Genomic DNA, 57,671 nt, shown 5'->3' with positions numbered 1-57,671 from the left:
AGATATCCAGTCTTTTTTCTTCTTTGGAATAGTGGGTCATCTCAAAATAATCGGAAACTCCTTCGGGAATAATTAAGGGCATTAACGCGTTGAAAGATTCGTGCATCTGTATAAATATCAAAGCACAAATATCTAATTATTTTTTATCCCCTCCACAACTTTTGTACATGATCCCTTATATTTCAATTAAAAAACCACAGGGATGAAAGTTCTTGATGGCCTTTGAAAACAGACACGTTCATAATAAAAAGGATACCCCCATAAAAAACGAAAAAAGCTCATCTTTCGATGAGCTTTTTCTTTACCCTTTTCTGAGCCTCCTATCGGAATCGAACCAATGACCTACTGATTACAAGTCAGTTGCTCTACCAGCTGAGCTAAGGAGGCTTGTTTTTGGTGATGCAAATATCAGAATTTTAACCTTTTTTGCAAAGAAAAATGCCGACTTTTCATTAAAACACCATTAACGCACTGATTTTCAAGGAGAACTTTTTTGGCAAATTTCCCCAAATCATTTATATTCAGTAAAAGCTTTTTTTATATTTGTCACTACTCATTTACAGCTTATTGATTACACATCGACCTATGAGCAAACTTTCAAAAGTTTTTGATGGTGGCTTAAATTTGATATGAATACGAACGATCAACATATAGACGATATCGAGCTAATCCATAGGATTAGCGAAGGCAATCATGCTGCCTACGATCTGCTATATGATCGTTTTTTTGAGGATATATATATTCATATCTACAACAAAACCAAGGACTACGAACTTACTAAAGACCTCACACACGATGTATTTCTGAAGCTCTGGGAAAACCGAGACTCACTGACCCACATCACAAATATTAGAGGATACTTGTATATCACTGCGCGCAATAAGGTTCTCGACTTAATTAAGCACAACAAAATAGTCGACACGTACTATCAATCGTTTCTACATACTTACAAGCTCGTGGAGTCGACAGATTTCCGCATCCGCGAAAAACAAATATAAACGATAATCTCGGAAGCGGTAGACAGCCTACCTGCAAAGATGCGGCAGGTATTTGAGCTGAGCCGCAAACAAGACTTGAGTTACCAGGAGATTGCCGATCAATTAGCCATCTCCGAAAAAACAGTTAAAACACAGATACACAACGCATTAAAGATTTTAAGAAAAAAACTTCACCCCTATACGCATTTTTTTCTCTTTTAATCTACAACTCACACTATACTAAGTCGTCTTATCTATATACTGCCTGATAATGCAGTACTGATAAACCATTAACATGACCGAACACGATTTTAAAATACTTATCGACAAATACCTCAGTGGGCAATGTTCTGATGAAGAGAAACGAGCTGTCGAGTTCTGGTACGCTGTATCCGAAGATGAACAAGAAGTTGATCAAGCAACTTTAAATCTTCATAAACAGCAAATTCGAAAAGACTTGAGCAAAGAACTACAGCGAAAACCAAAAGTCTTTGCTTTCAACAATTATTGGAAGGTCGCAGCAGCCGCAGTATTAGCCTATGCTATTGCGATAGCCATCTATATCAATCAAAATCCAAAGACCCTCCCCCTTTCTGAAGTCGCTAGCATTATGCCGGCTAAAGATCAGGTCGAATTGAAATTGGCAGACGGAAAAACCATTGTTATCAATCCGAATACAAAGCAAGATATTACAACAAGCGAAGGCTTAAGCATTCGTGTTGACGAGCAAGGGAATTTATTATACCAACAAGAAGAAATCAATAATAGCGATGCTCCAATAGCATATAATACATTAACGACTCCGAAGGGAACAATCTCTTCTATCCTACTGGCTGATGGCAGCAAAGTTACTTTGAACGCCGCTTCCTCACTACGTTTTCCGACCCGATTCCAACAGGATAAACGTGAGGTGTATCTGGAAGGTGAAGGATATTTCGAAATCAAGAAAACTGCCAATCACAGCAGCTTTATCGTCAACTCAAAACAACAGGCAGTTAAAGTTTTAGGAACCAAATTCGTCGTTAAAAACTATGCCGGCGAAGCCGAAAGCCGCACATCCTTGGTCGAAGGTAAAGTTGAAGTTAGGGCCTTAAAAGCCAATCATTCGCTTATTTTATCACCAGGACAAGAAGCAACGCTCAACGCATCCGGACTTATTAAGCGTGAATACGATGAAAGCAGTCTTGCTTGGATCAATAACGACTTCATTTTTATCAATGCCGACCTCGCCGAAATCTGCGTAGAACTCGAACGTTGGTATGATGTGAAATTCAAAATTGACAACGACATCGAAAAGAAACGATTCACCGGAGCAATAGCCAAGAACAAATCCCTTCAGGAGATTCTAAACATCATGAGTTCCTCTCAAAACTTAAATTTTAGAATAAACGCCAAAACAATATACGTATCAAACTTTTAACCCTATTTTTTATAACTAATTATGAAAATCTCTCTAAAAACACTCTTTAGGGGTGAGTTCTCCTTGAACAAAGGAGGATTGAAGATGGGACGAACTACCATTCTTGCAGCACTGCTGCTGAGCAGTAGTTTAGTGTCGGGACAAATTACGATCCCTCGGAAAACGATGTCGCTGCAACAGGCACTTTTCCAAATCCGACATCAGTCGGGCTATGACTTATTCTTCGATGCAGATATGATCAATCAATATCCGAGAATATCCATCGAACTGAAAGATGTGCCTGTAGATAAGGCTGTCGAATCCGTATTACAGAATCTGCCGCTTGACTATCAGATCAAAAACAAAACCATTAGTATTCTTCCCAAAAAGAAGACGACTACAAACGAGAGAAACCAACAGCAGCAATCGACCAAAGGGGTAGTTGTCGATGCGCAGGGTAATCCGATATCAGGAGCGTCTATCCGACTGATTTCCGACCGTAAAAAAGCAACTTCCACAAACAGCGATGGTAGCTTTACGTTTCCTGGAAACATCCAAAACCAAGAGATTGAAGTATCCAATGTCGGGTATGAAACTAGAGTCATCAGGGTGCAAGGAAGCACGGTTCGCGTCGTTCTAGAATCAACCGACAATCGTGTGGAAGAGGTCGTTGTGACGGGTATTTCTGCTCGTAAAAAAGAAACCTTTACCGGAGCAAGTGCTTCATTCAATACCGAGGAGCTTAAGCAGGTTGGGAATACCAATGTTATTCAATCGCTAAAAGCATTAGATCCTTCTTTCCTATCCATGGAGAATAACTTAGCAGGTTCTAACCCAAATGCATTAGCAACCATCGAACTTCGTGGACAAACGAGTATTGCTACGGATGCATTGAGAGACGAGTTCTCGGAAGATCCCAATCAGCCCTTATTCATTTTAGATGGCTTCCCGACGACCTTGAGAACCATTACCGATATGGACATCAACCGCATCGCCTCAGTAACGATCCTTAAGGATGCTGCCTCTACCGCTATTTATGGTTCACGTGCATCCAACGGAGTTATTGTTATTGAAACAATAGCGCCAAAACCCGGCGAACTATTAATCAATTACAGTACAGACATCAACATAGATGCCCCCGATCTTCGCAGCTACAATATGATGAATGCTGCCGAAAAGGTTGAATTTGAAAGACTATCCGGGCGCTACACCATCCACCCGCGCCGTGATAAATACGAAACGCAAATCGAATTAGATGCGCTTTACGCCGAACGACTAAAGAACATTGCGAGAGGGGTTGATTCCTATTGGCTAAGCGATCCTGTGCAAACCGCCGTATCGCAACGCAACTCGCTTATGGTCAACGGTGGCGACGGATCGCTTACTTATGGTATCGGAGGAGATTACCGCAAGAATAACGGGGCGATGAAAGGTTCTTCGAGAGATACCTGGGGAACACGCTTAAACGTTGATTTCCGACATAAGAACTTCCGTGCAAGCAATATGCTTTATATTAATGGCTACAGCGCCCAAGAATCAAATTATGGAAGCTTCAGCAACTGGGTCAATACCAATCCCTACTACGAAAAAGCACCCAGCTCGCAGCCCTATTTAGCGATCGTGTCAAGCGGTTACAGCAGCGAAGTGGAATACATTAGCAACCCGCTTTATCTTTCCGAAATCGGGAGCTTTGACCGTACCAAAAACTACGCGATAACAAACAATACAAAGATACGCTGGGATATCAACAGTAATTGGACGCTTAACGGTGCCCTACAGATCTATAAAGACGATACCGAGCACAATGTATTTATATCGCCAAGACACACGCAATATCGTTTGATCAACGTGCTTGAAAAAGGTCGTTTAACGAATTCCGAAATGAGCCGCTTGAACTATACAGCAAATGCAAGTGTGGTTTACCATAAGGTTTTCGCTGGAAAACACAGCTTAAACGGACAGGTTCATGCAGAGGTATTCAACTCGAATGCTAATTCTGCAGGATTTATCGCTGTCGGGTTCCCTACGTTTAGTACGGGAGCAGCGAGATATGCTTACGGCTATCTTGAAAACTCCAGACCGCAATCTTCAGCAATCGTTGAGCGCCGGAATTCCCTGATCAGTACGTTCAACTACTCGTATGATAATAAATACAACGCCGACTTTACATTTTCCTACGACGGTTCTACCGCCTTCGGCGTAGATAATCTCTATTCGCCATTTTTCTCGGGTGGTTTATCCTGGAACCTTCACAAAGAACAGTTTTTTAATGACGTCGCGCCCGCTATCAACTTATTGCGACTTCGCGGTAACTACGGTCGCACCGGAAATCAAAACTTCACGAGCTATACGTCGATCACAACCTATGATTACGAATCTGGCTATAACTTCTGGGGTCAGGGTGTCAACGTTAGCTCCTTAGGGAATAAGAAACTAAAATGGCAGAATACCGAGACCATCTCATTAGGATTAGATTTCGCAGCATGGAATAGCCGATTGTCAGGATATGTGAATGCCTATAGAAAATTCACCGATCCTCTTGTTGTGGCAGTCGCACTTCCATCCTCAACTTCTTTATCACGTTATCCGATTAATGCTGGTAACCTGACGGTAGACGGTGTCGAAGTATATGCAAAGTATGCCCCTATTTACAAATTACAAGACCGTATCATTTGGACGATAGGCTTAATGGGATCGACATACAAACAAGAGTATAATGATTTCAATAGCATTCTTGAAAGTATGAACAGCAATCTGAGACAGAGCAAATCGCTTATCCAATATAGAGATGGCGGCGATCCGGCAGACATTTGGACCGTTCCTTCCTTAGGGATTGATCCTGCCACCGGAAACGAATTGTTCATGAAGAAAGATGGAACATATAGCTTTCAATACGATTATAATGATGCTGTAGTCGTTGGAAATAGCAGACCTAAATTACAGGGGGTATTCACCTCAAACTTAGTTTATAAGGGCTTCTCGGCAAATGTCATTGTCCGCTATCTGTATAATCAAGATGTGTTTAACTCGGCTCTATACAACAAGGTGGAGAATATCAGCATGCAGCAGCTTTTAAATTCCAATCAGGATAAGCGCGCGCTTTATGATCGTTGGAAGCAAGTTGGCGACGTCAGCTCTTACAAACGCATCAATTTGATTGACTTAGGTGGTGAATACAGCGATCTAGATAGCCACCCGGAATCTACGCCTATGTCATCAAGATTTGTGCAACAGGAAAACAGGTTGGCAATCGAATCCATTAGCTTGGGTTACGACATCAGAAACACCAGCTGGTTGAACAAAATCCGCATGAGCAATTTAAAAATAACGGGATACATGAACGATATAGGCTATTTCTCTACGGTTAAGCGTGAGCGAGGTATAGACTATCCTTATACACGTTCATTCTCCTTGAGTTTAACAGCAAATATTAAATAAGCCATGAAAAGAATTTCAATCTATATATTAGCATCCATCCTATTCTGCACAACGTCTTGTAGCAAATGGCTGGAAGTAGCGCCAGAAGATCGCTTTACCGAAGATCAGATCTTTGAAACCGAAGTAGGCTTCGACGAAGCGATGAATGGACTTTATTTGGGTTTGGCAAAAGACAACCTATACGGTGATAAAATGACCCTAACAACGGTAGAGCTTTTAGCAAACCGCTTCCATGTATTGGAATCAAGCTCACCTTACATGAGCCTATGTACTTGGAACTACAATGCAACCTATTCGCTCGAGTCATTCTCCAATATCTGGAGCCAGGCCTATACGAGTATCGGCAATGCAAACAATCTGCTTGCAGCACTTGACAAACAAGGTACTACAGTTTTACCAGATGCAAAAAGAACACGTCTAAAAGGCGAAGCATTAGCAATTCGAGCCTATGTACATCTTGATTTACTCCGTTTGTTCGGCCCGGTTTACAATAGTGTAGATTCTACGAAAAATGCGATTCCATACTATACACAATTGAGTCCTGAAATCGAAACGATACTTCCGGCAAATCAAGCGATGAATTTGATATTGAAAGATATCAATCAAGCGTTGGATTACCTAAAAGACGATAATTCCGCTGAAGTAGGCTATAACAACTATAATAATTTTCGATTTAATTATGTAGCGGCTATGGCTTTGAAAACAAGAGCGCTATTATGGAGAAATAATAAGGAGGAGGCATTTAAGCTAGCTAATGAAACCATCGCTTTGACCGACAACTTTACTTGGGTGACGATCGATCAAGCGAAGAACCCTAGGAATCCAGATAGGATATTTGTGAATGAGATGCTATTCGGAGTTTGCAATGATCGTTTATATTTAAACTACGATAAATACTTTTCATTCGAATTAGAGCCTAAGTCTATCCTTTCATCGGGATCTGCAACGTTTATTGAAAACATTTATGAAAAGTCCAGCAATGACTATCGATTTGAAACGCAGTGGAAGATTCCTTCTTACGGCGTAGCCTATCCTACTTTTTTCAAATTCGCGGACATTACCAATAAGGATGGAAACTATAGACAGCGCTTCACGATTCCATTGATTCGCAAAAGTGAACTATTCTACATTGCTGCCGAGACCGCACCTAACACTGCGGATGGATTGGTATTTCTTAATAAAATCAGAAACCAACGCGGCCTTAGTTCTTTAGCTTCAGCATCTCAGATCAGCAATGAAATCTACAAGGAATATCTCAAAGAATTCTATGGTGAGGGTCAAGTATGGTATTATTATAAGCGCAATAGAATTTCGGCAATTGTTTCTCCAAATGGGGACAAGACCTCGGCGATCCCATCCAATGCATGGGTAGTTCCTCTTCCATTAAACGAAACTGATAACCGCTAAAAAGACACATGAAAATGAATACTTTAAAAATAAAACTATTCTTTGCGAGTCTTTTTCTCCTCGCATTATCGGCTTGTAACGAAGATAAGCTCGACCTATATGACCAAGAAGCAACGGGAAGCAGCATTTACTTCTATACACCCTATGCTACTGCCAATCAATCCGTGCCTACGACACAGCATAAATTTTCCTTTGCTTTTGAACAATTAGAAGTAAAAGAAAAAACGATAGACATTCCTGTTCGGATCACGGGTATTCCACAAAGTACGGATCGGGAATTCTCGATTAAATTCGACCCCAATTCAACATTAAAAGAGGGAACCCACTTTGTATTGGAAAATGATAAACTGTTTGTACCAGCCGATTCTATCAAGTCAAGCGTGTCCATTAAATTGATTCGCACGGCAGATCTGCAGACGGAACCCTTGGAATTGCGAATGAAACTTGTGAAGTCCGCAGACTTTAACACCTACTTCAGAGAGCAATTTAATATCGCAAAAACCAAAGCTACTTCTGTTTTAGATTTTAGCTTAGTCGTTGATGATATCTTCGGTGCGCCATATGCGTGGATTCAATATAGCTCACGTTTTGAACCGGCATTAGGGAAATATTCTAAAGAGAAGTTCAACTTATTATTGGAAATATTTGATCTGGATGTCGAGCTATTTACCGACCCTACCGTAAATCCAAATACTGCTTTCGGAATTAGCACAATGACCTATTGGAAAAACTATTTCAAATACTGGTTACTGAAAGAAAAAGAGGCAGGTCGCATTCATGTTGATGGAAACGGAGACCCTATTACAATTCCAAACTAATGTTCAACAAAACCATGAAGTTAAGATATTTAAAATATAGCATATATGTCCTTTGTGCACTTGTCATGATTGCCTGCACAAAAGACAAAGGTAATTACGATTACAAAGACATCAACTCGGTCGAAATTAATGGAATTGAAGACCATTATTTAATCGAGTTCGGAAGTACGCCCAATATCAACCCTACTTTAGAATTCTCCAAAGACCCGAATTTTAAAGAAGAAAACTACAGCTTCGAATGGATTAGCTTCAATCATGGTGAAGTGCAGCTTAGCACGGCCAGAAAGCTTTTGCATACGGGTAAAAACTTTGATATTCCATTGGCGTTAAGTCTCGGAAAATACACTTTGTACTACCGCGTAAAGGAAAAGTCAACAGGCATTCTTTGGACCGGGAAATTTGAGATTGAGGTTACAGGATCGATCAAAGGCGGTTGGGCAGTTTTATCGGAGGTTGACAACAATTCGCAATTAGACTACTTTGAGTATGATTTAGAAACAAATAGTCACCCGAAAGAATATAGAGACTTTGCCTCTTACTTTATCGATTCAGAAACGGGAGCACAACTTACACTGGAAGGTAAACCAAAGTTTATCGAAGGATGGGCAAATACAACAGCAGCAACAGGAACAAACAGATACTTGCTTTATGTAGGAACAGACAAGAAAACGGAGAAAATTAACGTCACTGCAGGGTTTCAATGGAGCGAGCGATTCAACTTCAGCTTCGAGACCCTGAACAATATGGAATTGCCGCGCCTAGACAGAATATATCCGATTGCAACCAGTCAGGGATACGGAATGTACAACGGTGTTTTGCACAAACGTGTAAACATCGCAAACATCAACTTCGGTAATCCCGCCAATCTTTTGAATGGTGAACTGGTTGAACTTGCTCCGTTTATTGCTGTGAACAGAATGCAAATTACTGGGAATGTTGCTTTAGTGTATGACAAAAAGAATCAACGCTTTTTAAGATGCACTGCTAACAACACCGCGCTAACCGGATCCTTATCGATGGCTGGCGCTGCTTTCAATCCAAACGCAGTCGGAATGGACTTGGTTTGGATGGGCAGCACCAACATCAATAATGGATCCGCCTATGCGGTATTGACCAAAGATGGAAAATTTCATCTTGCAAGGACGACTAATAATATCACGACGTTTGAAGCGAGATATCTTGATGATATTTCTTCCCTACCGGGTATTGCACAAGCAAAACACTTTGAAATCGATCAGATTTACGGATACCTTCAATATGCTGTTGGAGGAAAGCTCTACCAATATGATGTTGACACCAAAGAGACCAAATTGATGAAAGACTTTGGCAATCGCGAGATAACTATGTTAACGCATAATAAAGGAAACTACGTGACTTACACTACTGCAATTAATCCTGCACAAGTGGATAAAGCTGGACGCCGTTTTCTACCGGTTATCAAAGCCCTTATCGTAGCGACCTATGATCCTACCAATCCTAAAACATCCGGACAGGTAGACTTCTTTGAAGCGCCACAATTTAATATGGAATACACGACTTATTACAGTTTCTCGGGCTTAGGTAAAGTCCAAGATGTGGCATGTGTTGAATTTCCGACTGGTTATTAAAAATGATATGATCATGAAAAAGAACTTTATATATTTTTTATTTCTTTTAGCGCTAATTTCCTGTAAGGATAGTTCCTTCGATAGGATTATCCCTGAGGATGACGATGAGTTCCCTGCGCCGGCTCCGCCTCCAACCCCGCTTCCTTATCCCCTAGATAGTGCTTTCCAACTAAAAAGCATAACATCGGCCGAGGCAGAGCGGATTCGATTGAATCAGAACTTCACAAGCAGCGATTTCATTCCGACAGGATGGTTCGCGGAAGAAGGCAGCGATCTGGTAGTGAATCTAAAAAGATTGAGTGGTGATTACTACCCGGTATTGATTATTGGAACTTACAACAGAACTGCCAACCCGGATGCCGATGTTAAAACTTATACATTGACGCCAGGGAACAATAGCATCAAAGTTGAAAAATCGGGACTAGTCTACATCCGCTATAATGGCGAGCTAGATAAAAATGAATCCATTGTGAAATTTGTATCCGGTGTTAAACCCGCTCCATTTTACCGCGCCGGAAAAACAAGTAAAGAAGATTGGAAAGGGATGTTGAATAGCTATACAAGCAGCCCGGACGCGGTGCTATTTGGCGGCAAGATGATTATTGTGGTTAGCAGACGAACAGCGTTAGACAATATTGCTGAGGATCAGGAACTGTTATTAAAAACTGCGAACAACATTTGGGAATGGGAAGAAGATTTTGCAGGTCTAGATAATTCATCAGCATTGCACACGAGAAATCTACACAACCATTTAATGACCGAGTCAAACAACCCGGAATATTATATGGCTGCATTCCACTATGGAACCTTCTATAACGCGAGCTTTGCGGCCCACATGCTTGTCAAACCGAAAGATATCAATTCTTGGGGGCCATGGCATGAGATAGGCCACCATCATCAGCAAGCATCCTACCTATGGACGGATCTGATGGAAGTAACGGTGAACCTTTATAGTCTTTACGTACAGGAAAAGCTAGGTCGCGAACCTGAATTAAAAGCTAGAGGTACCTGGCCGTCGGTGGTTAGCTATCTGGCATTACCTACCCCAAGTAAAAACTTCGACGGAATTGAAGACCCATTTGTCAAATTAGCGATGTTCAGACAACTGTGGCTTGCATTTGGATCTGATTTCTACACGCAGTTGCACAAGGAAACACGGGAAAAGAAATTGGCGAATGGAGCAACTGATCTGCAGAAGAAGGAGTTTTTTATGTTGAGAGCATGCGAAATAAGTGGCAGAAACTTAACGAATTTCTTCCAAAAATGGGGAATGACCGGTGTATCGACCGTTTATCCAAAAATTACTGCTTTAGGGCTGCCTATTCCTACTTCAGATTTAACAAAACTTCAAGATTAAGGCTATGAAAAATATCATCATAACGGCTATCATCAGCTTTTTCGCAAGTACGGTCCTCGCTCAGGAGCCCATGATCATCAATGGAACGACGACCGACGAATTCTATCAAGAAGTCGTGCTGTTCGAAGTAGTTAATGGACGAACAGAACCGATCGCGCAATCCAAAGTCGTGAATGGAAAATTTGCATTCAAGTTTTTCCCGACCTACGAAGGCTTTTATCTATTGGGGTCTACTCAAACTCAGAACAACGCTGCCAGACATATCATTTATGGTAAGGAGAAGGAAGTTCTAAATATTGCTATTGGCGGCAAGAGCTACCAATTGAACGGGAAGAATTCGGCGGATAATAAAGATCTGGAAAAGTTTCAATCCATGTTGAGCGATATGAAAGAAGGCATTCGTTTAGGCGGCCCTATGACCTATGTGGAGTTCTACCCTATCGTTGAGAAGTTGGCACCACAAATTGCCCCTTTCAAAACCACATCGAAGAATCAAACGTTCTTAAGCAACTTTGAAATACTGAAGGATTATCTCTTCCACTATTATGCGCTGCAGTTCCAATACCTGCCGAAAAGAGCTCATCCGGATGCTGAAGAGATTATCAGTTTGTACAAGGAACTAGATCATACGAAATATCTAAATGAAAATTTATTGATCCTTCCTTTTGGAGATAGCTTTTTGATGAGCTTGGTGATTGATGCAGGACAGCAAAAGAAATACAGCATTAAACAAGGCGAAAATAAAGCACAAAACGCAATCGATTTTATCCCGGATCCGACAATTAAAGGGCAGTATATTGTTCTGTTATCAAATAACTTCAAATCTTATGACGTTTATTTAAGATTGGTAGAACCAAACCGAAAGTATCTAACCCTTGCCGATCAGGAAAAACGATTGAATTCGAAGTTAGTTAAGCTGGCGGATTCAAAACCGGGAGATGACTTTATCGACTTTACATTTCCAGACATAGCGGGAAAACAGTATAGCAAGAAGTCTTTGCTGGGAAATATCATCGTTATTGATTTCTGGGCAACCTGGTGTGGCCCTTGTAAACATGAAGAACCATTCTATGAAAAGCTAGCGGAAAACTACAGAAATCAAAACGTGAAGTTCATAGCTATTTCGACAGATAAGGACAAAGCTGCATGGGAAAAATACGTTAAAGGGAAAGAAGGTGATTTAGATATCATCCATTTGCATGCAAGCAATAAGAATATTCTTTCCGAGGCTTATCAGATCAATACCATTCCGCGTTATATGGTCATCGATGCCAATGGAAAGATTGTAACGACCAATTCTCCTAGGCCTTCGAATGTAGAATTGAAAAATTTGATCGATAAATTGGTGAAATAGTAGATTAAACTTCTTTCCAACTATGAAATAATGGCAGGTTAAAATTAATTAACCTGCCATTTTTACATCTAGGAAGTTTCAAAAACCAAAGGGCATCCGTTTTGTTAAACTGTTAGAAACAACAAATAATCGAAAACTACATATGAACTTTAATAATTATACAATCAAGGCTCAAGAAGCCATACAAAAAGCATCGGAGATTGCCGTTGGAAATCAACAGCAGGCAATCGAACCGGCGCATATACTTAAAGCCCTCTTAACGGTTGATGAAAACGTGGTTGGCCATTTGCTGAAAAAGCTAAACGTGAATATCAATTACATCACCACGGAGGTTGACAAACAGATTGAAGCATTGCCTAAAGTGAGCGGTAGCAACGTGTATTTAAGCAATTCTTCGGCTGCCGTTCTGCAAAAAGCACAAAGCTATCTGAAGGAATTCAATGACGAATTTGTATCCATTGAACAAATCCTTTTAGCCCTTTTATCAGCAAACGACAAGGTTTCTAGTCTTCTAAAAGATCAAGGGGTTACCGAGAAAGACCTTAAAACAGCGATCAAGGAACTTCGCGGCAATAGTCGAGTAACCGATCAGAATGCCGAGGCAACTTATAATGCACTGGGAAAATATGCAAGAAACTTAAATGAGTTTGCGGAGTCTGGCAAGCTAGACCCGGTAATCGGTCGCGATGAGGAGATTCGTCGAGTTATGCAAATCCTATCCCGTCGTACCAAGAACAACCCGATTTTAGTGGGTGAGCCTGGTGTGGGTAAAACAGCAATTGCTGAAGGTATAGCACATCGTATCATCAAAGGCGATGCACCGGAAAACTTAAAATCGAAAACCGTATTTTCATTAGATATGGGAGCCCTTATCGCGGGCGCAAAATATAAAGGCGAGTTCGAAGAACGCTTGAAAGCGGTCGTGAAAGAAGTATCCGATAGCGATGGAGAGATTATCCTCTTTATCGATGAGATCCATACGCTGGTTGGTGCTGGCGGTGGTGAAGGCGCTATGGATGCGGCGAACATCTTAAAACCGGCTTTAGCGCGCGGCGAGCTTCGTGCGATCGGTGCCACTACCCTCAACGAGTATCAAAAATACTTTGAAAAAGATAAGGCTTTGGAACGTCGTTTCCAAAAGGTCATGGTCGATGAACCGGATACACAAGATGCGATTTCCATCCTACGCGGATTGAAAGAACGCTATGAAACACACCACAAAGTAAGAATACTCGATGAATCCATTATCGCTGCTGTAGAGCTATCACAGCGCTACATCACCGATAGATTCCTACCGGATAAGGCGATTGACTTAATTGATGAGGCTGCATCTAAACTACGCTTAGAAATGGACTCTGTTCCTGAAGCAGTCGATGAGCTAGAGCGTCGCATCATGCAACTGGAAATTGAGCGCGAAGCCATCAAAAGAGAGAACGATGAGCGCAAAGTTTCTGAGCTATCTGAAACTATCGCTAATCTTTCCAACGAGCGAGACTCATTGAAGGCAGCATGGCAATCAGAGAAAACATTGGTTGATCAAGTCAACCAAGAGATTCAGAATATTGAAGATTACAAACTGGAAGCAGAACAAGCGGAACGTGCAGGTGACTATGGCAAGGTTGCGGAACTGCGCTACGGAAAGATAAAGGAAGCCCAGGACAAAGTAGAAACCCTGAAGCAAGAGCTTTCGGAAAAACAACAAAGCAGCCGCATGCTGAAGGAAGAAGTGACTTCCGAAGATATTGCTGACGTGGTATCTCGATGGACAGGTATTCCTGTGAGCAAGATGGTGCAGTCGGAACGTGAAAAGCTGTTGAATCTAGAGGAGGAATTGCATAAACGCGTAGCAGGACAAGAAGAGGCTATCGAAGCCATTGCGGACGCTATCCGCCGCTCTCGCGCGGGCTTGAGTGATGCAAAACGTCCGATCGGTTCCTTTATATTCTTAGGTACGACAGGGGTTGGTAAGACGGAGTTAGCGAAAGCGTTGGCGGAATTCTTATTCGATGATGAGCAAGCGCTCGTACGTATCGATATGTCGGAGTATCAGGAACGCCACGCTGTATCTAGATTAATCGGAGCGCCTCCAGGATACGTTGGCTACGATGAAGGCGGCCAGTTAACGGAAGCAGTACGTCGCAGACCCTATTCTGTTGTCCTTTTAGATGAAATCGAGAAAGCACATCCTGATGTATTCAACATCTTATTACAAGTGTTGGACGATGGCCACTTAACAGACAATAAAGGTCGCGTGGTAAACTTTAAGAACACGATCATTATCATGACCTCTAACACCGGTTCGCATATCATTCAAGAGAACTTCTCGAAGATGACAGACAGCAACCGCGACGAGGTAGTCGGTAAGACCAAAGACGAGGTATTTGAATTGCTTCAAAAATCCATCCGTCCGGAGTTCTTAAACCGTATCGATGAGGTAATCATGTTTACACCATTGAGCCGCGATGAAATCGGCGATATCGTACGCATGCAGTTTGGAAGAGTCGAAAAGCAATTAGCCGAACAAAACATCTTCCTATCCGCTACAGACGACGCACTAGATTGGTTAGCACAATTAGGATACGACCCAGTTTATGGAGCACGCCCATTGAAACGAGTTATCCAAAAACGCGTCCTCAACGAGCTTTCCAAAGAGATCCTCTCCGGAAAAGTAAGTCGAGACTCCGTGATACAATTGGATGTCTTTGACGGGAAATTTGTATTTCTAAATAAGTAGTTAGTATTTCCTCTATAAATACTAATCGAACAAGCCTTTAAAGATCATCTAAAGGCTTGTTTCTATTTGATTAGGCATAGTCTTGCTTTACCAGGCATTTGCCTAGTCCGCTTTTAAATAATAATAATTTCCTCTACGAGCTTTTAGCTCACACGCAATTTCTTGCCAGAAAGTTCCTTATTATGCCAGTTTAGAAATCGGGGTATAGTCCACCATAAATACTAGGGCCTTGGTACTTTCCTTTAAAAGGCCTGCTAGATTGCTTGGGCAAAATAGGGTTCCTTTTTGGCTAATATGTTCCAAATTATCACCAACAGCTTTCTAGCATTTGCTATAAGCGCTTTGTTGTGGTGCATTCTTTTTCTGAATCGTTGATATCGCGCCATAAAAGCGCTTCCCTTTGTTCTGGATGCTCCCCAAGCACATTGTACGAGCATCAAGCGAAGATATTTATTTCCGTGTAGGGTCTTTCTTCCTTTAATCTTACCCGCACTTTGGTCGTTCCGCGGTCTAAGACCGGTCCAGCCTACTAAGGCTGTTGCCGATGTAAAGAATTTCATGTCCGTCCCTATTTCAGAAATGATACAGGCAGCTGCGTGCTCTTTCACTCCAGGTATGGTCACCAATAGTTCCATTTGAAGATTGAAATGCTGATAGCATAGCTTCAGTAACTCTTTCTTGCAGAATTCGAGCTGATCATGGTGGAAATTGATATCCTCCACGATCATCCTCAATATCTCGATGTCTACTGAAGTGAATGTTCCTGTAAGCGAAGCTCGGATCGTTTCCGCGCCGCTTTTCCTAACAATCCGAGCATGGACCAAGCTCAATAAATAATCCGGGTTCAAATGATTCTTAGCGATAGCCTGAACAACTTTCTTCATGGACTTGCAGCCGATATCAGAGACGTAATTACTCAAACGGATGTTGCATCTTTGAAGCATCTCATCCATTTCCTGTTCACTGCGACGCAATTGTTTGTTGAGCTTGGTAATCTTACGGTTGTAAAGCCGCAATTGTTGGATGATGCTAGGAGGAACAAAGCTCCCTTTAATCAGATCCTTCATCAAAACCGTAGCGATCCACTCGGCATCCTTGACATCGGACTTCCTTCCAGGAACCTGCTTGATGAACAGTGGATTGACCAATTTAACATCAAAATCCGATTCTAGAATATTCCATAACGGGTACCAATAGATACTGGTGCTCTCCATGGCAACAAGTCCGACACCATGATCAACAAGCGTGTCAAGAAGCCGTTCAAGGTCAGGGGTTAAAGTCTTAAAAACCTCTTCATACTTTTCGTTGTTTTCACTTAGAATGCACATAAAAACACTATCTTTATGTACATCAAGACCACAAAATTTTTCCATAATTATGTTCTATAATTAATACTATAATGGAAACAAAGTTGTGGTCTTCTTGATTTTTATTCCACGCAGTTATAATTCTACAAATTCATATATCAGTTTAGTAGTTAGTAATTAGACCTAGGGCGGCTATAGACATTAGACCCGATCCTGCCCATCCTTAAATCCTTGCTTTCCTGGTTCAGAAACAACGTTATAGTTTTGAACCGGAAAGGAAGGATGAAAGGATGGACAGGATTCTTTGTTTGCTGTAGAAAATGGAGAAAATATTGACCGCCTTAGGTCTTGATACTAAATACTAACTACTAGATACTAAAAAAGATGGCGACTATCTCTAGCCGCCATACTCTTATGTCTAATTTCTAATGTCTAATATCTATATCCGCAATAGGTCTAACTACTAAGTACTAACTACTAAATACTATCCGAAAAGACATACCTAATCTCTTCTCTCAGATTATATTTGGAGGCCATTACTTCACCGTAGGCACCTGCCGTGCGTATAGCGATTAGATCTCCTCTTTGGGATACTGGTAGTGTCACTTCCTTGCCGAAGCAGTCAGAGCTCTCGCAAATAGGACCTACGACATCGTAGTTTAGTTCGCTAGTTTCTGTTGCTAGGCCGAGGCGTTCGATCTTATGATAAGCCTGGTATAGTGCGGGGCGCATCAGTTCGGTCATTCCGGCATCTAGAATTAGGAAATTTTTCTTTACGCCGCTTTTGCTATAGAGTACGCGACTAACCAAAGTTCCTGACTGCGCTACTAAAGCGCGTCCTAATTCGAAGTGCACTTCTTGCTGCGGCGTGCGTTCTAAGAACTTATCGAACACGTCGAAATATGCTTCGAAATCAGGATACGGGTTCTCATCAGGATGATGATAATCCACTCCTAGTCCACCTCCAACATTCAATATCTTGATGGTTGTTCCGCGTTCTTCAAACCACTTCTTCCACTCATTTACTTTTACGCAAAGGCTCTTGAACACATTCATATCCGTGATTTGTGAACCCACATGGAAGTGGAGTCCTACTAAATCAACGTTTTTACAATCTCTAAGCACAGAAGCAGCCTGCTCTAGCTCTGAATTTGGAACACCGAATTTATTCTCATCCAATCCCGTAGTAATGTAGTGATGCGTATGTGCATCTACATTTGGGTTTATCCTTAAGGAAACATTCGCGCGCTCGCCCAATTCAGCAGCCAGCTCGTCGATTACCTGAAGCTCTTCGATAGACTCTACATTAAATGCAAAAATCTGATGCTTTAGTGCCATCTTGATTTCCTTGTCCGACTTCCCTACTCCTGCGAATGTAATCTTATCGGCCGGAAAGCCCATATCAATCGACTTCTGAACCTCATTGCCTGATACACAGTCTGCACCAAAACCTACGGCTTGAATCGCCGAAAGCACCTTATCATTAAAGTTAGCTTTTAACGCATAGTGAATGTGGAAGCCTCGCTTATCAGCGGCAATTTTTGCAGCCTGCAAGGTGCGATCCAGAAGCTCTAAATCATAATAATAGAATGGAGTTTCAAATTGCGATAAACGGTCTAGGCTAATTTTATTTATTTGCATTTTCTATTTATTAAAACAATCTATTGTGTAAAGAACGTAAAGCCTCGGTTTTATGCTCTGAATTCAATAGAATCGACACATTATAATCTGAACCACCATATGAAATCATACGCACAGGAAGATGCTTAACCGCGTCTAATACGCGAGCCGCATAACCGTGGGTATTGGCGCCGAAGTCGCCTACGATACAAACGATCGTTTGATCTCTATCGACGCTTACTGTTCCGAAGTCTTCCACCTCGCGGATGATATCCTCTAAATTGCGGGTATCATCAATTGATAGAGAAACTGCGACTTCCGATGTCGTGATCATATCGATCGGTGTCTTATAGCGTTCAAATATTTCAAATATCTTACGTAAGAATCCATAAGCTAACAACATGCGCGATGAATGAATATGGATTGCAGTAATTTCATCTTTTGCAGCAATAGCGCGGATAGCGCCTTTCTGTCCCCCGTCTTTTGAAATCAATGTGCCCGAAGCTTTCGGATCCATCGTGTTCAATAGGCGTACCGGTACATTATACTTTTGCGCTGGGAATACCGATTGTGGATGTAGGATTTTCGCTCCAAAATAAGCTAGCTCTGCGGCTTCGTCGAAACTTAAATTGGCAATCGGCGTTGTTCCTTTTACTACGCGCGGATCGTTATTGTGCATCCCATCGATATCGGTCCAAATCTGGACTTCATCAGCTTGGATGGCTGCACCAATAAGCGATGCCGTATAGTCAGATCCCCCACGGCGCAGGTTATCAATTTCGCCAAAAGCATTTCGGCAAATATATCCTTGCGTGATAAACAGCGTGTTCTCTGGATGGTTCGCTAAAATAGCACTCAACTTTTCATTGATGAATGGGATAACAGGCTCGTTGTCTTCATCGATTTTCATAAAGTCCAATGCCGGTAGCAACACTGATTTTATCCCGATTTCTTCCAAATGAAAATGCCACAAGGTCGTAGACAGCAATTCACCCTGCGCTAAAATAACTTTCTCTTCAACTGGCGTAAATAAGTCATTTGATAGCGAAGCAATTAAATTAAAATGATAATCGATTAATTCCTTACCGTTCTTATATCCGTTCTCTGTGCTGAAGAGTTCCTTTATTAACGATTCGTACTTATCCTTATGAGCAACGATCAACTGTTTGGCCTCGTCCTTCTTACCTGCAAGGTAAGCTTTTCCAATTTCAACCAATGCATTGGTGGTTCCAGCCACTGCTGAAAGCACGACGATCTGACGCTCCGATGGGTCTACGATATCAAGTAGACCTTTGATACGCTCAGCACTTCCTACGGATGTTCCTCCGAACTTAAGAATTTTCATATCTCTGTAATTTAACTTTGTTTTTTGCGGGTGTGAATATAAGGATTAATCGCATAAAAAAAGCGGCACAATCGCATTTAATAGCTTTTGTGCCGCATATCATTAATGCGGAACAATTACTTCTTCAGATTTTCTATTAATAATGTTGCAAGTTCCTCACCTATACGCTCCTGCGCTTCGTTGGTAGCAGCACCAATATGCGGCGTCAAGGAGATCTTCGGGTGGGTTAGAATTTCAGCACGAGGCGTAGGTTCATCATCATAAACATCTAAGCCTGCAAATGCAACTTTACCAGTGTTCAATGCATCCACTAATGCTAACTCATCAATAACGCCTCCACGTGATGCATTTACTAGACCTACTCCATCTTTCAAGATCTCAAATTCCTCTTTTCCAATAACCGGTTTGTCTGTAAATGGAACGTGTAAAGAAATAAAGTCAGACTCGCGCAAGACAGTCTCTATATCAGCCTGCTTTACAGGAACTTCAACTTGAATATCACCAGAAAGATTTAAGGTCAATGACATCGGCCCTTCGAATAAATCGGAATAGATTACATTCATTCCTAAGCCTAAACCGATTTTTGCCGTCTCGCGACCGATACGTCCAAATCCTACGACGCCTAAAGTCTTGCCTTGCAATTCGGAACCAGCACCATAAGCTTTCTTCAATGCGCCGAATTTAGTTGCTCCAGAAACCGGCATCTGACGATTCGAGTCGTATAAGAAACGAACGCCATTTAAAAGATGTGCAAAGACTAATTCAGCAACGGAATGCGAGGATGCTGCAGGTGTGTTGACAACCGTGATGCCTTTCGAGCGGGCATAATCCACGTCGATATTGTCCATACCTACTCCCCCACGACCTATCACTTTAATATTCGGGCAAAGGTCGATCAGCTCTTGTCTAAGTTTCGTTGCGCTACGAACTGTAACAGCATCATAGCTATTTAAGCGTGCTGCTAATTCCTCTTGTGGAATATGAACGGTATCCACTTCGAAGCCGGCAGCCTCTAATATTTGTTTACCGATAGGATCGATCCCATCGTTTGCTAAAATTCTCATTTAATTTCTTATTTATGCTTTTCTTCAAATTCTCTCATCGCATCAACCAAGGCGTTGATTGAGCTGATCGTTAATGCGTTATAAATAGACGCTCTGAATCCACCAACTGAACGGTGTCCTTTGATTCCGATCAATCCACGCTCTTTTGCGAGTTCTAAAAACTCAGCTTCTAAGTCAGGATTTTCCATAACGAATGTCACGTTCATGCGCGAGCGATCTTCCACGTTCGCTGTTCCTTTGAAGAATGGGTTACGGTCGATTTCATCGTAAAGCGTACGTGCTTTAATGATGTTTTCTTGTTCGATAACCTCTACTCCTCCTTTTGCTTTCAACCAGCGTAAGTTCAACATAGAAACGTAGATGGAGAATACAGGAGGCGTATTATACATAGATCCCGCTTTTGCGTGGGCCTCATATTCAAAAATTGTGGGGTTTGTACGTCCCGATTTACCGAAAAGTTCGTCTTTAATGATCACCAAAGTTACTCCAGCAGGCCCCATATTTTTTTGAGCACCGGCATAGATTAGATCAAATTCCGAGACATCGATTTTTCGGCTTAAGATATCCGAAGACATATCCACAACAACAGGAAGACTTGTTTTCGGAGTTTCGAAAACCTCCGTACCATAAATCGTGTTGTTGGATGTGAAATGGAAATAAGCAGCATCCGCTGGAATGCTATAATCCTTAGGAATGTAAGTGTAATTCTTATCGCTCGAGGAGGCAACAATTTCAACTTGTCCAAGTTTTTTTGCTTCTTTAGCGGCTTTGGTCGCCCAAACTCCAGTGTCTAAATACGCTGCTTTTCCTCCTTCTGGCAATAAGTTCATCGGAACCATTGCGAATTGCTGGCTTGCTCCTCCTTGTAAAAACAGAATGGAATATCCTTGCGGTACATTGAGCAACTCTCGAACTAATCGTTCGGTCTCAACGACAACCGCCTCAAACTCCTTCGAGCGGTGGGATACCTCTAAAATGGAAAGTCCAGTTCCATTAAAGTCCAACACTGCTTTTGAAGCTTCTTCAAAGACTTCCTTTGGTAGAATACAAGGGCCTGCTCCGAAATTGTGTTTCATTATTTTCTAGTAAAGTGTTTAAAATAAGGTTATTAAAACAGACTCAATCGTTTGCTTTAACTTTTGAATGCCCAAAGGTAAAATATTTTTAAAATTTTCTAAAACAAAAACCTTATTTGTTTAGAATATGACAATATTTATTAAAATTCAATGACATATTATCAGTGTTCTTCAAATAATTCCGATATTTTACAATCGGCAAAAACAACTAACATTTCACCCAAAATGTGGATATTTTTAACGGCCTTAAAAGTGGTTTTTGGCTGAAATTTTGTGTATATTCGCCAGCTATGTGTCTATATTTATAACAGGCACTTTTTTAGTTTTATCGAAACCACAAAATAATGGCTGAAGAAACAGAAAACGAAAACAACTTAGTACCTGCGGAAAACAGGATTGTCCCTATCAATATTGAAGATCAAATGAAAGCTGCCTACATCGATTACTCGATGTCGGTTATCGTTTCGCGTGCTCTTCCTGATGCACGTGATGGGCTGAAACCTGTACACCGCCGTGTATTGTATGGTATGTTGGACTTGGGGGTAACTAGCGGAAAACCATATAAGAAATCTGCTCGTATTGTTGGGGATGTTTTAGGTAAGTATCACCCACATGGTGACTTGTCGGTTTATGATACGATGGTCCGCATGGCTCAGAACTGGTCATTGCGCTATCCATTGGTTGACGGACAGGGTAACTACGGTTCTGTCGATGGGGATCCACCAGCAGCAATGCGTTATACCGAAGCTCGTCTTCGCAAGATCGCCGAAGAGCTGTTGGCAGATATCAACAAGGATACCGTCGATTTCCAATTGAACTTCGACGACTCTTTAACCGAGCCTACTGTTCTTCCAACTCGTATTCCTAATCTTTTGGTCAATGGATCTTCAGGTATCGCTGTAGGTATGGCGACCAATATGGCGCCACATAACCTAACAGAGGTTATCGATGGTACCATCGCATATATCGACAACCGTGAGATCGAAATCTCCGAGTTGATGACTTATGTCAAAGGGCCGGACTTCCCTACCGGTGGGTTAATCTACGGATACCACGGTGTGAGAGAGGCTTTTGAAACAGGTCGCGGTCGTGTGGTAATGCGTGCAAGAGCGGAAATCGAAACAACGAAATCTGGTAAAGAGGTTATTATCGTAACGGAGATTCCTTATCAGGTGAATAAATCAGATATGATCAAACGTACAGCTGATTTGATTCACGAAAAGAAAATTGAAGGTATCTCAGAGATTCGTGATGAGTCGACGAAAGAGATCCGTATTATCTATGAAATTAAAAGGGATGCCAATGCCAATGTGGTATTGAATAACCTTTATAAATATACTTCATTACAAACGTCATTCTCTGTAAACAACATTGCCCTAGTAAAAGGACGTCCAATGTTGATGAACTTGAAGGACATGATCCACGAGTTTGTGGAACACCGCCATGACGTTGTAATCAGACGTACGAAATTCGAGCTTGCTGAAGCTGAAAAACGTGCGCATATCTTAGAAGGTTATCTAATCGCATTAGATCACTTAGATGAAGTAATTAAGTTAATCCGTGCTTCGGATACTCCTGAAGACGCTCGCGTAGGCTTAATGGAACGCTTCGGCCTTTCGGATATTCAAGCTCGTGCGATCCTGGATATGACCTTACGCAGGTTGACTGGACTAGAGCGCGATAAGATTAAAGAAGAGTATGCGGAATTAATGAAAACTATTGAATACTTAAAAGAAGTATTGGCTGATGAAGGTCTTCGTATGAAGATCATTAAAGACGAGCTTCTTGAAGTTCAAGAGAAATATGGCGATGAACGTCGTTCGGAGATTGTTCACTCGGCAGAAGATATGCGTATGGAAGACTTCATCGATGATGAGGAAGTTGTCATTACGATATCTCATAACAGCTATGTTAAGCGTACTCCGCTTACTGAATACCGTCGTCAAGGTCGTGGTGGTAAAGGTGCAATTGGTTCCTCTACGCGCGACGAAGACTTTACGGAGCACATTATTACGGCTTCTGCTCACAACTACCTATTGTTGTTTACAGAAGCTGGTCGTTGTTTCTGGCTGCGTGCTTTCGAAATCCCTGAGGGAAGTAGAACTTCGAAAGGTAGAGCACTACAGAACATCATCAATATTCCAAAAGACGAGAAAATCAAGGCATACATCAATGTGAAGAACTTGAAAGATCAGGAGTATCTGGAGAATAACTTCATCATTATGTGTACTAAGAAAGGTACCATCAAGAAGACTTCTCTTGAAGCTTACTCACGTCCAAGAGCAAACGGTATCAACGCAATCAACATCAACGAAGGCGACCAGCTATTGGAAGCAACATTGACTTCGGGTACTAGCGAGATCGTTATGGCTTTACGTTCGGGACGTGCAATCCGCTTCAACGAAGAAACGGTTAGACCGATGGGTAGAACTGCAACTGGAGTACGCGGAATCACGCTTGCAAGTGAAACAGACGAGGTTGTTGGCATGATTAGTGTGAATGATCAAGAGACAACTGTATTAGTTGTTTCGGAAAAAGGATACGGAAAACGTACGGATATTGAAGACTACCGTATCACCAACCGCGGTGGTAAAGGTGTGAAAACAATCAACGTAACGGAAAAAACTGGTGAGTTGGTTGCTATTAAAGGCGTTACTGATGAGAACGACTTAATGATCATCAATAAATCAGGTATTGTTATCCGTATTGGCGTAGAATCACTTCGCGTAATGGGTCGTGCAACACAGGGTGTTCGATTGATCACCTTAAAGGACAATGACGAGATCGCATCGATCACTAAAGTTGACCACCAGGACGAAGAAGAAGAGACGCTAATTGAAGGTTCCGAAGAAAACACAACTGAAAACGATTCAAGTAGTGCTGAGAATGAAGAACAAGAATAATTTCATTATTTCATCCTTATCTGTGCTGTTAGCTTTATCAGCTAACAGTGCTTTTGCGCAATCGAACTATAAAGAGGCGAGCAATGCTTTTGCGTTATACACGCAGACCGGCGCGATCAAAAATCTTGAGAATGCGAAAAAGCAGTTAGATAATATCTACAAGACTGCTAAAGACTCCTCAAAAACACGCGTCAATGTATTGCGTGCAATGGTGATGAGTTCTATTGCCTACGCCGATTCTGCGAGAACAATCAAGACGGATAAAGACCCTATTGATTTAACGTATCAGACCTTAGGAAGAATTCGTGAGAAGGATCGCGAAGGCTATCCAGGCGAGATTAGTTATGTAAAACAAAACTTAGCTGCCGCGTTGATCAAACGTGCGAATAAGTCTTTGCAAGGTCAGAAGTACGATGCTGCATACAATGATTTCTTGAAAGTAGATGAGCTGAATGCAAATAATGAGGATGTGACCTACAATCTTGCTGTCTTAGCTAACAAAGCGGGTAAGTCTGAGGACGCTGTTAAATTCTACAAGAAGATTATTGAGAGTGGCAATGCTACGGAACAGCAATATTTAGAATTGGCAGCTCTTTACGATAAGCTAGGTGAAAGCCAGTTAAATCTAACGACCTTAGAAAATGCGCGTACGAAATACGGAGAAAATAAAGAAATCTTGTTTCAGTTGATTCAGGAATATGCATCTGTTAAAGCTTATGATGCCATTGTTCCAATTGCTGATCAAGCAATCAAGATGGAGCCGGATAACGTAGAGCTGAATTACCTTGCTGGCTATGCGAATGAAAATGCAAACAATATTCCGGCAGCAAAAGCGTTTTACGAAAAGGTGCTAGAACTGGATCCAAATAATTATGAATCTAATTTAGCATTAGGTTTAATCTACTTGAAAGACTTTTTGAGTGACACAGAGAATCATGAAGCGCAATACAATGCGCAGAACTTTCTGTTAAAAGCAAACGAAATCAAACCTTACGAGATCAACGCACTCAAATCATTAGCGATGTTCTATGAGAAAGCTGATGATGCGGAGCAGTTAGATCGTGTAAATTTACTTTTGAACCAACTTACAAATTAAGACAACACAAATAAAAACGATATGAATCTAAGAAAATCCATATTATTCGCAGGAGTTCTTTTTGCAGCCGGTACAACGACTGTCATGGCTCAATCGGGTAATATCAAAAAAGCGAAAACCAACTATACGAAATTCGAAGAGTTGAAAGCTGCAAATACAGCTGCTTTAGGTAAAGGTAATTTAACTTCAGCTCAAGAAGCAATCGACGCCGCTGTTGTTCACGAGAAAACGCAAAACGATCCAGAAGCTTGGACTGTATATTCTTTAGTATATGCTAATATTGCAAACCTTGATAAAAATGCCGAAGCTGCAACAAAAGCAATTGAAGGTATCAAGAAAGCAACAGAACTAGATACGGATAAAAAACACGCAGAAAATATCAAAGCGGCTGGTCAAACTTTAGGTCAGTTCCGTTTCAATGAAGGTGTTGCTGCTTGGGATAAACAAGACTACCAAACAGCATACAAAGAGTTCACTGGTGCATTAGACTATTTACCAGGTGATACTACATTGACGTACTATTCTGGTTTAGCAGCTGTGCAAAATAAAGATTACGACAATGCTATCGCTCGCTACAAAGCTTTAGTACCTGTGAAAGAATATTCAGCTCACAAATCAATCATGATTGATTTGCCTAAGCTTTATTTATCGAAACAAGATACTGCTGCGGCATTAGCATCTGCTGCTGAAGCGGTTGCTGCTTATCCTAACGATAATGGTGCTGTTGTTCAGAACATCGAATTGAACTTGATTACTGGAAATGAAGCAAAGGTAGTATCTGATATCGAAGCGCAAATCGCTAAGGATGCATCTAATAAAAACTTGCATTACTACTTAGGATTAGCATACAGCACTTCAGGTCAGCCTGAGAAAGCTTTAGAGTCCTACAAGAAAGCTTTAGAGATTGATCCGAATTATTTAGAAGCTAATACAAACGCTGCTGTTGTTATTATGAACAGCGGTCGCGATGAGTTGATTGCATTAAACGACGATAAATCATTGCAACCAAAAGACTATAATGCTAAAGTTGCAGCATTGAAAGAGAAAATCGGTCGTGCATTGCCTTACTTGCAAAAATCTGTAGAAGCAGATCCGAAGAATGTTGATGCATTGCGCAACTTGAAAAACTTCTATGATTTCATGCAAGACGAAGCTAAATCTACTGAGACTCAAGCCAAGATTGACGCATTGAATTAATGTGTAGTTAAGATATAAAAAAGGCCTTCAGCGAATGCTGAAGGCCTTTTTTATGCTTTTATATTTTAACCTAGTGCCACATCTAATACCATCATCACCACAAATCCTAAAACAAATCCGAGCATAGGAATATCCGAATGTTCTTCCTGTTGCGTCTCAGGGATTACCTCTTCGATTACGACGAAGATCATAGCGCCTGCCGCAAAAGCTAACGCATATGGAAGAATAGGAATAAAGAAGGCCACAGCCCATGCGCCTAGTACTGCGAAAATTGGCTCTACAATTGCCGACATCTGTCCATATTGGAAACTTTTTCTTCTCGACAATCCCATTCTACGCAATGGCATGGAAACAGCAATTCCTTCCGGGAAGTTCTGCAATCCGATTCCCATAGCGAGTAAGATAGCGCCGGCGATAGTTGCTTCAGAATGTCCAGCAGCAGCACCACCAAACAGGACACCTACTGCTAAACCCTCGGGAATATTGTGTAAAGCTATTGCAATGGTAAGCAATGTTGTTCTATGCAAAGACGACTTCGGACCTTCGGTTTTTAAAAAGTTCAAGTGCAAGTGCGGCATCAGTTTGTCCAGTCCGAAAATAAAAAGAGCGCCCAACAGAAATCCAATTGCTGCCGGCATGACCTTCTCAAAACTCTCCCCCTCGCTCATTTCAATAGCCGGAGCTAAAAGACTCCAGAAACTGGCAGCTATCATTACTCCGCCAGTAAACCCCAGCATACCGTTTAACAATTTCTTATTAACGCCTTTAAATAAAAACACACTAGCCGCACCCAAAGCAGTTACGCCCCAGGTAAAAAGACCAGCAATCAATGCTGCAACAATAGGATTTAGGGTTTCAAAGTAAGCTATCAGGTTATCAATCATATGAATAGTAAAAATATGCTCTGAAATTAACTATTCTTTTCAATAAATAAGTCGAAATATCAATTTTCTTCTTCAATTAATGAGTTGCTCACTAATAAAAACAAGAAGAGCTCCTCTTGGAGCTCTAATAATGGGAATATTTTATCTTTAGCTTACATGAGCGCGCAGCATCCATGCTGTTTTCTCATGTTTTTCCAAAATTCCTACTAAGAAATCTTCGGTTCCTGAATCTCCATGATCTTCCGCTAACTTAATATCTTCACGAAGTGTAATAATCAAGCTCTCGAAATCGTTCAATAACTCTTTTATAAATCCCTGGCTATCATTCTTCTTGTACTTCATTTCTGTTAGCTGTGTAACTTCCAAAAATTCCTTCATCGTACCGATTGCGTAATGGCCAATAGCACGAACGCGCTCCGCAACTTCATCAATCAATTCTGCCAGCTCATCATAAATAGTCTCGAAGAACAAATGCTGAGCATGAAAATCAGGTCCTTCCACATTCCAATGCGCATTTCTTACTTTGATATATAAAACATTCTCGTCTGCCAATAATCTGTTCAACATGCTGGCAACTGCAGCAGTGTCCTTTTCTTTTAAACCAATATTTGTTTTCATCTGTAAATTAGTTTTTATATGTTTTTAATAAGTACTTGCTTCGTTGAGTTTTTGGATTGCATCCTCCCCTAGCCTGAGCTGCACTGCAGCAACAAAGGATTGCAAATGATCCTCTTTTGTAGCACTTGCGATTGGGGCAGTGATGGATGGTCGTGCGAGCAGCCAAGCTAAAGCAACTGCTGAAGAAGACGTACGATAAGCCGCAGAAACCTCTGACAAGGCTTTCACAATACGTTGGCCACGCTCGTTCCAATAGCGCTTTTGTATCCCCTCGCCTCTTGCGGATTTACTGAAATCGTCATCAGAAAGATACTTCCCGCTCAAAAAACCGCTTGCAAGCGAATAATATGGAATTACCGCAAGATCGTTTTGTGCAGCGATTACCTCAAACTCCTGTTCATATTTTTCACGATCATAAAGATTATATTCTGGTTGCAAGGAAACATACTTCGGTAGATTCAAATGATCTGCTGTCGCTAAACTCTCTGTTAGGCGTTCTGCCGTAAAATTCGAAGCACCGATATATCTGACCTTCCCTTCCTTTATTAAATCTTCATACGCTCTTAAAGTCTCCTCTATGGGAGTTTCAACATCGTCGTAGTGCGTTTGGTATAAGTCAATATAATCCGTTTGCATTCGTTGTAGCGATAGCTCAACCTGCTCTTTGATGTAAGATGCTTTTGTATTTGGCTTCGAATCATAACCAAATCGGCCACCTACTTTCGTCATCAGAATGAGATCATCACGCTTACTGCGCTTCTTTAACCAATTCCCGATGATCGTCTCTGATTCTCCACCTTTATTCCCAGGCACCCAATGCGAGTAATTATTAGCCGTATCAATCGCATTGAACCCTAAATCGACGAAGCGATCTAATATTTCAAAAGATTGCCCTTCGTTGAGTGTCCATCCGAAGACATTTCCACCAAAAATAATAGGCTCAATAAATAAATCTGAATTTGCAATTTGACGTTTGTTTTCCATAGCGGGCGCTCTAATTTTGATAAGGACAAGTTACCATTTTTAATGCGCCTTTCCCAGTTTTGAAGACTTTATCTTGTCATAATATTATAAGAATAGCACAGCGTATTTCCCCTGCACTTTTGTATTTTTGCCCCTTCGAGGAAATAAAAGAAAATGGAAGGCAATACAAGACATCTACATCGCTTCACGGAAGATATATCTACAATTGAATTGCCGGATGCCTTTACCTATCCTTTCTTTTATGAACCTCATCCATTAAGTATGCTCGCTGCGGAACAAGTTCAGCATTATTTAGCAGCTCAAAACGATTTTCAACACAATTTCGGGCTTCAAGAAGATATGCCGGGCTTGGTCATTGGTAAGATGTTCGGTGTCTTGGTCGTAGAGGACCAGGAGGGCAAGCTGGGCTTTCTGGCAGCTGTTTCAGGAAAGCTCGCCGGAACCAATCAGAACCAATATTTTGTACCTCCTATTTTTGACATGTTAGACCCCGACGGATTTTTCATCCAGGAGGAAAATATCATCAATGCAATCAATCGTCGTATCGACGAGCTGTCGGCAAACCCAAACATCCAAATCTTTAGGGAGAGTTTGGTTTCAACGCAACAGGAAAATGATGCACTCTTATTCGACTTACGCAAGTTTCATAAGACAAATAAAGCCGAACGCAAGCGCGTCCGAGAGCGGGCGAAACTAGAACTAGACGAAGTCGCTTATAACGTCCTTGCTGAAGATCTCATCAAGCAAAGTTATCGCGATCAGCATGAATACGATGTTGCAAAACAAGCATGTAGAGAGAAATTACAGAAGCAGGAAGACCAACTGCAGCAATTATTACAGGCGATTGATGATTTAAAAAACGAGCGGAAGCGACGTTCCGCAGATTTACAACAACGATTATTTGATCAATACCGTTTCTTGAATGCAGAAGGTGAAACCAAGTCGGTCCTAAATATATTTCAAGAGCATATCAACATGCCACCACCTGCTGGCGCGGGAGAATGTGCTGCTCCAAAACTGTTACAATATGCCTATCAACAGCAGTTGAAACCAATCGCATTAGCAGAATTCTGGTGGGGTGCATCGCCAGCCTCAGAAGTCAGAAAACATAAGCAATACTATCCTTCCTGCCGAGGGAAGTGTGAACCTATTTTAGGGCATATGCTTGAGGGTTTAAGAGTCGACCCCAATCCGATGTTACAGAATCCTGCAGCGGATAAGGAATTGGAATTCATTTATGAAGACGATGATATCATTGTAGTCAACAAGCCGGCAGAATTCTTATCGGTGCCAGGGATCAATGTACAGGATAGCGTGCAACAGCGAATTGAACGTATGTATCCCGACATCAAGAGTCCTATTATCATCCATCGTCTCGATATGTCTACTTCGGGAATCCTGGTGCTAGCAAAAAATAAAGAAGCGCATCAAATTATACAAGATCAGTTTATACAGCATACGGTCAACAAACGCTATACCGCCCTATTGGAAGGAATTATCGAAGATGTTGAAGGTGTCATCGACCTTCCGCTCCGCGTTGATTTAGAAGATAGACCGCGACAAATGGTCTGCTATGAATATGGCAAAGCTGCAAGAACGGAATATAAAGTCGTTGCTATCGAAGGCAATCGCACCAGAATACATTATTTCCCATTGACCGGAAGAACACATCAGTTGCGTGTGCATTCTGCACATGTCAAGGGCCTGAATGCCCCGATCGTCGGAGATGATCTCTATGGGAACCGAGCCGACCGATTACATCTGCATGCAGGCTTCATCAGCTTTAAGCACCCAAAATCCGGCGAACTCATGCATTTTGAAGTTGCGGACCCATTTTAGAATTTCTATCCAAATGCCTAACTTGTCATACTAACAAAGCCTCCGACAATGGAAATCTTCAAATTCGTATATCAGCATCCGCTATTCGAAGCCGCTGATTTAGAACTAATCAGCAAGGAACATCAACGTGTGGAACTGAAAAAAGGAGACTATCTTTTGAAGAAAGATCAAATCGCAAATTGTTACTCCATCGTTGAATCGGGGCTTATACGCACTTACCTCTATGATTACGAAGGCAATGAAATTACTACAGGATTTACCGGCACCAATGAGGTGGCCATAGAGGTTGCATCGCTATTCCAACGGATTCCAACCCAAGAATATATGCAATGCCTGACGGATTGTGTACTTTGGCAAATTGATTACGATCATTTTCAAGAGCTTTTCCATCAAATCCCTGCCATGCGCGAATGGGGCCGCGCTTGGATGGCGTTCGAACTCTATCTTTCAAAGAAAAGAGCAACGGAAATGATTACAGAACCTGCTACACAACGATACTTGCATCTTATGCAAGAGAAACCGCAGATCATTCAGCAAGCGCCACTTAAGCATATCGCCTCCTATCTGGGAGTAACTGATACTTCCCTAAGCCGAATTCGCAAAGAAATCATGCACGCCTAAATCTTCATTAACAAATGGAAAAGGAATACTTCGAAGATCAAACCTTCGACCAAACTAGCATTACGGAAGTTCCCCTAACACAAGCACATTACGATTACTGCCAATTCAAGGGCTGCAATTTAGAACAATATGACTTGAGCGATTACAAGTTCACAGAATGTACTTTCATCGATTGCAATCTGAGCTTGGCGAACCTGAGCGGCTGTAGCATACAAGACGTCAAATTCCAAAACTGCAAATTGATGGGATTACATTTCGAAACCTGCAATCCCTTCAACATCTCCTTTACGTTCAAAGATTGTATTCTCGACCACAGTAGCTTTTACAAGCTTAAGATAAAGAAAACCAACTTCCATGGCAGTCGTCTACAAGAAGTAGATTTCGAAAGTGCTGACCTCAGTCTTGCCGACTTTAGCGACACAGACCTGAGCATGGCAAACTTTACGCAAACCAACCTCGAGAAAGCCAACTTCCTGACAGCAACAAACTATAGCATCGATCCGGACAGCAATAAGATTAAAGGGGCTAAATTTAGTCTTCAGGGATTACCGGGCCTTCTAGAAAAGCATCAGATCAAAATTCAATATTAACATGCAGGAAATCGACCGAGCGGAACAAGCATATATACGGTGTATATCAAACATCCTGGAAAGCTTATTTACGATCGGTTTATCAGCTAGCGATTTTGAAATCCTATTGATAGCTTATAAGAATGAAGATTTATTGAAGGTCTACGCTAAAAGTCGGACCAGCGAAACCTATTCCCTACTCATGTCATTTCCTGTCTTATCTCGCTCCGGCCTGCTTGGACCCAAGAAGAAAGAAGGCGATAAACAAGTTCCGGAAGGGCAATATAAAATCAACCGATTCAACCCCAAAAGCAAATACCACCTATCGCTCGGAATTAACTACCCAAACGAATACGATAAAGAACAACAGTACAGCGGCTCTGATATATTTATTCATGGCGGAACGGAAACCGTCGGCTGTCTACCGATTGGCGACGCTGCTATCGAAGTACTTTACACCTTAGCATCCCTTGCAAAATCCCATGGGCAACACGAAATCCCCGTCTATATTTTTCCTTTCTCCTTAGACGTCGAAACCCTAGAAAAATACGAACTTCACTATCTCGAAGAAACCGTTAGTCGTTGGAAGGAATTAGCAGTCCTACACGCCGAACTCCAAAAGCATATTAAATAACCCCTAGAATTTAATATGCTTGCATATTTTTTTCATCAACTTTAACGCCGTTCAAGCGTCCATTTTCCGATTTATTTCCTTACCTTTAAAAGGATGCCAAATGCTTAAAAATCACAGCTTAAAGCATCGTTGATAACGATTATAAACATTTAAAGCCTTTTAAAATGATAGAATCAGCAGGAAAACGCTTGCGTACTGCGATGGCTGAAGAAAAGCCCTTGCAAATAGTCGGAGCTATCAATGCTAATCATGCCCTCCTAGCCGAACAATCGGGGTTTAAAGCCATCTACCTTTCCGGTGGCGGCGTAGCTGCCGGCTCACTTGGAATACCCGACCTCGGTATCACTAATTTACAAGATGTACTGATCGATGTAGAACGCATCAGTAATGTTTGCTCCTTACCCCTCCTAGTCGATATCGACACGGGATTTGGACCATCGGCGTTCAATATCGCCCGTACCATTAAGTCTTTAGACAAGGCAGGTGCCGCCGGCGTACATATCGAAGACCAAGTCGGTGCTAAGCGCTGCGGCCATCGTCCAGGAAAGGAACTCGTATCACAACAGGAAATGGTGGATCGTGTTAAAGCTGCTGTAGACGCTAAGATTGATTCAAACTTCGTCATCGGAGCTCGTACAGATGCTTTTGCATCCGAAGGCTTAGAGAAAGCGCTAGAGCGCGCTGTAGCATACAAAGAAGCTGGTGCTGATTTCATCTTCGCCGAAGCCTTATCCGAGCTTGCAGACTATCAGCGCTTCGCGGAAGCTACCGGTATTCCTATCCTTGCTAATATCACCGAATTCGGGCAAACGCCTCTTTATACAGTAGAGCAACTTCGCGACGTGCAAGTATCGATCGTACTGTATCCACTTTCAGCATTCCGTGCCGCCAACAAAGCCGCGTTAAATGTCTATCAACATATTCGACAGGATGGATCGCAGCAAGCCGTTATCGACAGCATGCAAACACGTGAGGAACTATATCAAAGCATAGATTACTATGCTTATGAAAATCGACTTGATCAATTATTTAAAAACAAATAATATGAAAGAAGAGAACAACACAGGCTTTAAGCCTAAAAAAAGCGTCGCACTCTCCGGTGTGCCCGCTGGAAATACAGCCCTTTGTACAGTAGGTCGCTCGGGCAATGACCTACACTATCGTGGGTATGATATCCTAGAGCTGGCCGATCAAGCTAGCTTCGAAGAAGTCGCGTATTTACTTATCCATGAAAAGCTGCCAAATAAGGAAGAGCTCGAAAAATATAAACAGAAGCTGAAAGGTCTACGAGGATTGCCTGCCAATGCTAAGGAAGCATTGAAGTTAATTCCAAAGAATGCGCATCCTATGGACGTTCTTCGTACCTATGTTTCCATATTAGGAACACTGGAACCCGAGCCATTAGCACATGAAACCGAGAAAGCGCGTGATATCATCGACCGCCTGATGGCGAGCTTCCCCTCGGCCCTTTTATTCTGGTACCACTTCTCACATAACCACAAAGAGATTACTGTAGAAACAAACGATGACAGCATTGCTGCTCATTTCTTACATCTTCTACATGGCGAAAAGGCACCTGCTTCCTGGGTTGAAGCTATGCAGATTTCATTGAACTTATATGCAGAGCACGAATTCAACGCATCCACTTTTACAGCGCGTGTAATCGCAGGTACGGGTTCTGACTTGTATTCTTGCATTGCCGGTGCTATCGGTGCCCTACGTGGCCCAAAACACGGCGGAGCCAACGAAGTTGCCTTCGAGATACAAAGTCGTTATCAAAATGCCGACGAAGCAGAAGCCGATATCAGAAAACGGCTGGAAGTGAAAGAAGTCATCATCGGATTCGGACACCCTGTATATACCATATCCGATCCGCGGAACCAAGTCATTAAACAAGTCGCTAAAAGACTGTCAGAGGAAAAAGGCGATATGAATCTCTTCGATATCGCAGAACGCTTCGAGACCCTCATGTGGGATGAAAAGAAAATGTTCCCTAACTTAGATTGGTTCTCCGCAGTAGCCTACCATATCATGGGTATTCCGACCGATATGTTCACTCCACTATTCGTGATGTCCAGAATATCAGGATGGGGAGCACATGTCATCGAACAAAGGCAAGACGGAAAGATTATTCGTCCGAGTGCAAACTACACCGGTCCGGAAAACCTCGAATTTATTCCTTTAGAAAACAGAAATTAATAACATTACGATAAAAGAGTATTTAAAGATTCTATGTCATCCTTTATTTCAAATGATAGACCACAACCGGATCAGGTGTTGGTCGATATTGCCGATTACGTATTAGACTACAAAATCAACAGCGATCTAGCGCTAAAAACAGCACATTACTGCTTTTTAGACACCATAGGCTGTGGTTTCGAAGCACTAACTTACCCAGCCTGCACTAAATTATTAGGACCTATCGTGCCGGGCACTGTCGTGCCAAACGGAGCAAAAGTTCCAGGAACGCCCTATCAGCTTGACCCTATTCAAGCGGCATTCAATATTGGCGCTATGGTCCGTTGGCTAGACTTCAACGACACTTGGCTTGCTGCCGAATGGGGCCATCCTTCCGACAACCTGGGCGGTATTCTTGCCGTAGCAGATTGGATATCCAGAAATCGTATTGCAGAAGGCAAGGAAGCCTTGACCATGAACAAAGTATTAGAGGCAATGGTGATGGCGCACGAGATTCAAGGGGTCTTAGCATTGGAAAACTCATTCAACAAGGTAGGATTAGACCACGTTATCCTTGTAAAAGTAGCTTCAACTGCAGTAGTTGGGAAATTGATCGGACTTAACAAAGACGAGTTAATCAACGCAATTTCTCTAGCCTTTGTCGACGGACAATCCTTACGTACATACAGACACGCACCTAATACAGGTAGCCGTAAATCATGGGCAGCCGGAGATGCGACATCCAGAGCAGTTCGATTGGCATTGATTGCTCAAAAAGGAGAAATGGGATACCCATCGGTACTGACAGCACCGGTATGGGGATTTTATGATGTTTCCTTCAAAGGACAAGCATTTAAGTTCCAACGTCCTTATGGTTCATATGTCATGGAGAATGTATTGTTCAAAATCTCCTTCCCTGCAGAATTCCACTCGCAAACAGCGGTTGAAGCGGCGATGACGCTACATGAGCAATTAAAAGAAATGGGCAAAACTGCTGCAGATATCAAATCCATCAAGATTCGTACGCACGAAGCGGCAATCCGCATCATCGATAAAAAAGGTCCGTTGCACAACCCTGCCGACCGCGATCATGCTATCCAATACATGGTTGCCGTTCCTTTGATCTTCGGCCGCTTAACAGCTGCTGATTATGAAGACAACATAGCTTCCGATCCACGTATCGACGCCCTTCGCGCACGCATTACCTGCCATGAAGATCCCCAGTTTACTGAAGACTATCATGATCCAGAAAAACGTTCAATCGCCAATGCATTAACGCTAGAACTGGAAGATGGCACCATCCTCGAAGAAGTGGTTGTCGAGTACCCAATCGGACACAAACGCCGCCGCGATGAAGGAATTCCAAAATTGATCGAGAAATACAAGATCAACCTCGCCCGCGTATTCGCCGAAAAGCAACAGAATATCGCAATAGAAAAAACATTGGATTATGATACTTTCGTAAAATTGAAAGTAAATGAGTTAGTGGATATTTATTGCTGGAATTAGATATTAGATATTAGATTTTAGACATTAGAGTATGGTGTTTAAAAAGGGGTGTAAAAGGAGGGCACTGAAAAAGCCTCAACTTTCTAATGAGACTTAAAGAAATGACTGAGTATAGGTTTTCCCCTACTCGGTCATTTTTGTTCAAAGGGTTTCTGGAAGTTTGTTTTTTATGAGCTTATTGAAGGTTTAAGCGACTAGGACTTGCTATTTGAGTTTTTAGCATTCCATCCAGGCTTTTTTGAGGCAATATCCCACCTTTTTATATCAATTTCAGGATTCTTTTCAGGTTTACGGTGAAGATGGCCATTGCGCCCTGCATTTCCATATTATGGATTCCATAAGCATCAGCTCTGCCATAGCCATGGACATTCTTGAGCTCACTGTTCTTGGCCTCGATCTTATACCTTTGCTTAGACTTGCTTCGATAATAATCGGTTTGCTGGAAAGCCATCTGATCCCTATGGAGTTCGGATTTTATGGAGACTGAATAGGATTTGGTTCTGGCCCCTTGCTTGTAACATCCGTCCCTAAGAGGACAGACCTTACATTTCTTCACATCAAAGTAATAGGTCTCCGTTTGATTTGTACCTTGTTCCTTCTTTCCCTGACGCGCCTTGCGGATGGCCAAATGTCCTGCGGGACAAACAAACATATCCGCATCTTTATTATAGTCAAACTTGTCTTTATCTTTCCTAAAGCCTTGGGTAATGGATGGATTTAATTTAGCGATGATATCAATGTTTTGTTCTTTTGCCAACTGAAGATTTTCTTTTCCCGAATACGCGGCATCACCTATTATTGTATCCACTTGCATTCCATTCTGCTGGCTGATCTCTAATAACCTAGGTAGTTCAGGGCCATCACCTTTTTCGCCTGTAGTAACGACCGCTGCTGTAATGATGCGTTCCTCAGTCATCGCCAGATGTGTTTTATAGCCAAAGAAACTGCTGTCCACTGACTTGTGTCCAAGTCTGGCCTCATCATCCTTAGAGAGCAGATAGTATTCTTTTGTGTCTTCAATGGTTTCCTTCAACAGATTCAGCTTTTCTTTCACAGCCGGTATTTCACTGATAGATTGATCTTCATCAAGGACCCTCTGTAATTCCCTGCAATAAGCAAGCTCTTGATCCAGGTCGTTGGATTCATTCTTTTGTGGTAGATTCCTCTTGTATTCCCCATCAATCTGATATATCGCTTTTCTTAATAGTTTGGAGCGTTCCCTGAGTACTGCCAATGCTGTGTGCGGATTCGATCTGGAAACGGTATGGGTCGCGTCTACGATAATAGACTTTGATTTTATAATGCCTTTTTCAAGAGCAATCATTACCGTCTTATTGATCAACAGGTTCAACAGATCCATATCTTTTAATCGTAGTTTGCGGAATTTGGTAAGCGAACTTGAATTGATCACATCCTCCTCTGGTGCCATTTCAAGAAAATATTTGAAGGACATATCATATCTGGAACGTTCAACGACATCTACATCCGAAACGGTGTAGATCGTTTTTAACAGAAGGTATTTGAACATCTTGATAGGGCTCTCCGCTGTACGGCCATTCGTCTGGCAATACTTAGCCAAAAGCTCGTCATAGATAAAACTGAAATCGATAAGATCGTTGATTTTTCGAAGTAGATTATCTTTTGGTACGATGATATCGTACAATCCTGAATAGGAACTGAACTGTATTTTTTGTTGGGTAGAGAGCATCCTGATGTCCATTAAAGCTTACCTTAAAATACGAAAAAGGGAGCAGAAAACTGCAGTTTTCGACTCCCTTTTTTAACCTTTATTTTCTAAGGGGACTTTTTCAGTGCCCTCTGTAAAAGCACCCCTTTTTTTGTTTGGTGGTGATGTATTGTGTTTGAGGTTAAGGCTTTTGTCTGAACCAGGAAAGGAAGGATGAAAGGAGATTCAGGATGGTTTGTCTTTGAACCAGGAAAGGAAGGATGCAAGGATTGACAGGATGATTTGTCTTGAACCAGGAAAAAAAAGCTGCTAGGATTGACAGGATGATTTGTCTTTGAACCAGGAAAGGAAGGATGCAAGGATTGACAGGATCCTGCTAATCCTTAATTCCTTTTTTTCATGGTTCAAAACAAACTTGCCTTTCAAAACCAAAAGTTCAACAAACTTTCCTTCTTGCCAAACAAATCGCTCAAAACAACTCACCAATAAAAAGGCGCCAATGTGGCGCCAATACGCTAATGTCTAATGTCTAATGTCTAAAATCTAATGTCTAAATCCAACATTAGCTTCAAATCCGTTATAAAATTGGTATCCCTCCTTAGCGAGCTCCTCCAAAGATGGCGGGATTTCCCATTGTTCTCCGGCGGCGGCAAAGCCTTTACATTCCTCGACGAATGTTGCTAAACCGACCTGATCTATATGTCCGAATACACCGCCGGTGTGGGGTGGGTAGCCTAGTCCGAAAATGGAGCCTATATCTCCATCGATAGCTTTGCTGAGGATTCCTTCGTTGAGGCAACGGTAGCTATCCAAAGCGACGACGTGCAACAGACGCTTCTTAAGATCTTCGGTGCTTGGGATGTCCTTGCTTACAGCAATTTCGGGGTCTTGCCAATTTTGCTTTTTACCACCATCTGCGGGATAGTCATAGAATCCCTTGCCAGACCTTCGGCCGGATCTACCTTCTGCAATCAGCTTTTTAAGATAACTGAGCGTCCTTTGCTGGGAAGCGTGCAGTTTCGGCAATTGCTCATAAACTTTGACCATCAGATCAAGGGTTATTTCATCTAATACAGCAAGTGGCCCAACGCCAAAACCCGCTAATCTTGCTGCCCCTTCTATTTGTTCTAATGGGATGCCCTCTTGAATCATACTGATACCTTCCAACAGGTAGTTGAAGAAGATGCGCGAAGTAAAGAATGCTGGACCATCCTGAACTACGATAGGTATTTTCTTAAGTTTTGATATAAAATGAAGAGCCTTATTTAACGTCTCTTTGCTTGTTTGCTTTCCGCAAATAACTTCCACAAGCGGCATTCGGTCCACGGGTGAGAAAAAGTGGAGTCCGATAAAATTTGCTGGATTTTTACTGGCAATAGCCAACTTAGAAATGGGTAGCGAGGTTGTGTTCGAAGCAAATACGCCAGCCTCATTCAACAGATCAGCGCTCTCCGCAATAACTTGATTTTTCAAAACGATATCTTCGAATACAGCTTCCACGATCAAGTCGGCATTGCGCATATCCGCAAGATTATCCGTCGCATGAATACGCTCGAGGATAATTTCCTTATGCTTTTCCGTAGCCTTGCCTAGGCTAATAGATTTATCGAGCACTTTTGCCGAATAGGCTTTGCCCCGCTCGGCACTTTCTAAACTAATATCGCGTAATACAACTTCAAAACCTGCTTTTGCAGCTTCATATGCAATCCCTGCCCCCATCATCCCAGCACCGATCACACCGACCTTTTCCATCGGAAATGACGCTGCCGCAGCCGCTGTTTTGGAGGCTTCGGCCGTACCGTAATATTGCGTTCGAAGCATTGCCAAAGGCTCCTTGCGTTGTAAAACGCTACAGAACGCTTCTGCCTCTAGTTCATAGGCATCCGCAAGATTTTCGTTTAATGAATCTTGGAAGACCTGCACAATGGCTAATTGGCCTGGGATAGCCCTATTGATCTTTGAAGAAAGGTTGACGAAGTATTCAGCTTCCGTTTCTTTTATTAGTAGTTGATTGTCTAGATCCAATTGTTTATGTGCAGCAATCCAAGACATGGCCAAAGAAAGTCCTTCCTCCTCATCTTCAAATAGCAGGTTTGCTATTCCTAGTTTCAATGCCTCGTCCGCGCTATATAATTTTCCACTGCTTAAAATATTCAGTGCCCCTTCAGGTCCCAATCGCTGCAGCAAATTAATGGTGCCTCCGAAGCCCGGCATCAAGCCGAACTTTGTTTCGGGAAAACCTAATTTACCCTTGTTCTTCGACAGCAAGATATAGGTCGCCATGCTTGCAAACGAATATGCAGCTGACGAACACTCAGCATGCACAATACAAACGATAGGCTTACGAAATGCCTTTAAGCGGCTGATACGTTTGGACACAGTATTTAATCGATCTACAAACACTTGCCAAGCCATCGCCTCGCCAAAGAGAACCCGATAATCTGTTCCTATCGCCGGGTTTTTAAATTCGAATATGATTGCTTTCGAGCTATCCTCCGCAAGAAAGTCGATGGCCTGCGGAAGTACCTCATCAAAGAAGTCAAGATCGACCGTTATTGATTCTTTACTTGCATTAGAAAACTCGAACCTTAAAATTCCTTGCTGCTCCTTGTCTATTTTGATATTTCTCATGTTGATATTTGGCTGAGGTCCTTATTTATTCTGATACTGCACCTGATCAATCGATGTCTTCGCGATAATCTCGCGCATGATCTCCGAAGTACCTCCAATAATAGTTCCAACCCTCACATCCCGATATAAACGGGCAATTTTATAATCTTCTGTAAAACCATAGCCTCCAAAAAATTGTAAGCACTCATCAACAACTTTTATAGCTAACTCACTTGTTTGTAGTTTAGCAATGGAGCACTCCTTTACCGCATATTTACCCTCATTTTGAAGGTCGCAGCAATGATAGACATAAGCTTTATTAATTTCCACATCGGCAATCAATTGGGCCATCCGATGACGAATGACTTGAAAGTCCTTCAATGGTTTTTTGAACGCAGATCGTTGCTCGATATACTCCAAGGTGTAGTCAATTGCAGACTGCGCCGTCGTTAAACTATGAATTGCTGCCGTTAATCGCTCCAGCTGCAGACCGCCCATTAGATATTTAAAGCCGTCGCCTTCCACGCCCAATAGATTTTCTTTCGGTACCCGCACCTGATTAAAGCCAAGTTCCGCCGTATCAGAGGCATGCCAGCCCATCTTATCGATCTTATTCGCTGTAACACCTTCCGCTTTTCGGTCGATAACTAACAAACTGATACCTTTGCTGCGCGCATTAGGGTCTGTTTTTACGGCGGTAATAAAGAAATCACCATAATAGCCATTGGTGATGAAAGTCTTCGAACCATTCACGATGTAGTGATCTCCCTGCAGGACAGCTGTAGTCTGAATGCCTTGCACATCAGAACCGGCGCCGGGCTCAGTTATAGCTACAGCGCTTACCATATCGCCTAAGATGACTGGTGCTAGATATTTTTCTTTTAAATAGTCCGAACCGTATTTTAATAAATAGGGCGCCGACATATATTGGATGACCAAGGCGGAAATAGTAAAGCCTCCAGAATAACAGTAAGATAATTCTTCACAAAAAATAAGAGAATAATAGAAATCTAAGTCTAACCCATTAAGGTTTTCAGGATAGTTTAGGCCCATATAGCCCATCTCCCCCATTTTTTTCCAAATGTTTTTATCGATCTGGCCTTCTTTCTCCCATTGATCGATGTGGGGGATGATTTCTTTTTGAATAAAATGTCTTAGGCTTTCACGGAAGATTTGATGTTCAGCAGTTAATTCTGTTGCGTGCATAGTTATCTATAATGGTTAAAAAGATTCAGCTTATATGTATTTAGTTTATAATTGCCACACTCTTATTTGATAGGAAAAGTGGGCTGGAATGTAGCTGAAACCGTACTAATTTAATTGAAATTGATGAGAATAACCAAGCGGGTAAAATATAAATAATGATAATTTAATAAAATATTCATATCATTGAACGAACAAAATATCACATTCACAATAAATAGCAAATCATATTAAAACTTTCACAATGAACCACAATTTCTCTTACGACAACACTAAGAACTGGCTTCAAATTTGTGCAAAGAAATTCATTACATTTACCGACAATTAATACTGCTTATGATAAAACCTTTACAATTATTATTACTTATTGTTGCTTTTTGTTTTTTTCAATCTTGTGAGAAGTTAGAGTCTTCACATAATCAAGATGAAGAAACCTTGGCCAAAGTCAAGCTCGAAGGCACCTATGCTATTCTCAATCCCCTTGCATTTCTGAATCTTGAGAGCGGTTTTGAGCTGTTAAATAATAATGCCATCGCGCCGACCGTTAAAAAAATAACGGAAAACACTTATGACATTACTTGGAACCATGCATTAGTGCCTGCCTTAAAAGGCTATGAATTTAAACTCATCGGCAATAATGAAAATGGCGACCTGCAATATGTCGCCAACAATAAAGTTGGGGATGAAGGAATTCTGATGTTCATCATCAATAAAGAGAAAGGAACCTCGCAGCTATCGGTCAATATCAAAGCTGGTGCGGCTAAATATGTTGCGAGCGCTGCGTTGAAAAAATAATATAGGAACGAGCCTAGCAACTAGACAATAGGTAAATCTAAATTCAAAAACATTCATTCTTATAAAAACAAAAAGGGGCGAAACGCCCCTTTTTGTTTTTGTCTTTTCACAACTTACGAATATCTTCAGTTCATAACACACAGAAGCAGCATTAATTATTAAAATAAAGACCTTTAATTTCTTCGATTTTAAAATCAAATACCTCTTCAGGGCAATTCATTAACTGACGGATTCCATTGATTTGGTAGAAACTTTTTTCATCCAAGATATTTAGGAACAGAAAAAGCTCCTTCAAGATCAAGCGTTCTTTATCATCAGAGCGTGTAGAGAGAATCTCCAATAAGGATAACTTAATCTCATTCAGACTTAAATTATAATGTGCTAATCCGCCACCTATACTCCAAAGAGCCTGATCAAGAATGTCCTTATACTGAATTTGATCGAATAGTTTTACCAAAGCTGTCTGCCTTTCAGGACACAAAGATTCCAGATTAGCATAGCCTGAGCAACAATTGGATAGTAAGGCCTTGACACGATCATTTAAGTCCTCTTCCAAGAAAGCTGTGTTTGAATTTTCCATATATTCTGTTTGATTTGTTTTTTTTTATTAATAGTCGAACAAATGTGAGTACCTCGTCCATACAACCTGTGATACATACGTTAAAACATAATGGAAGGGCAAAATCGAAAAGAGTTTAGCAATTGTGGGGATGTTTCAATGACTGGGAACAGCGCATCCTTTCACGACATGTGTGGAAACAATTATTAATACTTTACTTATGACCCGAGGTAAAAACCTGCACAAATATACGTTAACAATAATTAAAATTAAGTTTAAATATATTTATTTATTAATAATTTAATATTATTTTAACACATATCGATATAAAAATTGCCACTTAACCTTAATTAAGTGGCAAAAATTATGTTTTCCCTAAGTAGTAATATTTATGATTGTAATGCGTCTCTATAAGCAAATTCTAATCCAAAAAACTTAAAGTGTACCTGTCAATTCTTTAATATCATTGCAGCTGCTATTTTTGTCGATTTTATTCTACAGAATGGCAACCCTAATTAACGATCGAGATCATGTATATTTGATTATGGAAGATGTAATGATAACTACACAGCGTACCTTGATGCGCAAATTATCGGAAATCGATCGTGAAGGATTCTATGAAATGGATTCAGATCCAGAGGTGCACAAATATATTTTCAAACAACCGATTAATAGTCTGGAAGAAGCCGAGGAAGGAATTCGTTTCATCCAATCACAATATAAAAAATATGGGACCGGACGACTTGCAGTTGTCGACCGGAATAGCAATGAATTTTTAGGCTGGTGTGGAATCAAATTTATAGAAGGACCGTGGAATAATGTTTCCGACTTCTATGAGTTAGGTTATCGCTTTACGCAAAAGCATTGGGGTAAAGGTTATGCGACAGAGACAGCCTCTGCTATTCTAGACTATGCATTTGCGAATTTACCAACTGACGTAATTTATGCAATTACAGATCCTGAAAACTCAGGTTCAAGGCATGTATTGGAGAAGCTTGGATTTGTTTATCATGGGCTTTTCGATTTAGACGGATCATCAACAACCTGGTACATACTGACAAAAGAGTCTTGGGTCAATCGAGCTAACAAAAGATGATCACGCTCCTGCCCTTCAACGAAGAAGATTTTGACCGTCTTATATCCTGGATCAGCGACGAAAAGCTACTGATACAATTTGCCGGCAGTAAATTTCGTTTTCCATTGAACCATGAGCAGCTTAAGAAATACTGTGCCGAAGACAAAAGAAATATATTTAAAGTAATCGACGAGAATAACTTCGAAGTGATTGGGCATGCTGAAGTCTATTGTATCGAGGTGCATACCGTATTAATCTGCAGAGTGCTTATAGGTAATCCACAAAGGCGTGGAAAAGGGTTTGGTACAGCTTTAATGAACGAATTGATAGCTTTCGCAAAGCAAGACGTGCGAGTGGAGAATATTGAATTAAATGTCTATGATTGGAATCTTCCAGCCATCAATTGCTATAAAAAATTAGGCTTTCGCCAATTGCCCGATGGCGACCGCATCACAAGATATGCTAATGAAAGATGGCGTTCTATTCGCATGCGAATGACTCCCGATAATAGTTAACAAACTAATTAACAGATAAATAACAAATGAAATACACATTAAATTTATTCAAATATGGGTATTACTGCTAATTAATTTTGTAACTTTAAGAAAGTATCTTTTGTAGATTTAATCATCAATCATATGGCTGCTTTCAATGATAATTTCTCAAAACAGGCGTCAATATACGTCCAATTTCGTCCCTCCTACCCACATGAGCTATTTGATTATTTACAAAGCTTAACCCCACAACATGAGCTTGCTTGGGACTGTGGCACCGGAAACGGACAGTCTGCAATACATCTAGCAGAATTCTATAAAAAAGTATTTGCTTCCGATCCTAGTGAAGCGCAAATCCAGAACGCTTTCTCGCACGATCAAGTTGTTTACCGAGTAGAAAAAGCCGAAGAGCCTTCATTGGCCAGCAGAACTGTCGACCTGATTACAGTAGCGCAGGCAATACATTGGTTCGAAATTGAAAAATTCTATGAGTCGGCCAAACGCGTCCTAAAGAAAGACGGTATTATTGCAGTTTGGGCCTATGGAATCCCGCAGGTAAATAAAGAGATCGATAAAATTACACAGGACTTCCATGATAAAACTGTAGGCCCGTTCTGGCAACCGCAGAATAAATTAATCGCGCAGGGCTATACCACTATCCCCTTTCCATTTCGAGAGATTGAACCTCCAGAGTTCTATATCCGCAAGCGCTTCAGATTAGATGATCTGTTAGGCCATCTACGCTCCTGGTCTGCAACGCAAAAGTTTATCGATCAAGAACAGATTGATCCTTTAGACTATCTCAAACAACAGCTTAGCGCTTATTGGAAAGACCCTAATGAGATAAAAAACGTATCCTGGAAGATCGCAATTCGCGTAGGTAAGCTGGCAGTTTAATTATGCGAGGTCTTATAGATTAAAACTATTTTTAAACGACTCTGTTTATAGCCTAAGTGGGCTAGTGATAAGCTGTAGTATTTCCATAAAAAAAGGAGATGTCTGAACGGACATCTCCTTTTTTTATATGAAATTTGCTTTCAAACACCATTAGAAACTTTGTCTTTCCATAGAAAGATGAAAGTCTTTTCAACGCGCTAATACTTTCTCGAATGCTCTGCGCGCCGCACCTCTAAAGTAGACCTCCCCACAATACACATAGCCTAACTTCTCAAATACCCTCAACATTCCGGCATTATCAAAATTAGTATCCACTCTTATACTGTAATAGCCCAAATCTTTACATATTGGTTCGACCGCCTGCATAATCCAAGTAGCAATCCCCTTGACATACGGCTCTTGATTCACGGCTAATCGATGTATCCCAGCATAGGCACTATCCGATAGCCAATGACCTTCAATTTGTTCATAAGCGGGTTCTTTATCGAAGATAAGTGCAACATAGCCTAGTATATCATCATGTTCATCCACACAGACATATGCATATTTCTTTTCAATATCATTAGCAACCACATCCGGATTAGGATAGCCGTCCTGCCACTGCTCGCTCCCTTCCTCTCTCCGCTTCGCAATTGCCTGCTGTAGAATTCCCCAAATAAAATCTTTGTCTTCTTCCTGCGCTCGTCTTAATCTTCTTATCTCCGTCATATGATGTGCTGATTTATAATGAATGCTTCATGCCTGATAAAACAAAAATAAACAAACAAAATCTCTAAAACAGAAAAATCCCCGATTCACATCGAGGATTTACCTTGTAGGGTTAACCAAACCCTACGGAACCAATTGAATTAATAAAAACGAATAAAATCCTTATTGATAATCCTTCGGATATTTACCTTTCTCGTATGTTCCAAACCCGAACATACGTGCTTCGAAATTTCCGACAGGATCGATATTTAAATCTTCTTTAATAGCACTCGATAAACCGAGTAAGGAATAGGTCGCATTGACAATCAAGCGCCTTAAGTCTGCACTTTTTAAGTCGATTGAAGAGCCCATGGTTGTTGTGAAAACTTGACCTTTCTTCCCTCCGGGTATTTGATAATCTTTTGTCCAAGCAACCGGCATAATAGTTTTCTGCCAATTGACCGGACTCTCGGCAGTCATGCCCGAAGTAGGCTGTCCGAAGACAAGAATCCGTGCGCCCTTTAAGTTATTACGTATTCCATACACATCGGATGGTACCCAAATATCTTTTACGCCCATTAATATTGGATTCTTTGCTTCAACCTCTAAACCGTTAATCAGTCCACGACTTCCCTCTTTGCCGTGAACTCCATGATGATTGACCCATGTCTCCCCCAATACCAATCCGCCGAACCCACCTTTCCAAGCTTTGCTCTGCTCATTATAAGCATAGTGCTTATAAGGGCTTTTTGATTCTTTAGCAAAATTAAAAGCATGTGTTGCCGTGCGTAAGCCGATAACGGGTTTCCCCGATTTCAAATAATCATCAATATGTTTCATCTGATCATCGGGCAATTCGCGGAACCGAGTCGCTATTACCATCAAATCCGCATCTTTTAAGTTGGAAAGACCGGGTATATTCTTCTGATATTCCGGATTGATCTGCTTTGAATTGGGGTCAATGGCAAACAAGACAACAGTTTCAAAACCATGATGGCTAGTCAATATCTTTGCAAGCATCGGCATACTTTCTTCCGATCGATATTCTTCATCGCCGGAAACCAATACTACTTTTTTCCCTTTTGCTTTTGCAGCGTCCGGTTTGAAGTGCAACCATTCCTTTTGTTGCGCACAAGCAGCATTCGTAACGGCTATTAAGAACAACAAGAATAGTGTCGCTAACTTGGCGGTACGAAAATCTGCTATATGTTTGTACTTGCTCATTATAATCATATCAATCGTTTACAATCTTCCTCCAATACTTTAATCTTTTGCTGCTATGCTGTTTCAACCGCAGATTCTTCCGCATATGTATCGGGTTTGTAAGTTCTCTTTTGCCAGAAATAGAACAGTATAAATAACACAATCAGTATGCCCGGAAATATAGCCAGCTTGGCTAACGTAGCTTGACCTACCGCCAAATCAATGTTGCCTACAGCCTGTCCTGAAGCAACGACTGCTTCTTTTGATTTATCGATCCAACGTCCTATGATTGGCTGAAAAATCGAGGTCGAAAACATGCCTACTCCTCCGATGATCGACATCCCTAGCGCACCACTCAATGGAACACGCTGCGCGGTAGTCGCAATCATGGTCGGCCAGAAATAGCAAACGCCAATCGCAAAGAAAATCGCCGCCACATAAGCCATCCCACCCGTAACAACGGAGAACAGATAGACGCCAATCGTTGCGAATATTGCCGAAAACAACAGCACACCCGTCTGCCCCAATACTTTGATTACCGATCCTGCGAAGAATCGTCCTACCGCCATCACTCCTGTTACCAAAGCCAGAATTAACATTGGACTCGCTCCGCTATCTGCCATAATGATTCCCACCCATTGTTGAGGCCCGAATTCTGAGATGGCTGTCAATGCCATACAACAGAATAGGAATATGAAAATTGGAGAGAACATCGCTTTGAAATTATTGGAAATTGATGCCGCAGCTTCTTGTTTAGGCTCTGGAAATGCCTTGCCCCAGAAGATGATTGCATAAAGTATCGTAGGAACCATGATGACCCACATTTGCGTTTGCCAGGAAGCACCGAAGTCTGTCATGAACTTCGAAATTAAGCTCCCAAGTACGATTCCCCCCGGAAACCACATATGAAATCTGTTTAACATCTTATCCATCTTCTTGCCAGAGTATAAGTCGGCAATCAAAGGATTACAAGCGGCTTCTGTACACCCGTTTCCGAAGCCAATAAACAGCGTGGAAACCAGTAAGGATGTATAGCCTGTAGCAAAGATCGTTAGGATAATCCCCACCGTATGCGAAATAAATGCAATACGCATAATGTTTGCAGGCCCCACCTTATAATAGAACAATCCCCCGAGAATCATGGAAATAGGAAATCCTAAAAACCACATGGAATTGATGAAGCCCAACTGCTCAGCACTAAGATCGAAACTCTTGCCAAGTTGAGGAAGAATTCCTGCGCGGATCGAAAAGGTTAGGCCCGTTGTAATCAGGGCTAAACAGCTCCCTAAAAACAATGCACTACTGTTAACTTGCTTGCTCATAATATCGGTTTATGTTAGTTTATAATGGACAACGAGCAGAAACAAATCGTCCTTTGCCCGCTTAATCTTTATGCTTTGTCGAGCACCTTCCTGATAAAACTATACCCCTCTTCCGCAATTTCCCATGGATCAGAATATTCGCGCCAAACATTAATTGCATTCGCAAAATCAGGGTCGGCACGCGAGAAAGACTCAATTGTGTACCATCCTTCATATTTCGCCTCTTTTAAAGCTTTGAACACTTCTTCCCATCGTACCAAGCCTCTACCTGGCGTTCCTCTATCATTCTCACTGATATGCACATGTGCCAAATGCGGGCTAATACGCGTAATCGGCCCGGCGATACTCTTCTCTTCTATATTTGCATGATGCGTATCATACATTGCTTTCACCTGGGGATGCGCGGTTAATTCAACCAAGGTCGCTAGCTGATCCATCGTATTCGCCAAATAGGTCTCAAAACGATTCACCGCTTCCAACGTTAAAACAATATCCGCCTGCCTCGCATGATCGCCGACTTGTCGAAGTACCTCAGCACTCCACTGATATTCCTGCTCTGTCGGCGCTGCCCTGGAGAATGATCCATGAGCAGAATGAAAGGGTCCGCAAATTATTTTAGCCTGTAAATCATGGGCGCGATCAATCGCCCATTTTATCTTATCGACCCCACGTTGTCTCACGCTAGCGTCGGGAGAAATCGGATTGTCATCGGCACCTAAAACAAATACTCCTGTAATCTCTAAGCCTAAACCCGCTGCATGATTCGCCAACGCTTTATATTCCGCCTCGTCGGGCGACCCAATCAAGGCCTCAATTCCATCGTAGCCAATCTCTTTTAATCGATCCAACAACGGAAAAACTGAGGACGATACACCTGCAGACCATGGCAATAAGTTAAATCCAATTTTATTCATTCCTTCGATTTATCGGTTTAAAAATTCTTGAGAAAAAAGCTCGCAACTCATTGTTGATTTGTCTTTTCACTCAAGTCGACAGTTATTCCTCCCCATTATGGGGAGGTTGGGAGAAACTGTCTTGGTTATAATATATGAAACTAAATAGCTTAATACTCGCTGTTAAAATTAAACGATGATGATTTCCAACACTTTCATGATGTTCAAGGGAGACGTGTTAAAGCCTATATAAAAACACTCTCCCTATTCCATCAAATTATTCTAACCCAAATTAATCTTTCTCTAACGGATGGGACTTCAATAACTCCTCTGGAGAATAGAAACCCTTTTTGTCCTGCACTGCAGCACGAATTGCTTTTACCTTCTCTGGTGAAATAACTCCTGCTTTATTTCCAAAAGTATTTCGCACATAAGTTAATACATCTGCTACTTCCTGATCATTCAACATAGCACCAAACGGGGTCATCGGAACCTGACCTGGATATTTCTTGCCGTTCACCTCAATCGGTCCAAGCAAGCCATGCAGTGTCAACTTGATTAAGCGATCTTCACTTCCTGTTACCCACGCACTTGCATTTAATGGCGGGAAACCAGAGGCTTCCAAACCTTTTCCGTTTGGCTGATGACAGGTAATACAGAACCCTTCTTTTGCATAAATTACTGCTCCTCGTTTAAACTGTTCAAGATCCTTACCCTTCAAAGTTGTCCGTAGACTTCCACCTTCAGACTTCGGTTTAACAGATTTATTATTCAAATGCGCAAATGAGGTATTGTAGGCAGGCTTATTCCACTTGTCCAAAGTCGTAGTATCTATCGCATTCATGAGCTCCAATCCTGTCGCCGGATTCAACCATGATGCCGCAGCAATCAATTCCAGCTTTACTCTTCCGTTCTCATCCTTCGCCGCTTTCATAAATAGCTCTTTATAATTCTTAATCTTATCGGTATTATATCGCAAAGCATGAACCGCAGCCGCACGCGCATGGTAGTCTGATGAATTTAACAACGTTTCCAACAAGCCCGCATCGATTTTATTCGCACCCCAGGTTACCCACATGGCTTCTGTCAGATGATGAAGATACTTCGGATCCTTTTTATCTAATTTCTTTACCCAAGCGAGCGTTTCCTTAACTACAGCTGCATCGTCGCGCATACGTAATTCTGAGCGGCTTCTGTATCTCGTCCTATATTCAGGTAATTTTAAGTTTTCTAATAATTCAGCAATACTAGCTCCATCTACCTTGGCAGGTTTTACTAAAGGTCTGGATGGGTAAGTAACCCGATAAATACGACCATGCACATGATCGCGTAGTGGGTCCCGCGCATTATGCTGCATATGCCCAATCAATATATTATGCCAATCGACCACATATAACGAGCCGTCGGGCGCAAATTCTGAATCAACCGGACGGAAGTTTTTATCGTCCGACCAAAATAGATCTTGACGATGTTGCGACTTGAAACCTGTACCATCATCCACTAAGCTATGTTGCTTGGCACCCAAGAAACCAATTGTATTGTTGATCAAGTAATCTCCTTGCACCTCATCCGGAAAATGACGCGAAGAAACGATCTCCAAGCCAGAGGTTGGGCGAACGCGATGCAGGGTATCGACCAAGCTGAACGATTTATCATTAGCCTCGCCATATCGAGGTTTCATACTCCCTGGCAGCATCCAACGCACATCAGGACCTGAGGTCTCGGAATAGATCATCTGCCCCCAATCGTCGGTTGCAATTCCCCAAGGATTTGGAATGGAAACTTGAGCAACACGCTCTAAGCGTTTGTTCTGGGGTGAGTATCGAAAGAATCCTCCATTGGTTGCCCGTACAGGTCCGTAAGAAGTCTCGACATTCGTATGTAAGAATACGCCCTCGGCCATGTAGATAGCGCCTGAGGGATCCATCGTGTACACAGAGTGTGCATGATGGGTATCATGATCGTCAAAGCCACTTAAGATAACTTCCTTTTTATCAGCTTTACCATCGCCGTCTGTATCCTTTAACAGGACCATATTTTTCCCTTGCGAGACATATACGCCCTCTTTTGTAAATTCGAAACCGATAGGAAGGTGCAATTTATCGGCAAATACCGTTTGTTTATCTGCTTTCCCATCACCGTTCGTATCTTCTAGAATGATAATCTTGTCATTAGGCTTGCCATCGCCGGCTTTCCAATGCGGATAGCTCGGCATCGTTGCAACCCAGAGCCTACCTTTCGCATCGAATGAGATTTGAACCGGATTAGCCAAGTCGGGAAATTCTTTCTCCGAAGCAAATAAGTCGATTTTATAGCCCGGCGCTACATGGAACTTTGCTAAAGCATCCTCGCCATACAGGTATTTCGCTTCTCCCTTCTCCCCAGCGTCGTAATTCGTAGCCACTTCTGGCAATTTTAAGGTATTCCTGTCCATAGCCGCTAGGTCTACCGATTCACCCTTTGCTGCTTTCCAAATCGCTGTATCGCGAATCTCCCCCATTTGGCGTAGCTTCTTGATCTCAAATGGATAGTTATCCGGACCGAATGGATTGAAGCGACGTCCATAGGCATGCACGCCATTTGGTATTTTAAAGTCCTGATGCCAGATCCAGTCCTTCTCTAAGACTGCTTCTTTAATTTTGTCCTTATGTGCAGACGCAGGCCCCTCTCCTTTGCCAAAAATGCCTGTTACTAAGTAATCAGCGAATTTGGCATATCCATCAGCAGAAAGCTGCGAACCATCGATCGTAAGTGGTTCGGAAGTGTTGTTGTACCAGTTTCTACTTACTGAAAAAACGTCTAAGAATGGTACATTCTTTTCTTTGGCAATGGCAGCCATCGCATCGGCATACATTTTAATGTTTGCATTCGTTGCCTCGCCGTTAGGTAAATCATATTTATCCGAAAGATCCTCGAAAGCGATTGGAGACACTAAAACCAGTGTTGTCCCCTTCCCGCCATTGTAATCTTGTTTTTTGGTATGTTCGATAAATGCGGCGATTTCTCCCTTAAAGTTGTCCAGGCCCTCAGCACCTTTAAACGACTCATTATAACCGAAAAAACCAATAATTACGTCTGGCTTTAACATTTGCAGCCAGGCATCCTCTGTGGGGAAGTGGCCTTCGCTACCTGTATTGATATCGTATTCTGGATTGAAGGCTTCTGCCCCGTCAAATGCCCAAGGTGAATTGCGCGAAGGGTGAGGCCGGAAGCCCGCCGTATTTCCGGGGTTACAGATGTTGCGGATATACAATAAACTATCCGGGAAACGCGTATGCAGCTCTGTATCAAAATCACCATACTCCATCATGCGCGAGCCCAAATTATTGCCAATAAGAAGAACACGAGAGCCCTTATGAATCTTGACAGGCTCCATGGATGGCTTTTTAGAACAGCCATAAAGCAGCAATAGCACAACAAAAACAAGGAATGGTAATCTCAGATTCATATAAATAAGTAGTATGTATTAGGTTTATGCCCTGAGCCAATAGGCTATACAGATTCAGGTGATAACCAAATATAAACTTCCCATTTGATAATGGTATCCTGTACTATCCTGATTATTTACTTTTTAAAAAAAACAAAAACAGAAAGCACCATCAGAACCAAAAAAAAATGATTGCCTATAGGCTAACGCCTCAGACAATCATTTATATGAACTAGAAAAAAATGCAGTCTATGCTCCTAAAGCTGTAGAAATAGAGTTTGAGCTAATGAAAGCGACGCGATGCCCCAACTCCAGCAATTTGGCTTGGATGGCATCCTCTACTCGGTCTAGCGATTTGATGCGCATAATAAATTGCTTATCATCCAAATCGAAAGAATGCAATTGTATATGTGGAATTGTAAGCTCCAATGTTTTAATAAGCTCTTCTCTGGCCAGCATGGTCTTTAAAGGTGCTCTGAATGTTAATATGTAGTGTTCCATAATAAATTTGGTAGGGCTGTTAATGTATTACTATCGCAAAGCGAATACGTACCGCCTTATCGATAGTCAAATTTAGAAAAGCTTTCTATTAAAACAAGTAATCAATTGTTTTATTATTGTCATGATTTACAGACAATGTAAATAGGCAACCCTTTAAAAAGCTGTTCTAAAGGCTACCTGTTAAAATATTTCATTAATATTATTTTAACAAAGTGTATAGCTACGTGGAATAGTTATCTTTGTAAACTTGATTAAACCAAGAAAAACATTGGATAATGAAAAAGAAGAGTAGTTCGGAACAGTTGCTGATGTTGCTGAAGATGCGCTGCGAACTGGATGCCGCAACAGTAGCAAAGGAATTAGCGATGACGAAAGAAGGCGCGCGACAACATCTACTTAAGTTGGAAGAAGATGGATTGGTGAAAAAGGAATGTAAAAGCGTAGGCGTAGGACGTCCTTTTAGCTTTTATTCATTGACCGATGCCGGATTAGCAAAGTTTCCCGATACACATGCCGATGTAACTGTACAACTGCTAGATTCGGTACGTAACATTCTAGGCGAAAATGCTTTAGAACTTTTGATCAGCGACCGCGAAAAACAAACTTACGAACGCTACGAGAATGAGTTGAAATCAGCAAAGTCCCTGGAAGACAAGCTGGAGCGATTAAGCAAAATTCGATCTCAAGAAGGCTACATCGCAGAATGGACGAAAGAATCGAGCGATTATTATTTCATAGAAAACCACTGCCCTATCTGTGCCGCTGCACGCGCCTGCCAGCGCTTCTGTCGTGCTGAACTCCAGAATTTCCAAAAACTGTTCGGCAAACAATTCAAAGTCGAACGAACGCAACACATCCTAGCCGATGAAAACCGCTGCGTCTATAAGATTGAGAAGCTCGAAGAAAAATAAAACCCCAGCATTATTTTATTTTAGTTAAAAGCGCACTTCGGGTTGCTTAGTGGCAGTAATGTAGCTAAGTGATTCGAGATAGGTCCTTTTATCTCCTTATTCAAACCCAAATCTTAGCCCTTTCAAAAGGGTTCTGATTTGGGTTTGTATTGGGTTTCCATTGGGTTTGAAAGGGAAGTGAGTTAAGGTAGTTAGTTGACTTTTGTGTTTGAACCAGGAAAAAAAGGGTAGTTTGTTTTGAACCAAGAAAAAAAGGATGTAAGGATTGTCAGGATCGGGTATGGCGTTGGGTATTTGATTTTAGCTAGGACAGGAAAAAAGGGTAGTTTGTCTGAACCTTTGGTTTAAACAGAGAGTAATTGATGAATAAATACTTAATAGCAGATATAAGGTATTACCTAACGGAAGCGTTAGGATGAATAAGGCAGGTTGAACATTATTTTGAAGTAGTCGTTGAGGACTTTTCCTGGTATCTGTGCCTACCTTATTCATTGCCTAAGGCCAAACTAGAATAGTTTTATTATCAAAGGTACTTCAAAGGTACTAGGTAACGGGCAATTTTTCAATCATTTACATTAAAAAGTTTAGATCATGAAAAAAGATCGTATTACCTTAGGTGTCGACGTTTCAAAGAAGACATTGGACATCTGCCATTGGGGCACCCATGATTTCATTAAGATCGAGAACAACAGTTCGGGATTTAAGCAATTGGCAAAGTGGATGCGAGGGAAAGGTTTTGTATCAAGCCAAGTCTTCTTTATCATGGAATATACTGGTGGATATGAATACAGATTCCTGCAGTATTGCGAGTCAAAAGGTCTTTCGTATACACGCAAATCTGGTCTAGAGATCAAGAAGTCGATGGGCATGGTCCGTGGCAAGAGCGATAAGCAAGACTCCTTTAGGATTGCCCAGTATGGGGAAGAAAAGGCTTATATGCTCGAACCAAGCGGTAAATTGAATTCTACAATATTTGATCTTAAACAGCTGATCTCCTTTCGTAAACGTCTAGTGAGAGCGATGGCCGGTTACAAAGCGAGCAGCTCTGAGCGCAAGGCGATGTACGGGAAAGACGCAGGGAAGGTGATCCTGAAGGTCAGTAAAACAATGATAGATGTTTATAAGAAAGAGATCTACAGAGTAGAACGAGAAATCTTACAGCTCATCGAAAGCGATGAATCGCTCAACAGGAACTATCAGATCCTCAAAAGCGTTAAAGGGATAGGCCCTATCAATGCCTGGATGACGATCGTTTATACGGAGAATTTCAAGGCCTTTACAGATCCTCGAAAATACGCTGTCTATGCCGGTGTGATACCATTTGAACACACTTCCGGGACCAGTATTCGCGGTCGAAAGCGAGTCTCGCATATGGCCAACAAGGCCATAAAGCAGGAGTTGAACCAAGCGGCAAAGATTGCCATTACACATGACAAGACGCTCCGAGAATATGCGCAACGGAAGCTCACAACCAAAGCTTACCCGTTGGTCTTGAACAATGTGAAATTCAAGCTGATTTTGATCATGTTTTCCTTGATCGGACGACAAGAGATGTATCGGGAAGATTATCATTATGCAGCGTGATAGAAAAAATATTAAAGAAAATTTGCATATATCAAAAACCTAGAATACCAGGAAAGGAAGGATAAAAGGATTGGCAGGATCAGGTATAGTGTCGGGTATTTGTTTTGAACCAGGAAAAAAAGGGTAGTTTGTCTTGAACCAGGAAAAAAAGGATAAAAAGATGAACAGGATCCTGCTAATCCTTGTATCCTTTTTTTCCTGGTTCAGAACAAACACTATTCTAATTCGAAACAAACAATCAAAAGAAAGGCGCTTTATCGGCTTCCCAGATCTTATTACTAACTACTAAATACTAACTACTATCCTATCGCACCTCTCTCGATCTTCTATATAGTTCCTCTACCAGTTTTGAAGATCGATAGCTGAAGTCCGCGCCAAAACTATTGATAACCAATCCTCTAATGAGGTTATCTCGGGAAGAGATTGCAAACAAAATACTCTCATCGGCGGGGTCGGTCATTCCTTCGAATCGGTATATGCCATCGATCACGAATTCTTCGGGTGATAATTCCATCGCATTCTGGGCACAGTACAAACATTCTCCATCCTCGCGGATTAGGAAGTCTTCGGTATATCCGATCGCTTGCAAATCATTTACTGCTTCACTCAGGGTGTCATAAGATCTTTTATTTTGTAAGGCCATATTCGATTATAATTTAGTGTATGTATTAAATATACCAAATATTAAAGTAAGCCTATGAAAATCCGAAAACCATTGACGGCAAAATGACGTATTATTAGAAAAAAGTAGATTAAATGGTATCACATTTGTCTACCTTTAATGCACACACATATATTAAATGGAAATTACACTATATATTTTAGGGTCTTTAACTCTTATTTTTTCTATTCTACCTCTTATCCGACAGGACTTTTGGACTTTTCGGGTGTTCGAGTACCCTCGAATTCAGAAACTGGCACTCGCCATTCTTTGGTTGCTGCTGTATTTTCTTTTTGCTTTCCCTGCTGGAATCTGGCTTAACTTTATGGCGGTCGCTATCGCGATTACCGCTATATGCCTTCTGTTCCAAATCTTACCGTTTACTCCATTAGCGAAGAAACAAGTTTTAGGAACAAAAGAAACGGATGAAGACAATAGCCTCGCCGTGATGATTTCGAATGTTTACGAGGACAACGATAACTATCAGGGATGCATTCAAGTGGTAAAAAGTAACAATGCAGACTTAGTTTTACTTCTTGAAACGGATCATCAATGGGCGAAGAAAACCGAAGTACTGGATCAGGATTACCCACACCAGATCAAGGTTCCTATTGATAATACCTACGG

At 41.6% G+C, this 57,671-nt stretch carries 47 protein-coding genes and 1 tRNA gene (2 of these 48 cut by a window edge); 27 read left to right on the top strand and 21 right to left on the bottom strand.

Translation table 11 applies throughout. The features are described from left to right. Both DSM08_RS08310 and DSM08_RS08305 read right to left on the bottom strand, forming a co-directional pair. Nucleotides 1-106 carry the start of an ISAon1 family transposase N-terminal region protein gene (locus DSM08_RS08310; protein ID WP_149525245.1) on the bottom strand. Its footprint begins 260 nt before the window's first position, so only the first 106 of its 366 coding nucleotides appear in the window; the start codon lies at nt 104-106; the stop codon falls past the left edge of the window. A gap of 208 nt (nt 107-314) precedes the next feature. Then, nucleotides 315-387: transfer RNA gene (locus DSM08_RS08305), tRNA-Thr, on the bottom strand. A gap of 242 nt (nt 388-629) precedes the next feature. Here DSM08_RS08305 and DSM08_RS08300 point away from each other — a divergent pair. From DSM08_RS08300 to clpB, 10 genes are all read left to right on the top strand, one after another. Then, nucleotides 630-998 carry an RNA polymerase sigma factor gene (locus DSM08_RS08300; RefSeq protein ID WP_149525725.1) on the top strand — a complete coding sequence of 123 codons (369 nt, stop codon included), beginning with the start codon at nt 630-632 and terminating at the stop codon, nt 996-998. Between the two features lie 3 nt (nt 999-1,001). After that, nucleotides 1,002-1,199 (top strand): sigma-70 family RNA polymerase sigma factor, encoded by a 198-nt coding sequence (locus tag DSM08_RS19420; protein WP_394344165.1) that lies wholly within the window; start codon nt 1,002-1,004, stop codon nt 1,197-1,199. A 73-nt stretch (nt 1,200-1,272) separates the two neighbouring features. Next, complete coding sequence (locus DSM08_RS08290; protein ID WP_149525723.1) at nt 1,273-2,397, top strand: FecR family protein; 1,125 nt, start codon at nt 1,273-1,275, stop codon at nt 2,395-2,397. Nucleotides 2,398-2,418: 21 nt separating this feature from the next. Next, nucleotides 2,419-5,814 (top strand): SusC/RagA family TonB-linked outer membrane protein, encoded by a 3,396-nt coding sequence (locus tag DSM08_RS08285; RefSeq protein WP_149525722.1) that lies wholly within the window; start codon nt 2,419-2,421, stop codon nt 5,812-5,814. 3 nt (nt 5,815-5,817) lie between these two features. Continuing rightward, the gene (locus tag DSM08_RS08280; RefSeq protein WP_149525721.1) at nt 5,818-7,221 is read left to right on the top strand and encodes a RagB/SusD family nutrient uptake outer membrane protein; all 1,404 of its coding nucleotides are present in this window, start codon (nt 5,818-5,820) and stop codon (nt 7,219-7,221) included. A 14-nt stretch (nt 7,222-7,235) separates the two neighbouring features. Then, on the top strand, nt 7,236-8,039 hold the full coding sequence (locus DSM08_RS08275; protein ID WP_187774014.1) for a DUF4843 domain-containing protein: 804 nt from the start codon (nt 7,236-7,238) through the stop codon (nt 8,037-8,039). Between the two features lie 14 nt (nt 8,040-8,053). After that, nucleotides 8,054-9,646, top strand: coding sequence for a PKD-like family lipoprotein (locus tag DSM08_RS08270; RefSeq protein WP_187774013.1), 1,593 nt, complete (start codon nt 8,054-8,056; stop codon nt 9,644-9,646). A 13-nt stretch (nt 9,647-9,659) separates the two neighbouring features. Continuing rightward, nucleotides 9,660-11,003 (top strand): M60 family metallopeptidase, encoded by a 1,344-nt coding sequence (locus DSM08_RS08265; RefSeq protein WP_187774012.1) that lies wholly within the window; start codon nt 9,660-9,662, stop codon nt 11,001-11,003. A gap of 4 nt (nt 11,004-11,007) precedes the next feature. Next, nucleotides 11,008-12,357, top strand: coding sequence for a TlpA family protein disulfide reductase (locus DSM08_RS08260; RefSeq protein ID WP_149525717.1), 1,350 nt, complete (start codon nt 11,008-11,010; stop codon nt 12,355-12,357). A 142-nt stretch (nt 12,358-12,499) separates the two neighbouring features. Then, a complete protein-coding gene (clpB, locus tag DSM08_RS08255; protein WP_149525716.1) occupies nt 12,500-15,091 on the top strand; it encodes an ATP-dependent chaperone ClpB in 2,592 nt (863 codons plus the stop codon). 254 nt (nt 15,092-15,345) lie between these two features. Here clpB and DSM08_RS08250 read toward each other — a convergent pair whose 3' ends face one another. The 5 genes from DSM08_RS08250 to serC all read right to left on the bottom strand — a co-directional run bounded on the left by DSM08_RS08250 (nt 15,346) and on the right by serC (nt 21,503). Beyond that, the gene (locus tag DSM08_RS08250) at nt 15,346-16,464 is read right to left on the bottom strand and encodes an IS110 family RNA-guided transposase (protein ID WP_149525715.1); all 1,119 of its coding nucleotides are present in this window, start codon (nt 16,462-16,464) and stop codon (nt 15,346-15,348) included. A gap of 411 nt (nt 16,465-16,875) precedes the next feature. Next, nucleotides 16,876-18,039, bottom strand: a complete 1,164-nt coding sequence (lysA, locus tag DSM08_RS08245) for a diaminopimelate decarboxylase (RefSeq protein WP_149525714.1) — start codon at nt 18,037-18,039, stop codon at nt 16,876-16,878. Nucleotides 18,040-18,049: 10 nt separating this feature from the next. Continuing rightward, nucleotides 18,050-19,363 carry an aspartate kinase gene (locus tag DSM08_RS08240; protein ID WP_149525713.1) on the bottom strand — a complete coding sequence of 438 codons (1,314 nt, stop codon included), beginning with the start codon at nt 19,361-19,363 and terminating at the stop codon, nt 18,050-18,052. A gap of 116 nt (nt 19,364-19,479) precedes the next feature. Beyond that, on the bottom strand, nt 19,480-20,427 hold the full coding sequence (locus tag DSM08_RS08235) for a D-2-hydroxyacid dehydrogenase (protein WP_149525712.1): 948 nt from the start codon (nt 20,425-20,427) through the stop codon (nt 19,480-19,482). 8 nt (nt 20,428-20,435) lie between these two features. After that, nucleotides 20,436-21,503 (bottom strand): 3-phosphoserine/phosphohydroxythreonine transaminase, encoded by a 1,068-nt coding sequence (gene serC, locus DSM08_RS08230; RefSeq protein WP_149525711.1) that lies wholly within the window; start codon nt 21,501-21,503, stop codon nt 20,436-20,438. Nucleotides 21,504-21,847: 344 nt separating this feature from the next. On the opposite strand from serC, the gene gyrA reads away from it, so the two are divergent. The 3 genes from gyrA to DSM08_RS08215 are packed head-to-tail and all read left to right on the top strand — an operon-like array spanning nt 21,848 to nt 26,699. Then, nucleotides 21,848-24,406 (top strand): DNA gyrase subunit A, encoded by a 2,559-nt coding sequence (gyrA, locus tag DSM08_RS08225; protein ID WP_149525710.1) that lies wholly within the window; start codon nt 21,848-21,850, stop codon nt 24,404-24,406. After that, entirely contained in the window at nt 24,390-25,502 is a 1,113-nt protein-coding gene (locus DSM08_RS08220; protein ID WP_149525709.1) for a tetratricopeptide repeat protein, read from the top strand. Before gyrA ends, DSM08_RS08220 begins: the two co-directional genes overlap by 17 nt. Before the next feature lie 21 nt (nt 25,503-25,523). Beyond that, complete coding sequence (locus DSM08_RS08215) at nt 25,524-26,699, top strand: tetratricopeptide repeat protein (RefSeq protein ID WP_149525708.1); 1,176 nt, start codon at nt 25,524-25,526, stop codon at nt 26,697-26,699. 65 nt (nt 26,700-26,764) lie between these two features. On the opposite strand, the gene DSM08_RS08210 is transcribed toward DSM08_RS08215, so the two are convergent. The 3 genes from DSM08_RS08210 to DSM08_RS08200 form a co-directional block, all read right to left on the bottom strand. Further along, nucleotides 26,765-27,583 carry a ZIP family metal transporter gene (locus DSM08_RS08210; RefSeq protein WP_149525707.1) on the bottom strand — a complete coding sequence of 273 codons (819 nt, stop codon included), beginning with the start codon at nt 27,581-27,583 and terminating at the stop codon, nt 26,765-26,767. Between the two features lie 147 nt (nt 27,584-27,730). Continuing rightward, entirely contained in the window at nt 27,731-28,201 is a 471-nt protein-coding gene (locus DSM08_RS08205) for a Dps family protein (RefSeq protein ID WP_149525706.1), read from the bottom strand. A 24-nt stretch (nt 28,202-28,225) separates the two neighbouring features. Continuing rightward, entirely contained in the window at nt 28,226-29,185 is a 960-nt protein-coding gene (locus DSM08_RS08200; protein ID WP_149525705.1) for an aldo/keto reductase, read from the bottom strand. Nucleotides 29,186-29,338: 153 nt separating this feature from the next. Between DSM08_RS08200 and DSM08_RS08195 the strand changes: the two genes are divergently transcribed. From DSM08_RS08195 to DSM08_RS08165, 7 genes are all read left to right on the top strand, one after another. Next, complete coding sequence (locus tag DSM08_RS08195) at nt 29,339-31,024, top strand: RluA family pseudouridine synthase (RefSeq protein WP_149525704.1); 1,686 nt, start codon at nt 29,339-29,341, stop codon at nt 31,022-31,024. A 48-nt stretch (nt 31,025-31,072) separates the two neighbouring features. Further along, nucleotides 31,073-31,645, top strand: a complete 573-nt coding sequence (locus DSM08_RS08190; RefSeq protein WP_149525703.1) for a Crp/Fnr family transcriptional regulator — start codon at nt 31,073-31,075, stop codon at nt 31,643-31,645. A gap of 14 nt (nt 31,646-31,659) precedes the next feature. Further along, entirely contained in the window at nt 31,660-32,235 is a 576-nt protein-coding gene (locus DSM08_RS08185) for a pentapeptide repeat-containing protein (protein WP_149525702.1), read from the top strand. Nucleotide 32,236: 1 nt separating this feature from the next. After that, complete coding sequence (locus DSM08_RS08180) at nt 32,237-32,848, top strand: L,D-transpeptidase family protein (RefSeq protein ID WP_149525701.1); 612 nt, start codon at nt 32,237-32,239, stop codon at nt 32,846-32,848. A gap of 164 nt (nt 32,849-33,012) precedes the next feature. Beyond that, nucleotides 33,013-33,891 (top strand): methylisocitrate lyase, encoded by an 879-nt coding sequence (gene prpB / locus DSM08_RS08175; RefSeq protein ID WP_149525700.1) that lies wholly within the window; start codon nt 33,013-33,015, stop codon nt 33,889-33,891. Between the two features lies 1 nt (nt 33,892). Further along, nucleotides 33,893-35,047, top strand: a complete 1,155-nt coding sequence (prpC, locus tag DSM08_RS08170) for a bifunctional 2-methylcitrate synthase/citrate synthase (protein WP_149525699.1) — start codon at nt 33,893-33,895, stop codon at nt 35,045-35,047. A gap of 33 nt (nt 35,048-35,080) precedes the next feature. After that, complete coding sequence (locus tag DSM08_RS08165; RefSeq protein WP_149525698.1) at nt 35,081-36,535, top strand: bifunctional 2-methylcitrate dehydratase/aconitate hydratase; 1,455 nt, start codon at nt 35,081-35,083, stop codon at nt 36,533-36,535. A gap of 259 nt (nt 36,536-36,794) precedes the next feature. Here DSM08_RS08165 and DSM08_RS08160 read toward each other — a convergent pair whose 3' ends face one another. The 3 genes from DSM08_RS08160 to DSM08_RS08150 all read right to left on the bottom strand — a co-directional run bounded on the left by DSM08_RS08160 (nt 36,795) and on the right by DSM08_RS08150 (nt 42,038). Continuing rightward, the gene (locus DSM08_RS08160) at nt 36,795-38,243 is read right to left on the bottom strand and encodes an IS1182 family transposase (RefSeq protein WP_149527614.1); all 1,449 of its coding nucleotides are present in this window, start codon (nt 38,241-38,243) and stop codon (nt 36,795-36,797) included. Nucleotides 38,244-38,765: 522 nt separating this feature from the next. Beyond that, complete coding sequence (locus DSM08_RS08155) at nt 38,766-40,853, bottom strand: 3-hydroxyacyl-CoA dehydrogenase NAD-binding domain-containing protein (protein ID WP_149525697.1); 2,088 nt, start codon at nt 40,851-40,853, stop codon at nt 38,766-38,768. A gap of 21 nt (nt 40,854-40,874) precedes the next feature. Further along, complete coding sequence (locus DSM08_RS08150; protein ID WP_149525696.1) at nt 40,875-42,038, bottom strand: acyl-CoA dehydrogenase family protein; 1,164 nt, start codon at nt 42,036-42,038, stop codon at nt 40,875-40,877. A gap of 333 nt (nt 42,039-42,371) precedes the next feature. Here DSM08_RS08150 and DSM08_RS08145 point away from each other — a divergent pair, with 333 nt between their 5' ends. Further along, nucleotides 42,372-42,830 carry a hypothetical protein gene (locus tag DSM08_RS08145; protein WP_149525695.1) on the top strand — a complete coding sequence of 153 codons (459 nt, stop codon included), beginning with the start codon at nt 42,372-42,374 and terminating at the stop codon, nt 42,828-42,830. A gap of 151 nt (nt 42,831-42,981) precedes the next feature. Here DSM08_RS08145 and DSM08_RS08140 read toward each other — a convergent pair whose 3' ends face one another. Further along, nucleotides 42,982-43,410 carry a hypothetical protein gene (locus DSM08_RS08140; RefSeq protein ID WP_149525694.1) on the bottom strand — a complete coding sequence of 143 codons (429 nt, stop codon included), beginning with the start codon at nt 43,408-43,410 and terminating at the stop codon, nt 42,982-42,984. Nucleotides 43,411-43,891: 481 nt separating this feature from the next. On the opposite strand from DSM08_RS08140, the gene DSM08_RS08135 reads away from it, so the two are divergent. The 3 genes from DSM08_RS08135 (at nt 43,892) to DSM08_RS08125 (ending at nt 45,855) form a co-directional block, all read left to right on the top strand. Beyond that, entirely contained in the window at nt 43,892-44,485 is a 594-nt protein-coding gene (locus tag DSM08_RS08135; protein WP_223110884.1) for a GNAT family N-acetyltransferase, read from the top strand. Then, complete coding sequence (locus DSM08_RS08130) at nt 44,482-44,979, top strand: GNAT family N-acetyltransferase (protein ID WP_149525693.1); 498 nt, start codon at nt 44,482-44,484, stop codon at nt 44,977-44,979. Before DSM08_RS08135 ends, DSM08_RS08130 begins: the two co-directional genes overlap by 4 nt. 123 nt (nt 44,980-45,102) lie before the next feature. Next, nucleotides 45,103-45,855: a class I SAM-dependent methyltransferase gene (locus DSM08_RS08125; RefSeq protein ID WP_149525692.1), complete on the top strand. Its 753-nt coding sequence runs from the start codon at nt 45,103-45,105 to the stop codon at nt 45,853-45,855. A 189-nt stretch (nt 45,856-46,044) separates the two neighbouring features. On the opposite strand, the gene DSM08_RS08120 is transcribed toward DSM08_RS08125, so the two are convergent. The 6 genes from DSM08_RS08120 to DSM08_RS08095 form a co-directional block, all read right to left on the bottom strand. Then, on the bottom strand, nt 46,045-46,563 hold the full coding sequence (locus DSM08_RS08120; protein ID WP_149525691.1) for a GNAT family N-acetyltransferase: 519 nt from the start codon (nt 46,561-46,563) through the stop codon (nt 46,045-46,047). Between the two features lie 162 nt (nt 46,564-46,725). Next, entirely contained in the window at nt 46,726-47,766 is a 1,041-nt protein-coding gene (locus DSM08_RS08115) for a ThuA domain-containing protein (RefSeq protein ID WP_223110883.1), read from the bottom strand. 53 nt (nt 47,767-47,819) lie between these two features. Next, nucleotides 47,820-49,067 (bottom strand): MFS transporter, encoded by a 1,248-nt coding sequence (locus DSM08_RS08110; protein ID WP_149525689.1) that lies wholly within the window; start codon nt 49,065-49,067, stop codon nt 47,820-47,822. A gap of 68 nt (nt 49,068-49,135) precedes the next feature. After that, nucleotides 49,136-49,981, bottom strand: a complete 846-nt coding sequence (locus tag DSM08_RS08105; protein ID WP_149525688.1) for a sugar phosphate isomerase/epimerase family protein — start codon at nt 49,979-49,981, stop codon at nt 49,136-49,138. Between the two features lie 271 nt (nt 49,982-50,252). Continuing rightward, nucleotides 50,253-53,408: a PVC-type heme-binding CxxCH protein gene (locus DSM08_RS08100; RefSeq protein ID WP_149525687.1), complete on the bottom strand. Its 3,156-nt coding sequence runs from the start codon at nt 53,406-53,408 to the stop codon at nt 50,253-50,255. A 228-nt stretch (nt 53,409-53,636) separates the two neighbouring features. Further along, nucleotides 53,637-53,888 carry a hypothetical protein gene (locus DSM08_RS08095; RefSeq protein WP_149525686.1) on the bottom strand — a complete coding sequence of 84 codons (252 nt, stop codon included), beginning with the start codon at nt 53,886-53,888 and terminating at the stop codon, nt 53,637-53,639. Nucleotides 53,889-54,163: 275 nt separating this feature from the next. On the opposite strand from DSM08_RS08095, the gene DSM08_RS08090 reads away from it, so the two are divergent. Both DSM08_RS08090 and DSM08_RS08085 read left to right on the top strand, forming a co-directional pair. Beyond that, nucleotides 54,164-54,799 carry a helix-turn-helix transcriptional regulator gene (locus tag DSM08_RS08090; protein ID WP_149525685.1) on the top strand — a complete coding sequence of 212 codons (636 nt, stop codon included), beginning with the start codon at nt 54,164-54,166 and terminating at the stop codon, nt 54,797-54,799. A 591-nt stretch (nt 54,800-55,390) separates the two neighbouring features. Further along, nucleotides 55,391-56,383, top strand: coding sequence for a transposase (locus DSM08_RS08085; RefSeq protein WP_149525684.1), 993 nt, complete (start codon nt 55,391-55,393; stop codon nt 56,381-56,383). A 304-nt stretch (nt 56,384-56,687) separates the two neighbouring features. On the opposite strand, the gene DSM08_RS08080 is transcribed toward DSM08_RS08085, so the two are convergent. Next, nucleotides 56,688-57,026 (bottom strand): phosphoribosylpyrophosphate synthetase, encoded by a 339-nt coding sequence (locus tag DSM08_RS08080; protein WP_149525683.1) that lies wholly within the window; start codon nt 57,024-57,026, stop codon nt 56,688-56,690. A 157-nt stretch (nt 57,027-57,183) separates the two neighbouring features. On the opposite strand from DSM08_RS08080, the gene DSM08_RS08075 reads away from it, so the two are divergent. Beyond that, nucleotides 57,184-57,671, top strand: the beginning of a protein-coding gene (locus tag DSM08_RS08075) for an endonuclease/exonuclease/phosphatase family protein (RefSeq protein WP_149525682.1). Its footprint extends 574 nt past the window's final position; 488 of the gene's 1,062 nt are visible here — the first part of the coding sequence; it begins with the start codon at nt 57,184-57,186; its stop codon lies off the right edge, out of view.

Origin of the sequence: Sphingobacterium hotanense (assembly GCF_008274825.1) — a bacterium.
GTDB lineage: Bacteria > Bacteroidota > Bacteroidia > Sphingobacteriales > Sphingobacteriaceae > Sphingobacterium > Sphingobacterium hotanense.
The sequence above is the reverse complement of the archived record's forward strand: the minus strand, read 5'-3'. Positions and strand labels throughout refer to the sequence as shown.

What these genes read in the sequence shown, in the direction of transcription:
- gyrA (WP_149525710.1), top strand. Translation starts at nt 21,848, where the DNA reads ATGGCTGAAGAAACAGAAAACGAAAACAACTTAGTACCTGCGGAAAAC.
- DSM08_RS08265 (WP_187774012.1), top strand. Translation starts at nt 9,660, where the DNA reads ATGAAAAAGAACTTTATATATTTTTTATTTCTTTTAGCGCTAATTTCC.
- DSM08_RS08090 (WP_149525685.1), top strand. Translation starts at nt 54,164, where the DNA reads ATGAAAAAGAAGAGTAGTTCGGAACAGTTGCTGATGTTGCTGAAGATG.
- DSM08_RS08205 (WP_149525706.1), bottom strand. Translation starts at nt 28,201, where the DNA reads ATGAAAACAAATATTGGTTTAAAAGAAAAGGACACTGCTGCAGTTGCC.
- DSM08_RS08280 (WP_149525721.1), top strand. Translation starts at nt 5,818, where the DNA reads ATGAAAAGAATTTCAATCTATATATTAGCATCCATCCTATTCTGCACA.
- DSM08_RS08285 (WP_149525722.1), top strand. Translation starts at nt 2,419, where the DNA reads ATGAAAATCTCTCTAAAAACACTCTTTAGGGGTGAGTTCTCCTTGAAC.
- clpB (WP_149525716.1), top strand. Translation starts at nt 12,500, where the DNA reads ATGAACTTTAATAATTATACAATCAAGGCTCAAGAAGCCATACAAAAA.
- DSM08_RS08215 (WP_149525708.1), top strand. Translation starts at nt 25,524, where the DNA reads ATGAATCTAAGAAAATCCATATTATTCGCAGGAGTTCTTTTTGCAGCC.
- DSM08_RS08125 (WP_149525692.1), top strand. Translation starts at nt 45,103, where the DNA reads ATGGCTGCTTTCAATGATAATTTCTCAAAACAGGCGTCAATATACGTC.
- DSM08_RS08180 (WP_149525701.1), top strand. Translation starts at nt 32,237, where the DNA reads ATGCAGGAAATCGACCGAGCGGAACAAGCATATATACGGTGTATATCA.
- DSM08_RS08275 (WP_187774014.1), top strand. Translation starts at nt 7,236, where the DNA reads ATGAATACTTTAAAAATAAAACTATTCTTTGCGAGTCTTTTTCTCCTC.
- DSM08_RS08300 (WP_149525725.1), top strand. Translation starts at nt 630, where the DNA reads ATGAATACGAACGATCAACATATAGACGATATCGAGCTAATCCATAGG.
- DSM08_RS08080 (WP_149525683.1), bottom strand. Translation starts at nt 57,026, where the DNA reads ATGGCCTTACAAAATAAAAGATCTTATGACACCCTGAGTGAAGCAGTA.
- DSM08_RS08155 (WP_149525697.1), bottom strand. Translation starts at nt 40,853, where the DNA reads ATGAGAAATATCAAAATAGACAAGGAGCAGCAAGGAATTTTAAGGTTC.
- DSM08_RS08165 (WP_149525698.1), top strand. Translation starts at nt 35,081, where the DNA reads ATGTCATCCTTTATTTCAAATGATAGACCACAACCGGATCAGGTGTTG.
- DSM08_RS08240 (WP_149525713.1), bottom strand. Translation starts at nt 19,363, where the DNA reads ATGAAAATTCTTAAGTTCGGAGGAACATCCGTAGGAAGTGCTGAGCGT.
- DSM08_RS08135 (WP_223110884.1), top strand. Translation starts at nt 43,892, where the DNA reads ATGGCAACCCTAATTAACGATCGAGATCATGTATATTTGATTATGGAA.
- lysA (WP_149525714.1), bottom strand. Translation starts at nt 18,039, where the DNA reads ATGCAAATAAATAAAATTAGCCTAGACCGTTTATCGCAATTTGAAACT.
- DSM08_RS08105 (WP_149525688.1), bottom strand. Translation starts at nt 49,981, where the DNA reads ATGAATAAAATTGGATTTAACTTATTGCCATGGTCTGCAGGTGTATCG.
- DSM08_RS08160 (WP_149527614.1), bottom strand. Translation starts at nt 38,243, where the DNA reads ATGCTCTCTACCCAACAAAAAATACAGTTCAGTTCCTATTCAGGATTG.
- DSM08_RS08130 (WP_149525693.1), top strand. Translation starts at nt 44,482, where the DNA reads ATGATCACGCTCCTGCCCTTCAACGAAGAAGATTTTGACCGTCTTATA.
- DSM08_RS08110 (WP_149525689.1), bottom strand. Translation starts at nt 49,067, where the DNA reads ATGAGCAAGCAAGTTAACAGTAGTGCATTGTTTTTAGGGAGCTGTTTA.
- DSM08_RS08115 (WP_223110883.1), bottom strand. Translation starts at nt 47,766, where the DNA reads ATGAGCAAGTACAAACATATAGCAGATTTTCGTACCGCCAAGTTAGCG.
- DSM08_RS08190 (WP_149525703.1), top strand. Translation starts at nt 31,073, where the DNA reads ATGGAAATCTTCAAATTCGTATATCAGCATCCGCTATTCGAAGCCGCT.
- DSM08_RS08220 (WP_149525709.1), top strand. Translation starts at nt 24,390, where the DNA reads ATGAAGAACAAGAATAATTTCATTATTTCATCCTTATCTGTGCTGTTA.
- DSM08_RS08120 (WP_149525691.1), bottom strand. Translation starts at nt 46,563, where the DNA reads ATGACGGAGATAAGAAGATTAAGACGAGCGCAGGAAGAAGACAAAGAT.
- DSM08_RS08095 (WP_149525686.1), bottom strand. Translation starts at nt 53,888, where the DNA reads ATGGAACACTACATATTAACATTCAGAGCACCTTTAAAGACCATGCTG.
- DSM08_RS08210 (WP_149525707.1), bottom strand. Translation starts at nt 27,583, where the DNA reads ATGATTGATAACCTGATAGCTTACTTTGAAACCCTAAATCCTATTGTT.
- DSM08_RS08235 (WP_149525712.1), bottom strand. Translation starts at nt 20,427, where the DNA reads ATGAGAATTTTAGCAAACGATGGGATCGATCCTATCGGTAAACAAATA.
- DSM08_RS08250 (WP_149525715.1), bottom strand. Translation starts at nt 16,464, where the DNA reads ATGGAAAAATTTTGTGGTCTTGATGTACATAAAGATAGTGTTTTTATG.
- DSM08_RS08185 (WP_149525702.1), top strand. Translation starts at nt 31,660, where the DNA reads ATGGAAAAGGAATACTTCGAAGATCAAACCTTCGACCAAACTAGCATT.
- DSM08_RS08100 (WP_149525687.1), bottom strand. Translation starts at nt 53,408, where the DNA reads ATGAATCTGAGATTACCATTCCTTGTTTTTGTTGTGCTATTGCTGCTT.
- DSM08_RS08150 (WP_149525696.1), bottom strand. Translation starts at nt 42,038, where the DNA reads ATGCACGCAACAGAATTAACTGCTGAACATCAAATCTTCCGTGAAAGC.
- DSM08_RS08145 (WP_149525695.1), top strand. Translation starts at nt 42,372, where the DNA reads ATGATAAAACCTTTACAATTATTATTACTTATTGTTGCTTTTTGTTTT.
- DSM08_RS08140 (WP_149525694.1), bottom strand. Translation starts at nt 43,410, where the DNA reads ATGGAAAATTCAAACACAGCTTTCTTGGAAGAGGACTTAAATGATCGT.
- prpB (WP_149525700.1), top strand. Translation starts at nt 33,013, where the DNA reads ATGATAGAATCAGCAGGAAAACGCTTGCGTACTGCGATGGCTGAAGAA.
- DSM08_RS08260 (WP_149525717.1), top strand. Translation starts at nt 11,008, where the DNA reads ATGAAAAATATCATCATAACGGCTATCATCAGCTTTTTCGCAAGTACG.
- DSM08_RS08195 (WP_149525704.1), top strand. Translation starts at nt 29,339, where the DNA reads ATGGAAGGCAATACAAGACATCTACATCGCTTCACGGAAGATATATCT.
- DSM08_RS08085 (WP_149525684.1), top strand. Translation starts at nt 55,391, where the DNA reads ATGAAAAAAGATCGTATTACCTTAGGTGTCGACGTTTCAAAGAAGACA.
- DSM08_RS08270 (WP_187774013.1), top strand. Translation starts at nt 8,054, where the DNA reads ATGAAGTTAAGATATTTAAAATATAGCATATATGTCCTTTGTGCACTT.
- prpC (WP_149525699.1), top strand. Translation starts at nt 33,893, where the DNA reads ATGAAAGAAGAGAACAACACAGGCTTTAAGCCTAAAAAAAGCGTCGCA.
- DSM08_RS08200 (WP_149525705.1), bottom strand. Translation starts at nt 29,185, where the DNA reads ATGGAAAACAAACGTCAAATTGCAAATTCAGATTTATTTATTGAGCCT.
- DSM08_RS08290 (WP_149525723.1), top strand. Translation starts at nt 1,273, where the DNA reads ATGACCGAACACGATTTTAAAATACTTATCGACAAATACCTCAGTGGG.
- serC (WP_149525711.1), bottom strand. Translation starts at nt 21,503, where the DNA reads ATGAAACACAATTTCGGAGCAGGCCCTTGTATTCTACCAAAGGAAGTC.